Here is a 57,671-nt window from a genome sequence, read left to right on the forward strand (position 1 = left end):
GAGTTTGAAACCTTCTATACCAAAAACATTTTGCTGAACGAGGGTATCCGCGCTTGGATGGCTCCTCAAGATCAACCCCACGAACAATTTGTATTCCCTGAGGAGGTATTACCACGTGGTAACGCTCTCTAATAGACCTACTATCTTAGGCGGCGCTGGACGCGACCAAGAATCCACTGGATTTGCTTGGTGGTCTGGTAACGCACGTTTAATCAACCTATCTGGCAAACTACTGGGTGCTCACGTTGCCCACGCTGGTTTGATTGTATTCTGGGCTGGAGCGATGACTTTGTTTGAAGTCGCTCACTTCGTTCCTGAAAAGCCCATGTACGAACAGGGCTTGATCTTGTTACCTCACCTCGCCGCTCAAGGTTGGGGTGTTGGTGCTGGTGGTGAAGTTATTGACACCTTCCCCTACTTTGTTGTCGGTGTACTCCACCTAATTTCCTCAGCCGTTCTTGGTTTTGGCGGTATCTATCATGCCGTTCGTGGTCCAGAAACCTTAGAAGAATACTCTTCTTTCTTTGGTTACGACTGGAAAGACAAGAACAAGATGACCAACATCATCGGGTTCCACCTGATTATTTTGGGATTCGGTGCATTGCTGTTGGTAGCAAAGGCAATGTTCTTTGGTGGGTTGTATGACACCTGGGCACCAGGCGGTGGTGATGTTCGGATTATTACCAATCCAACATTGAACCCAGCAGTTATCTTCGGTTATGTAATCAAGTCTCCCTTCGGTGGCGAAGGCTGGATTGTCAGCGTTGATAACTTGGAAGATGTCGTCGGCGGTCACATTTGGATTGCCTTTATCCTAATTGCTGGCGGTATCTGGCACATCTTCACCAAGCCTTTTGCTTGGTCACGTCGTGCATCCATCTGGTCTGGTGAGGCTTACCTCTCCTACAGTTTGGGCGCTCTCTCCCTGATGGGCTTCATTGCCTCAATCTTTGTTTGGTTCAACAACACCGTTTACCCAAGCGAATTCTTTGGCCCTACCGGGCCAGAAGCTTCTCAAGCTCAGGCTTTGACCTTCTTGATTCGTGACCAACGCTTGGGTGCTAACGTCGGTTCTGCCCAAGGACCTACAGGTCTAGGTAAATACCTGATGCGCTCTCCAACTGGTGAAATCATCTTCGGTGGTGAAACCATGCGCTTCTGGGATTTCCGCGGCCCTTGGTTGGAGCCTCTACGTGGTCCCAATGGTCTTGACTTAGAAAAAATCAAGAATGATATTCAGCCTTGGCAAGCTCGTCGCGCTGCTGAATATATGACCCACGCTCCTCTCGGTTCTCTGAACTCTGTGGGTGGTGTAGCTACCGAGATTAACTCCTTCAACTACGTATCTCCTCGCGCTTGGTTGTCAACTTCTCACTTTGTACTAGGATTCTTCTTCCTAGTTGGTCACTTGTGGCACGCTGGTCGCGCACGGGCTGCTGCTGGTGGTTTTGAGAAGGGAATTAACCGTGATACTGAGCCAGTGATGTTTATGAATGACCTCGACTAGGTTGTAAAGTTTATTTCATCACTGATCACTAAATAATTTAGAGGCTCTTGCATAAAAGCAAGGGCTTTTTTTATAGGAGAATTAGTAATCTATTGATTAAACTGAGCCACTTACCAAGGTAATTAATACTATGAGCGATTCCAATTTTATTGATGCTTTGCGATGGACAGTTAACAATTCAAAATTCAAAATTCAAAATTCAAAATTAAAGACATTTCAGACTTGTGGAGTGCGGTCTTGGGGTCTCCCCCGCCGTAGGATGCGCGTTCGCAAAGCGTCTCGAAGAGAAGCGCTGTAGAGGAGCAACTCCGGGGGATTTAAACCCCGATGGTTCCTGAGCGTAGCCGTTGGCGCAGCCTCTCGTAGAGAAGGACTGAAATGGGTGCTACATATAGATTGCAGGTTCTTAAACCCTTTAATTTACGATAAAGCTAAGGAAAAGTTACAAAATATTCCCTTTTTTGTCCGCGCTCAAGCTAGAACCCGAATTGAACAACTAGCTCATGAAGCAGACCAAGAGGTTGTGACAGATGATTTGGTAGAACGGGCTAGACTTGAGTTTGGACAATAAAATATTCTGGAGGTCGTAATAATGACAGTCGCTAAGAATCGAGCAGACCGAGTAATGTTTTACGACATTAGCTGGCAACAGTTTGAAAATCTTTTAAAAGATTTGGGAGAGCATCGGGCAGCACGGTTAGCTTACGATCGCACTACTTTGGAAATTATGACACCTTTACCTGAACACGAACATTACAAAGAGGTAATTAGTATTGCAGTTCAAGACATCGCTGAAGAGTTGGCTATAGACTATGAAAGTTATGGCTCGACTACTTGGAAGCGAGAAAGCCGAATGGCAGGGGTAGAATCAGATAATTGCTTCTATTTCCAGAATGAAGCTGCGATTCGGGGTAGATTGGATCTGGACTTGAAACAAGATCCACCGCCTGATTTGGCACTGGAAATTGATGTTACCAGTAAGTCTCTAAATCGGTTTCCCATTTATGCCCGCCTGGGAGTACCAGAACTCTGGTGTTATGACTCAGGTGAACTCAAAATTTACCAACTACAAGATGGGAAATATGTCGAGTCAGAGAAGAGTCTAGTGTTTCCTACTTTAGCAATTCGGGATCTGCCGAAACTGATTGAGCAAAATCGTGCAGATGGCAGACGGGCAATTCGTCGAGCGGTGCGCGAATGGGTAAGGAAAGGCGCGAAGGGTGAACTACCCAGTCAACCTAATTCATAATTACGAATTACGAACTTGTACTGAGCGCAGCCGAAGTATTACGAATTAGTATCAACTTCCTCCCACATTCATTGCTTTTAAAAAAGCCTTTTGGCTCACATCTCTGTAAACTGTATTCAAAGACTTCATTACCACATCACTGGAAGTTGAATTTACTGCATTTTCCTCTTCCTTCGCTAGGGGGATTGCTCCTAATACATCTAATACCATCTCATTAGTGGATGGCGCAATCACTACTAATGATGACTCTAATGGCTCATTGTATTGCCAGAAAGAATCAATTTTTACGGAATATTTGTTATTAGGAATTGACTCTTGAATATCGGGCGTTTCTGTGGTATTAGGTTTAATCTTGGCACTGCGTAATTGACGTAAATCGCTGATAATTTGCTCTTTGGTGCGTCCACGTAATTGAAATAGTACAAAGGGGTCTTCACTGAAGCGATCGCCTAACTGATAGTATATGGCACCAATATGTTTACAGGGATTTGCTTTATCAGGACAAGAACATTTACTCTGGACATCTGCAAGGGTAAATGGAAATATAGAAAGACCGTTAGCCGTGAACACTTCTTCTATATTTTGTGGCATTTCTCCTGCTAGTAGCTTGGCAGCAAAAATTGCCCTTTGGGACATGGTTTCAATTACATAACCCCACTGTTCATCAGTGAATGGTTCAAGGGAAAGAGAAACTTTATAAGCTTCAACTTCACTCCCTTGCACTCTAGCCAATACTTTCGCACCTTTAAATTCAATGCTTAAAACATTTCCTTGACGAGCATAGTTTCTCGCACGTTCTAAGCGCTTTTTAAAACGATAGGAATCTAGCAAATCTAGCCATTGTTGTGACCACCATTCTCGACTTGCTTCTAATGTGTAATTAGTCATAATCAATTCCAAATTCAAAATTAACAACGCACAACCTAATACGGTTCAGTTAAGGCTTAACTCTTTGTCAAAGTCAATTTTTTAACGTAGACGCTTCTCTACGAGACGCTACGCGAACGGCTTCCCGCAGGGTACCGCATTCGCACAGCGTCTCGTTAGGGAAGGACGCAAAGGAAGAAATAATTATAGGTTTGTAGTGAGCGCTAAAGCGCTCAAATCAAGGACTAAAGTCTTTACTACAAACTTATTCTGGATCATCATCAATTACTGCACTACGATCAAGTAGTAGTAAGTTGCGAAGTTGATTTGTATCCATTTCAGTTAACCATTCTTCACCAGCACCCACAACTTGTTCAGCTAGTTGTTTCTTACTTTCAATCATGTCATGAATTTTTTCTTCTAATGTGCCAGTGCAAACAAATTTATGTACTTGTACATTGCGGGTCTGACCAATCCGAAATACTCTATCTGTGGCTTGATTTTCTACGGCTGGGTTCCACCATCTATCAAAGTGGAATACATGATTTGCTCGTGTTAAATTCAATCCTACACCACCCGCTTTCAGAGAAAGAATCATAATCGGTGGCCCTTGAGGATCGTGTTGAAAACGGTCGATCATTTCCTCACGTTGTTTTTTGCTGGTGCTGCCATACAAAAAGAATATTTCTCGCCCTAGCTGTTTTTCTAAGTAGGGTTTAAGTAATTTACCCCACTCAGCAAATTGTGTAAAGATTAAAGCTCTATCGCCTTCTGCTAAAACTTCTTCTAACATTTCTTCTAGCCGCAGAAGTTTGGCTGAATTATGCTGCTCTAATGTCGCCTGTTTCAAATATTGGGCTGGGTGATTGCAGATTTGCTTGAGTTTGATTAGTAAAGCTAAAATCATCCCCCGACGTTGCAATCCTTCAGCAGATTCAATCTCTACTAAAGATTGTTCTACTACTTGTTGATAAAGTGCAGCTTGTTCACCAGTCAGACCACAAAATACGGTCATTTCTTGCTTATCTGGTAAATCTTGAATGATCTCGCGATCGCTTTTCAATCGCCGCAGTATAAATGGTTGCACTAATGAACGTAATTGAGTCAAAGAAGCTGTATCACCATACTTTTCTATTGGCATGGCAAACCGGCGCTGAAAAAATTGCTTATTGCCTAAATATCCTGGATTGATAAAATCCAAAATAGACCAGAGTTCTTGTAGTCTATTTTCTACTGGTGTCCCCGTCAACGCAATGCGAAACGTAGCTTCTAATTGCCGCACTGCTTTTGACTGCTTCGCCTCTGGATTTTTCACATTCTGGGCTTCATCTAAAACTATTATCTGCCAAGATACACTTTGCAATGACTTGATATCTCGATGAAGAAGTGAGTAACTGGTAACGATTAAATCGTGATTTTTCACTGCTTCTAAAAATGCTTTACCTTTAGGGCGTTTGTCACCGTGATATTGCAAAATTTTCAGGCTTGGTGCAAATTTATTGACTTCCCTTTCCCAATTGCCTAAAACAGAAGTTGGACAAACTAGCAGTGTTGGATTTTCTAGCGTATTTTGCTCTTTTAAGTGCAGCAGAAAGGCGATAAATTGGACAGTATTATGGCAAATAATATTGTTAGCGACAAAATTATGATGTTTGCTAACTTCAAAGTCATAAACCCATCCCTCATAATCTATCTCCTCTATAGATTCAATCCGGCAATAAAATACCTCTTGGTCGAGTAAATTTTGCAAAGACTGTCTTGTTAAGCTCAACTGTTTTATGTCAAGTTGAGTATATGCTGTCAGGGTTTGACTTGTCCACTTTGAAGGTTTTAGTAGCCCATACTGCTGTTGAGCTTCTCCACTAATAATGCGGTTCATCCCAAAATGTCGCAATGGTAGCCCCGTTACCTTGACTGTTTGGGCAACCATATCAGAAGCAGGAATTCCTTCAATATTTCTGTTGCTGACCAGTTGACAAATTTGCTTTAATTTGCTCTGTCTTTCTGAGTTATTAAAACCAATTTCTTGGAAAAATCTGCGGGCAGAATTTCCACCAATTACACCAATATAGTAAGTGCGTAAAGTACGAGTTCCATTAGTGGCACACTTCAGTTTGGGCGATATTCGCAACCAAATACCGAAACGACGCAGCAGTGCAGAAAGTTGCTGAATCAGTAAAACTGAAGCTGTAGAAATCTCAATACTCCCCATACTCAAAACAACAGCAGATTCAGCATCAAAATAGTTTTGTAAAAATATCCGCACACTATCCAAGTCTGCCTGCATAATGAAGGGCGGAATAGATTTTTCTGCTGATAGTTTGCCCCAAATATAACCTTTAGCTTCTAAAAATTGCCGATAGGCTTGGCTGTTAACTCGAAGAGCAGAAACTCTGTTAGGGAAGGTAGAGATATTAGGGCTGCTAATTTTGAGGTTATAGCGCTTTTGAATGCGTTGGCAAATCTGGAGTAAATCCTCTAGGACTCTGGTATCTTTTTGGGATATTGTGACTCTTCCTACATCGGGTAGTTCATGCCCTTCGGCAATCTGCCAAGCGATAAATTTGACTAAATCAGGGTCTTGTGGTTTTCCATTCCAAAGCGTTTTACTTGGTACACAGGCGTAATCACCCACCTGTAAGTTATTTGTCCAACCTTTACTTGTCATCAGCTTGTGACGATGAGTGATAGTGATATTGCTACCGTCTTCTAGCGTGATTTTTCGTAATTTCTCGCGCACTTGCTGCCGATACAACCGTTTAACATTACCTTGAACGATTTTGCCAGTTTTTTCATTTATGGAATTAACTAGTAATTCCTCTGTGGGGTTAGCCCAAAATCCTTCGCCGTCAAATTCTGTTTCTCCAGCGTGAGTTGTCCAGATTGTCTCGGCTGTGCGTAACAGTCCATTTACATTTACTAAAGTATCATTGGCTACACATTTACCCAATCCCATATCGTCGGCGAGACACGCACCTAAACCCCAACGTTCCAAGAATGACAGCCAAGCAGCACCACGTTCTTGATAAGGACGCAACTGCCCTTTAAAGCCTGTTGGTGTGGGTAAAGGTGCGATCGCTTGATTATTGGTTAACGCCCCAATCAACTCTTGCAATGCCCCAGATGCCTCAAAGCTAACCACTGGTAACTTTTCAATTACCTGGGTATCCCCTGTACTGAAACGCAAGGCATCTTCCAAGGAAAGTGCCATTTGGTCTTTGCGGGTGGTAAAAAAAGTTTGGGCTGTCTTGATGTCTTGGGGGCGCAATTCCACCCACTCACCGTTAATTTCCACTAGCGGGCTATTTAAAGCTACAAGTTTATCAAACTCGGCTTTGGAAATAGTTTGTCCGCCAATTGCTAATTGCCATTGGAAGTTTAGTAGACTTTGCAACCCTAAACGTCCCTGCTTTTTCTTTGGGGTTTCCGCAGTAATTTTCAAACCCAAACGATTTGCCCATCCTTCGCGGTTCGCTAAACTGGGAGGCAAAATTACTCCCAAACCACTGTCTTCCAACCTCCAAGCTACAGCTTTGATAAACTCATAAGCTTGGATGGGGGTGATATTAGAAGATTGGGGATATTCGGTTTCAAAACTGGGTGCGATCGCTGGATATAATCTAGAAGCTAGCCCCAAACCTCGCAAAAATATTTCCTGTGGTTGCTCAATTGTCCGATTTTCATAAACCAATCGTTCAACTGGATTGTTCCAAATAGTTACCGCATCCACCACAAACTCAGGATCGTCAGCCGCTTGCAGAAAATACGCCAATGTCCAATCTGTTTCGCCAGACTCTGGAGAACGCAGTTGAAAACAGGTACGAAATAGAGTTTTAAGAGTTAATTGGTATTGTAGCGGCATAGTCCAAGCTTTCAGTGCCGCTTCCAGTCGTTCTACTTCAATGGCATCTGCATTTACTGTATGAGATGCGCTGGTTAAACCTTGCAACCACTGTCGCACCCCACTTGGTAAAGATGCGTAGGCAAAGCCAGTCGTAGACATCGCCTTAGCTTCCATTGCAGGTTGAGAACCTATCATTTCTCGCACTTGGGCATCTATCGTACTGTTGAGAAATCCCAGTAATAATTCTTGAGGTTCGATAGGGAAGTTTACATAAAGTAGGGATTGCGGATTAGGGATTAGGGATTGGGAAAACTCCTCTCCAGTCCCCAGTCCCCAGTCCCCAGTCCCCAGTCCCTCTTGATAAGTACGACAAACCAACGGCATATTTGCAGAAAATTTTTCTAGGCGGGTGCCATCTACAGCACTATCTACAAGTACTTGCCACTTAGCAGCAAATGCACCATCTGATTGTCGGTCAATTGTTGGTAAAAACTTACACCGCGAGATTAAATCTAAACTCCACCTGGCAACCTGCGACCAAAAACGTAAATCTCCACCCAAAAAGGCGTCTTCCCCTTTAGCAGCATTTAAGGGAACAGCAGCGAGAAATTTTACTGCTTCACTGGGGTTGAGATAAAAACCCTCAACTCGCCACGGTTGCAAATATTGCGGGGAGTCTGTATCTAGCCCCAAGCTGGCAGAATGCACAGGGAAAATCCCTGTTGTTCCTTCGCTATTAGCTTCTGGGATATAAGTTGGTAGGGCAATGATTTGGGAGTGCGTTGGCAAACTGATCTCAGTGGCACTGGCTGCTTTGCGTGTTCGCCCAGTAGTAGCGATGGCTTCGCCCGCCGCAGGCATCGCAACTTGAGGTTGCTGAATGAAGTTGGTAATTGCCATGTTCTGCGAATCGCCAAAGGCGACGCTTCGCGAACGCAACCACTCACTCAACTCAACTGATGTCATTGCCAATGGATGTAGTGGTATATCTCCAGTTCCACTAAACTCGAAATTGACTCGCGGCGATCGCCAAGTTTCCCCCCAAATAAATAAACAACCATTTTGATTTTTCAGTAACCAATTACAGTGTAAGATCGCCATTTGCTAATTACTTATATTTTCCCAAAATTCCCGAATTAAAATCGCAGTTATTCTACTTTTTGCATCTTCTCAAGAAGATTTTTAGTTAAACTTTGCATATAATGAACATTTAAGCAAATCTTCTACATAAACGTTATTAATAATGAATTTTCCTGTAATTAAAGTTTTAAAAAATGGAATATTAGTAGAACTAGATTATATACATTTTCAAGAACAGGAGGTTGTAAGGGAATTACTCAATCTTGTGATTATTGAAGGTATAGCAAGGGACTTGGAGGTTAGGACATTAACTGATGATAAAACCTATATATAAAGACTTTCAACCCAGTCCCCAGTCCCCAGCGATGCACTGAGCTTGTCGTTGGCGCAGCCTCTCGTAGAGAAGTGTCCCCAGTCCCCTGCTAAGCTAATCGGCATTGAAGTTGCATAACCAAGGCGGGCAAGATGCCCACCCCACAAGATGTTGAGAAAATTTTAATCTGCAAATTAGATGTGTTTTAGCTTATAAAACCTATCCTCAAAAGCAACCTCTATCTCAAGCAGAATTTTCAGCTTACTGGTTAAGTAAGGATGCCTTTGTTGTCAGGACATCTGTTGTAGATCCTACACACAAGCCAAAAGAAATATTAGGGGCATTTTATTTAAAGCCAAACTTTCCCGGTCGGTGTTGCCATATTTGCAACGCTGGTTTTATTGTACAACCTGAGTTACGCGGTCAGGGGATCGGGCGGTTCATGGGAGAGGCTATGCTTTTGATCGCAGCAAACCTGGGCTACGAAGGAGTAATGTTTAATTTGGTCTTTGAAACTAATATACCTTCAATTACACTTTGGCAGTCGTTAGAATTTGAAATTATTGGGCGAATTCCGGGTGCGGCGAAGCTAGAGAACGGGCAGGTGGTAGACACGCTGATGATGTATCACACTTTGGGTTGAAGGACTTATCTATCTTTGTATGTACTAGAAGTCAGCTATATGGCATAAATGTTAGGATTGCCACAGAAAGAGAATAGCGAAAGAGAAGGAAAAAGAACTGAATGGCAGAAGTTGATAAGTCAATATCCTTCGATGGAAGGGATATTCGACTGAAAGTAGGCTTACTGGCTCCCCAGGCAGGTGGGTCGGTTTTGATAGAATCAGGGGACACATCCGTTCTAGTGACGGCTACGCGATCGCAAGCCAGAGAAGGCATTGATTTTCTTCCCCTCACAGTAGATTACGAAGAAAGGCTGTATGCCGCAGGTCGGATTCCCGGCGGGATCATGCGGCGCGAAGGTCGTCCACCAGAAAAAACAATTCTCACCAGCCGTCTTATAGACCGTCCCATGCGTCCCTTGTTCCCCTCATGGCTACGGGATGACCTGCAAATTATTGCCTTAACGCTGTCAATGGACGAGTTAGTGCCACCCGATGTGCTAGCAGTTACAGGTGCTTCCATTGCGACCCTAATTGCCCAAATTCCTTTTAATGGGCCGATGGCAGCAGTGCGGGTTGGTTTAGTGGGAGATGATTTCATTATCAACCCCACATACTCAGAAATTGAAGCCGGAGACTTGGATTTGGTAGTAGCAGGTTCACCAGATGGTGTAATCATGGTGGAGGCGGGAGCCAATCAGTTGCCAGAGCGAGATATTCTCGAGGCGATTGATTTTGGTTACGAAGCAGTGCGGGACTTAATCAAAGCGCAGCAAGATTTATTAGCAGAACTGGGTCTAGTAATAGTGCAAGAAGCACCACCACAAGTAGACCAAACGCTAGAAAATTATATCCGCGATCGCGCTAACAGTCAGATTAAGAAAATCCTGTCTCAATTTAGCTTGACCAAACCCGAACGCGATGCAGCTTTAGATGTCGTCAAGGATGAAATTGTCGCGACGATTACTGAACTGTCAGAAGAAGACCCAATTCGAGTTGCCGCAACTGCAAACAAGAAGGCACTTGGTAACACTTTTAAAGATATTACCAAATACTTCATGCGGCGACAAATCATCGAAGATAACGTCCGCGTTGATGGTCGTAAACTCGATCAAGTGCGTCCTGTTTCTTGTTTAGTTGATGTCTTACCAAAGCGAGTCCACGGTAGCGGTTTATTTAACCGAGAACTAACTCAGGTATTATCCGCTTGTACTCTGGGTACACCGGGGGATGCCCAAAACCTCAACGATGACATGCAGCTCGATCAACACAAGCGTTATCTGCATCATTACAACTTCCCCCCGTTCTCAGTCGGCGAAACCAAGCCAATGCGGGCCCCAGGAAGACGCGAAATTGGTCACGGGGCATTGGCAGAGCGAGCGCTCCTACCTGTGCTACCCTCAAAAGAACAATTTCCCTACGTCATTCGCATCGTATCGGAAGTACTTTCCTCCAACGGTTCCACTTCAATGGGTTCAGTGTGCGGTTCTACCCTCGCCCTCATGGATGCTGGTGTACCAATTCTCAAACCCGTCAGTGGCGCGGCAATGGGTCTGATTAAGGATGGGGACGAAGTGCGAATCCTGACCGACATCCAAGGCATTGAAGACTTTTTGGGCGACATGGACTTCAAAGTTGCCGGCACGGATACCGGGATTACCGCCTTGCAAATGGATATGAAAATCTCCGGTTTGTCTTTGGAGATTATAGCCCAAGCCGTCCACCAAGCCAAAGCAGCCCGATTGCACATCCTGGAGAAAATGCTCGCCTGCATTGACACGCCGCGTACTGAAACCTCACCTTATGCCCCACGTCTGTTAACAATCAAGATTGATTCAGACATGATTGGTTTGGTCATTGGTCCTGGAGGCAAGACTATTAAGGGAATCACAGAGGAAACTGGTGCAAAAATTGACATCGAAGATGATGGCACTGTGACAATTTCCGCCGTGGATGAGAACAAGGCCAAGAGAGCCAAAAACATCATCCAAGGCATGACCCGCAAGCTGCATGAAGGGGATGTCTATGCAGGACGCATCACTCGGATTATACCCATAGGTGCATTTGTGGAATTTCTGCCTGGGAAAGAAGGCATGATCCACATTTCTCAACTAGCCGACTACCGCGTTGGTAAAGTTGAAGATGAAGTAGCGGTGGGTGATGAAGTGATTATCAAAGTGCGCGAAATTGATAACAAAGGTCGGATTAATCTCACCCGCTTGGGTATCCACCCAGATCAAGCAGCAGCAGCACGAGAAGCTGCGGCGGTAAATCGTTAAATCGATTTGGGATTTTAGATTAGATTAAATCTAAAATCCGCGATGCCTATTGTGAAGGCATCGCCGTATGCTTCTCCAATTAACGCTCTTTCATCACTCTCAGCATAAGAACAGAAGAAATATTTATATTATTAAGATATCTAGAATAGCCCCTCGTATTTGATTTCTTAATACAATTAGTGTTATGGCAATTCTTTATGAATACGCATAGAAAAAACCCCTCCCAACCTCCCCTTACCAATGGGAGGTTGGGAGGGGTCAAAATAATGTGCAGCTTCACAGAGAATTGGTATTAGAAACCCAATCGATAAATGTGAAATTGTAAAGACCCTGAGCCAAGGTTTAAGTAAATTAAAGAATATGAAAGTTTGAATGACTAGGCGTAAATTATTGACTAGATTCTTACAGCCTGAAACAAAGTCTTGCTAATCATGCTCTGGAAATCTTGCAACAACTGTAAAAAATCAATATTAAATTTTAAATATCAACATTTTTGGACGTATACCTATTTGTGAAATAATAGTAATAGTGCGGGTTATTTATCCTAATCATATCTGCCAATAAAATTAAATAGTGTGAGAAATAAATCTGGGCTTGTTTATATCAGTTGGATGCTCGGCGTAAGTGCCTTAATCTTATTTATCTGTAGGAGCTTACGACATCAATTATTTCAATCAAATGCTTTGGATTTAGCTGTCTTCGATCAATGGGTATATTTAGCAAGTCAAGGACTACCTACAATTTCATCATTCTTTGGCTTTCAGATGATTGGAGATTATGCAGCTTTTATCTTATATCTAATTGTGCCACTTTACAAAATTTATCCCGATGTACATTGGCTATTTGCAGTCCAAGCGATCGCTACTCAACCTACAATTATTTTTAACTTTAACTATTCAAAAAACATTAAACTAGTCAAATATTCCGTATTACTACACTAACTTGATAGAGATTTAGCGTTATTAAAATAACTAATGATTGAACAATAAGCATTGCCATTAAATAATAAATCTGTCATATTAAATAATCTAATTTTAACCAAAGGCATTTACATCATGTTAGCTACATCTATAAAAATTCTAAATGAGCATTATCAATCTCTCAATAATGAGGGTGAAGATGTTATTCAAGGATTAACTCGAAGTCCCAAAAGTTTGCCAGCAAAATATTTTTACGATGATTATGGCTCAGAATTATTTGAACAAATATGTCAATTACCAGAATATTATCCAACACGAACAGAAGCATGGATTTTGCACCAATATGCCGATGAAATCGCTCAGATAACTGGTGCTTGTGAACTTGTAGAATTAGGCAGTGGCAGTTCTACAAAAACTCTGTTTTTGTTAGATGCTTACCAAAAACTTGCCAGTTACTGTAGGTATATACCCATTGATGTTAGTCAGGGAATCTTGAAATCTAGCGTACTAAAGCTACAGCATAAATATCCGACTTTCTTTATTGAGGGATTAATAGGAACTTATGAACAAGCATTAATAAAACTAGAATCAGCCTTTACACCATCACGGATGATTTTTTTCTTAGGCAGTTCTCTTGGTAATTTTAGTCCACAAGAATGTGATGATTTCTTAAAACAAATTACTAAGACTTTACAGGTAGGCGATTACTTTCTTTTAGGGATTGATTTACAAAAACCCAAGGAAATTTTGGAGCCAGCTTATAACGATAGTAAAGGAGTCACGGCTGCTTTTAACTTGAATATGCTTTCTCATTTAAATTGGCGTTTTAAAGGCAATTTTGACATCAATTTATTTACTCATCAAGCTATTTACAATCAAACTGATGCTCAAATTGAGATGTATCTGCATTGCCAAAATAGTCATAAAGTATCTCTAAAAGCGTTAGATTTACAAGTGTTGTTTACAGATGGAGAAAGCATTCTTACCGAAATTTCTCGCAAGTTTGATTTAGTAATTATGCAAAAACAACTGGAGACACACGGACTTAAGACACTAAAGACTTGGACGGATACCAGGCATTCCTTTGGATTAATTCTTTGTCAAGCTTAATTTTCGCTCGCTCAAAGTTTAATTTCAATGTTTAAGTGACACTATGAAGAATTTTCAATCTACTTACCCGCCAAAACTTGATAGTTGCAATAACCAAATTATCCTCGATTATTTTAACAATGCTTGGCAACTGGAAGATGTGTTGTTAAAAAGTCTGGTTGGGGAAAAGACATTTTATCTCAATCCTGACCCTTTGAGGAATCCACTAATTTTTTATCTGGGACATTCGGCTGTCTTCTACATCAATAAATTAATTAGGGTGGGTTTATTAGAAAACCGCATAAATCCAGACTATGAAATCATATTTGAAATTGGAGTTGATCCAGAAATACCAGAAGAATTGAATGAAGCGATCGCTCATCTGAAATGGCCACAAGTTGCACAGACTTGGGAGTATCGAGAACAAGTATATTCTGTAATTTCAGAACTAATTAAAACCACTCCAATTACTCTACCCATTAATGCCAACCATCCCCTTTGGGCTTTAATGATGGGCATGGAACACCAGCGCATTCACATTGAAACCTCTTCAATGTTAATTCGCCAACTACCAATTGAGAGAGTGAAACGTCCGCAAAACTGGCAATATGCCCCTTTTAATGGTTATACTCCCCAGAACGAAATGATAGAGGTTGCTGGTGGGGTAGTAAAACTTGGTAAAGCCGATGATGATTCGACTTATGGATGGGATATTGATTATGGCGATCGCACTGTTGAAGTTGCACCTTTTTTCGCCAGTAAATATCTAATTACCAATGGCGAATTTATCTATTTTATCAAAGCTGGTGGTTACGAAAATCAAGAATATTGGGATGAAGAATCTTGGAATTGGAAAACTCAATACAATATTCAATGTCCAAAATTTTGGTTACATGAAAATGGTAGCTACAAATATCGAGCCATGTTTGATGAAATAGATTTACCCTTAGATTGGCCTGTAGAAGTCAATCATTATGAAGCAATGGCTTATTGTCGTTGGCAAGGTAAAAATACTCGTTTAATGAGTGAAGCCGAGTACCACTTAGCAACTTATGATAACGGTTTGATAGAAAACATAGACAATTTCAATCTTAACTTAAAGTTTGGCTCACCTAGTCCTGTCGGGATGTTAGAAAGTGCAAAAACTCACTGTGGATTGTACGATTTGCGGGGTAATGTTTGGGAATGGTTGAGTAATAACTTAAACCCTCTTGCAGGATATCAACCCCATTTTCTTTATGAAGATAATTCTGCCATCTTTTTTGATGATAAACATAAAATGATGTTAGGAGGATGTTGGATAACTAATGGTACAGAAGCTTTAAAATATTACCGCAACTGGTTCCGTCCCCATTTTTATCAACACGCTGGTTTTAGAATAGTGCAAAACCACAAATAAGTCAGAAGGATTTCAAGAAACATTATTCAATCAATTAGTTTTGATGCAAACTGAATAAATTAAATATGCTGTAACCAGAACCATTGTAGAGACGTAGCAGTGCTACGTCTCTACATTATCGCGTCTTTACATTCTTTTGCTTAAGCCTTTTTTAACCAGCTAAACATAGCGCGTAAATCTTTACCAACTTCCTCAATTTTATGTTCAGCTTCTTTACGACGTAAAGCGGTAAATCCTGGTTTACCAGCTTGGTTTTCCAGTACAAATTCTCGTGCAAATTGTCCAGATTGAATTTCGCTGAGAATCTTCTGCATTTCAGCTTTGGTTTGTTCAGTGACAATCCGTGGTCCCCGGGTATAATCGCCATATTCAGCAGTGTTAGAAATGCTATCGCGCATTTTGGCTAAACCGCCTTCTACAACCAAGTCAACAATCAGCTTGACTTCATGCAGACATTCAAAATAAGCTAATTCTGGTTGATAACCAGCTTCTACCAAAGTTTCAAATCCGGCTTTGATTAAAGCACTTAAACCACCGCACAATACCGCTTGTTCGCCAAATAAATCAGTTTCGGTTTCTTCGCGGAAAGTTGTTTCGAGAACACCAGCGCGAGTACCACCGATACCTTTAGCATAAGACATGGCGCGATCGCGTGCCTGACCACTGGCATCTTGATAAACTGCAAACAGCGCGGGTACCCCTTCCCCACTTTCATAAGTCCGCCGTACTAAATGCCCCGGTCCTTTTGGTGCTACCATCACCACATCTACGTTAGGCGGTGGTACAACTTGCCCAAAGTGAATATTGAAACCGTGGGCAAAAGCTAACACATTCCCTTCTTCTAAATTGGGTTCAATCTCGTTTTTGTAAATTGTTTTTTGGACTTCATCAGGTAACAAAATCATGATCAAGTCAGCAGCATTGGCAGCATCTGCAACATTTTTCACAGTTAACCCAGCAGCTTCAGCTTTTGCTACTGACTTACTACCCGGATATAGTCCCACAATCACATTCAAACCACTATCTTTTAAATTGAGAGCGTGGGCATGACCTTGAGAACCATAGCCGATAATAGCAATAGTTTTTCCAGCCAAAAGGTCTAAATTAGCGTCTTCGTCATAATACATCCGGGCCATAGAAGCATCTCCTGTCAGCAAGCATCGTCATTAATTAGCAGACTTATGATTTTACCCCAAATTGAGTAACAGATGAACCATGAGCCATTGAATTTATCCGTTTGAACTCAGGGAGAGTTAAGCAGATGGAACTATTTCTGGAAGTAATAGGGCGATCGCTTAAACACAGTCAGACCCTTTCAGCAAGCGCCCTCAGCCATCAGTATCAATGGTCATATCGTGCCGTTACCTGGGCTGTATTAAGTCACCGTTAAGTAAGTAGGCGAGAATAAGTCAAAGTATATTAAGTAATGTAATGCAGATTCCACACCCTGAACTGGCACAAGTCAGAGAAAAGCCAAAAAGGGGAGAAGATGCTTGTCCATCACCTCAAGGGTATAGTTATGCTCAAAGCCCTATTCTTGCGTATACTTAGTCTTGCCATACCTAGGACGAGCTACGCTAATGCACATTCCTTTATAATCGCTGAAATCCTTTTACCGTATACATTTACCATTTACGAATAATTCTAATACTTTTCTTCCATTGCAAACCATCTCTAAAGTTTTAATTTTCAATAAAGATGTATTGAAAGTAACTACGATTTTGAGAAAATAGGTCAGAATAGGAGAACTAAATCTTAGAGTTAGTGCCATTCGACACTAACTAATAATAATTTGGCAGAACGCTCATTACAACTAGCTGTTACTAAACGAAAAATTAGTGACGATTCACAATCTCTGTGTTGGTTTGCTGATACTGCTAGCTTATTAACTATTGTGCAAACTTGTCCTTTTCAGCAAGGAGCTGTTATTGATTTCTTTCCAGAGGCGTTACGCGCATCTGTTGGTTATGTCATTGCCCATGCTTCGCTCATGCCTTTTTCTGCGATCTGAATCCTTACTCTGTTTCTATAAAAACTAAAAAAAATAACATTATCTTAAATACACTAAATTCTTCGTTACTCATTTATATTGGAACAATATCATACTCGATTTACATGATTCACTGGTTTATCCAAAAATCTATATCATTAACATACAAAAGTATCTTCCATGTGAATTTTAGAACAACCTTTAATATTTAGCAGTCAGTAATCATTCTGATTTTGTATATTTTAGTAGTGATATTAACTGCATCGCTAGACCATAAAATTGTTTAGTTAAAAATGCAGCAGTACTTAAAAAATACACAAGTTGCAAAAAGTATTTTCTTGCGGAGATTTAATATGAAAACAATAACTGATTCATTGGCTATAAGTAAAAAAGAATTCCTGGCACCTGACTGTAAAACCTCATTATCAGAAAATAACTTAGAACAATATAATTTAACATTACCTATCTTGAAAGAATCCGAAAAACACCTACTGATCGAGTGGAATCAGACTCAAACTGATTATCCTCAGCAAGCGTGTATTCATCAGTTGTTTGAAGCACAAGTAGAGAAAACTCCTGATGCTGTAGCACTAATCTTTAATAATCAGCATCTCACCTATCGAGATTTGAATTCTCGTGCTAATCAACTAGCACAACATCTGCAAACACTAGGAGTAGGTGCAGAAATTCTTGTAGGAATCTGCATAGAGCGCTCCTTAGAAATGGTTGTAGCACTTTTAGCAATCCTGAAAGCAGGTGGAGCTTATGTACCTCTAGATCCAGGATATCCACAAGAACGTTTAGCTTTCATGTTGTCAGATACCCAGGTATCAGTACTATTAACTCAAAAAGAATTAGTTGCCAAATTACCTACTCATACAGCATTGGTAATTTGTCTAGATGCAGATTGGAATGCAATCACCCCAAATAAAAAAGAGAACCTAAGCACTAGCGTCACTGCTGATAACTTGGCTTATGTCATGTATACCTCAGGTTCTACAGGTACACCCAAAGGTGTTAGTGTTATCCATCGTGGTGTCGTCAGATTAGTCAAAGAAACTAATTATGCTCACCTCACGGCTGAAGAAATAATTCTGCAACTTGCTCCTATTTCCTTCGATGCTTCAACTTTTGAAATTTGGGGTTGCTTACTTAACGGTGGGCGACTAGTAATCTACCCTCCTCATACACCATCTTTAGAAGAATTAGGGCAGATTATTCAACAATACCAAGTTACCACTCTTTGGCTAACAGCCGGCTTATTCCACCTCATAGTGGATGAAAAAATTGATGCTTTAAAATCGTTGCGTCAACTTTTAGCGGGTGGCGATGTCTTATCTGTTCCTCATGTACAGAAGTTCTTCCAAACAGTAGATAAGTGCCAGCTAATTAATGGTTATGGTCCAACTGAGAATACAACTTTTACCTGCTGCCATCCTATAACAGCGCCACTACAACCAGATGTCTCTATTCCTATTGGTCGCCCAATTGCTAATACCCAAGTTTATATATTAGATAACAACCTTCAACCAGTATCAATTGGAGAAGCTGGCGAATTGTACATTGGTGGTGATGGATTAGCTAGAGGCTATTTGAACCGTCCCGACTTGACTGCCGAAAAATTTATTTTTCACTCCTTTGATAGCAATTTGGCAACGCGCCTTTACAAGACTGGAGATTTAGCTCGTTATCTTCAAGATGGCAAGATCGAGTTCTTAGGACGTATTGACAATCAGGTAAAAATTCGCGGTTTCCGAATTGAACTAGGGGAAATTGAACGGGAAATTGCACAGCATCCTGACGTTCGGGAAATTGTCGTTTTAGCTCGTCAGGATGAAATAGGTGAAAAGCTATTGACAGCTTATATTGTTCCTCAGTATAACAGTAGTTATACACACAATAAATTGCGGAGTTTCTTACAACAACGACTACCTAATTACATGGTGCCATCAGCGTTTGTGATCTTAGAATCACTGCCTTTGACTGCAAATGGCAAAGTAGATAGACATAAATTGCCAGCACCAAGTAGAGAACGTCCGCAACTGGAACAAGCGTACATTGCTCCCCAAACCGATTTAGAGCGTCTGCTTGCAGGTATTTTGTCCGAACTGCTCAAAATCGATCGCGTTGGGATTGATGATAATTTCTTTGATTTGGGAGGAACTTCAATCTCAATTCTGCAAGTTGCTGTGCGAGTACAACAGGAACTTGGTATTGAGCTAGCTGCTGTGAAGCTATTTCAGTATTCAACAATTGGCTCTTTAGCAAACTATTTGCATTCAAATCAGAACAGCCAACCATCTTCTGACAAGCTGCAAAATCGCGCCCAACGTCAACAAGCATCTCGTACTCGTCGCCGCAATCATCAGCAAGCTCTTTAAGCAATGGTAAATATGCAAGCATCCGATAACCAAGATCCTATTGATGGTGTTGCCATTATTGGCATGGTAGGGAGATTTCCTGGCGCTGGAAATGTCGATGAGTTTTGGCGCAATCTGTGTGAGGGATTAGAATCAACGACTTTCTTTCAAGATGAGGAGTTAGACCCTAGTATTGACCCGAACCTTTGCAAAGATCCGAGCTACGTGAAAGCTAGAGGAATCATTCCTGGGGGCGAAACCTTTGATGCTGCTTTCTTTGGCATTAATCCACTGGAAGCTGTGGTTATGGACCCACAAGCCAGAGTTTTCCTAGAGTTGGTTTATGAAGCCCTAGAAAATGCCGGTTATGAATCAGAGTCTTTTGAGGGTTTGATTGGTTTGTATGCTGGTTGTGGTCAAAATACTTATTTTGCTAACCACATTTCTGGTCGTATGGAAATTGTCGATCGCATCGGTGAGTTTCAGACGATGCTAGCGAATGAAAAAGACTTTTTAACCACTCGTGCTGCTTACAAGCTCAACCTCAAAGGCCCAGCCGTCAGCGTCAATACAGCCTGTTCCACTTCTTTGGTAGCAGTCATTCAGGCTTGCCAAGCCTTAACCAATTATCAGTGCGATTTGGCTTTGTCAGGTGGTGTATCTATGACTACACCCCAAAATAGCGGTTATGTGGCTCAAGAAGGCAGTATGCTCTCTGGAGATGGGCATTGTCGTCCCTTTGATGCCAGCGCTCAAGGCACTATGTTCAATAGTGGCGCAGGAGTGGTTGTCCTCAAGCGTTTAGAAGATGCACTCAATGATGGCGATCGCATCTATGCTGTAATTCGGGGTTCTGGTATCAATAATGATGGCGCTGATAAGGTGAGCTTTACGGCTCCCAGCGTAGACGGACAAGCAGAGGCCGTTGCAATGGCGCAAGCTGATGCCAACTTTCACCCCGAAACCATATCTTATATTGAAGCTCACGGTACAGCTACACCTTTAGGCGACCCGATTGAAATTGAAGCGTTGACCCAAGCATTTCGTGTACATACAGATGCTAAACAGTTTTGTGCCATCGGCTCTCTTAAAAGCAATGTCGGACATTTAGTTGCGGCGGCTGGGGTAGCAGGGTTAATTAAAACTGCTCTCGCTTTGCATTATAAAAAGATTCCACCTAGTTTAAATTTCGAGGCTCCCAATCCCAAAATTGACTTTGCCAACAGCCCCTTTTATGTCAATACCAAACTAGCCGAATGGTCAGAAGGCGAAACTCCGCGACGAGCTGGTGTGAGTTCTTTTGGTGTCGGCGGGACTAATGCTCATATAGTGCTAGAAGAAGCGCCACAAATCCCAAGTTCAGGTGCTTCGCGTCCACAGCAGCTATTGTTACTCTCGGCAAAAACTAGTAAAGCTTTAGAGGCTGCAACAGCGAATTTACAGCAGTATTTACAGTACAATGCCGAAATTAACTTAGCTGATGTCGCCTATACTTTACAGCGAGGGCGCAAAGCCTTCAACTATCGACGCAGTGTAGTTTGTCACGATATAACAGATGCGATCGCAGCCTTACAATCTTTAGATCCAAATCAAGTAAATACTCGGCATACAGAAATCCGCAATCCAGCCGTTGTTTTCATGTTCCCCGGACAAGGATCGCAATATGTGAACATGGGACTAAATCTCTACAACCGTGAACCGATATTTCAGGAAGTAGTAGATGAATGTGCGGAAATCCTTAAACCTTTACTGGGCAGGGATTTACGAGAAATCATGTATCCTGCACCGAGCGATGCCGAAGGCGGGCTACGCCTACGCGAAACTGCGGCTATCTCCCTACAGCAAACCTGCTTTACCCAACCAGCATTATTTGTCATTGAATATGCTTTAGCGCAACTGTGGCAAAGTTGGGGAGTCAAGCCCCAAGCCATGATTGGCCATAGCATTGGCGAATTTGTCGCCGCCTGTATAGCGGGTGTATTTACCTTAGAAGATGCGTTGATGTTGGTGGCAAATCGCGGTCGCTTAATGTGGGAGTTACCAGAAGGGGCTATGCTCTCAGTGCGCTTACCAGCCAAAGAGGTAGAGCCGCGATTGAGTTCAGAACTAGCGATCGCTGCAATTAACGGCCCTTCTCTGTGTGTAGTTTCTGGCCCCACAGAGGCGATCGCGGCTCTCCAAAAACAATTAGAAAGCGAAGAAGTTGTCTGTCGCCATTTACACACTTCCCACGCTTTCCACTCCCCAATGATGGATAGCATTATTGCCCCCTTTGCTGAGGTAGTTGGAAAGGTTAAATTATCACCACCCCAAATTCCCTTTGTTTCCACAGTTACCGCCGACTGGATTACAGCCCAGCAAGCAACTGATCTGATGTATTGGGCTACACATCTACGTCAGACTGTGCGATTTGCCGAAGGCGTACAAACCTTATGGCAGCAGCGAGAACGCGTATTGTTAGAAGTTGGGCCGCGAATCACAACTACGACCTTAGCCCGCCAACAAGCCAAAGATATTAAACAACAGATAACGATCGCTTCTCTGGGTGATAACGCAGAGAACGAAGCCGAATGGACTGCATTACTCAAAGCAGCAGGACAACTGTGGCTAACAGGAGTATCTATTGACTGGAGCAACTTCTATGAAAGGGAAACGCGACAACGAATTCCCCTACCTACTTATCCCTTTGAACGCCAACGCTTCTGGATTGATCCTCCACCTCATCCCAATCGCGCAGCAACTCCCAAACTTCCAAATCCCCAGTTATTAGAAAAGACCCAAACTATGACAACATTCCCTCAGCAAAAGCTCATTCCCCTGCTAAAAGAAATTATCGAAGAAACATCGGGATTGGAAATAGCTAGTATTGACAACTCGACAACATTTTTAGAAATGGGATTAGATTCCTTATCTCTGACGCAAGTCGGGTTAGCTTTGAAGAAAAAATTTAAAGTCAAGGTAACACTTAGGCAGTTACTAGAAATTTGCCCGAATTTAGTAACGCTAGCTGACTTGATCAATCAAGCCTTGTCTCCCGAAACTTTATCCGCATTAGGATTAATAGAAACCGTCGCAGAACCAACTCCAGAAATACCATTACCAACACCTGTAACCACATCACCCACTTTGGTAGTGCATGAAGTTCATACAAATGGAGCAAATGGATCTGCACCTCAGATTTCTCCCCAACCTGCTGCATCTAATTTCCTAGAAAATGTGATTAATCAGCAGCTACAAATCATGACTCAGCAATTGGCGCTATTGGGTAACAACAGTCAATCTGTAACAATCCCAGTTGTACCTATAGCGACATCTCAAAATAATGGTGTCAAGCCACAAAATATTGTATCCATCCCCCCAACCGAAACTAGCAAAGAATCAGCATCGGTAGATCCAGAATCAAATGGCGCTAAAAAGTCATTTGGTGCGGCGGCTCGAATTGAAAAGACTCAGACTAAAACTCTGACATCACAACAACGCACTCATCTAGAGGAAATTATCCAAAGATATACACAAAGGACTCAAAAATCCAAAGAATATACTCAAACTCATCGTCCTTATTTGGCAGATCCAAGAACTGTTTCTGGCTTTAACCCGACGATGAAAGAGATGGTTTATCCCATCGTGGTGTCTCGTTCATCAGGTTCTAAACTTTGGGACGTTGATGGTAATGAATATGTCGATTTAAGCAATGGTTTTGGCTTGAATTTGTTTGGTTGGTCGCCACCTTTTATTACCGAAGCAATTGAAGCACAACTAAAACTCGGCATGGAAATTGGGCCGCAAACTCCCTTAGTTGGAGAAGTGGCGAAGCTGATGTGTGAGTTGACCAACTTTGACCGAGCAGCCTTTTGCAACACAGGTTCGGAAGCGGTTCTGGGAGCGATGCGGATGGCACGCACCATCACAGGGCGTAACTTAATCGCCATCTTTTCTGGAGCCTATCACGGTATTTTGGATGAAGTCATTGTTCGGGGTACAAAAAAACTCCGGTCAATTCCGGCTGCTCCTGGTATCCCACCAGAAATGGTAGAGAACATTTTGGTGGTGGACTATGATTCGCCTGAGTCTCTAGAAATCCTCAGAAGTCGGGCTGATGAGTTAGCAGCAGTGATGGTGGAATCTGTGCAAAGCCGTCGCCCTGAATACCAGCCCAAAGAATTCCTTCAGCAATTGCGTGATTTCACTCAGGAAGCTGGTATTGCCCTGATTTTTGATGAAATCGTCACTGGATTCAGAATTCATCCAGGTGGCGCTCAGGCACATTTCGGTATACAGGCGGATATAGCAACCTACGGCAAGATTGTGGGCGGTGGGCTACCAATTGGAGTCATTGCTGGCAAATCACAATATATGGATGCTCTAGATGGTGGGTTTTGGCAGTTTGGCGATGACTCTGTTCCAGAGGTAGGCGTGACTTACTTTGCTGGTACCTTCGTCCGCCATCCTCTAGCACTCGCAGCCGCCAAAGCAGTACTTCAGCATTTAAAACAGAGTGGCCCTAGCTTACAGCAAAATCTCAATGCCAGAACTGATAAGTTTGTAGCGGAACTTATGGGCTATTTCCAGCAAGTTCAGGCTCCTTTCACAGCTTATAATTTCGGCTCCCTCTTCATGGTGAAGTCTTTACCAGAGTTCCCCTACGGAGATTTGCTGTTTTACTTACTGCGGGATAAGGGAGTGCATACTTGGGATCACCGTCCTTGCTTCTTGACGACATCTCATTCCGAAGCTGATCTGGCTTTCGTAATGGCAGCCTTTAAAGAAAGTATTGCCGAAATGCAGTCTGCTGGGTTCTTATCTGCACCGCCCATAGAAGTAACAAACCGCGAAGTTACCAATAACAGCCTACGTAATCGTCCTCCGCAACCTGATGCCAAATTAGGACGAGATCCCCAAGGGAATCCCGCCTGGTATATTCCTGATACCAAACGACCCGGCAAATATCTACAAGTTGCAAGTGTTTCCTGAAGTGTTCTAAAAAATCAATCTGCACAGAAAGCATAGTGAGCATCAGTAATTTTTGCAAATAGTAAATACTCATCTCATCCATCAAGGTTTTGTATGTCAGTTGATAATCTACTTGAACATAGTTCTATTAAGTCCGATCTGAAGCTTCCTGAACAAATCATTCAAAGTGACCCTTCAAATTTCCGAGAAAACTTCAACGACTCTCATTTTATGTTTTCGCATAACCTTGCGGGACATCCTTTGTTTGAGATCCCACGCTTAGTTGAACTTGCAAATACTATCCTGAGTCAAGGAAAAAAGAACCAAATCCAGTCTTACGTCAGCAAAGTTCCTGTTGAGCAAAAGTGGAATCATCGACCTCAAATCAAGCAAATCACGGAGGCGATCGCACATATTGGAGAATCCGATTCTTGGGTGATGCTTGAAGATGTTCAAGCAGATCCAGAATACGCTGCTTTGCTCGACCAGATTATAACTGAACTTGAAATTCTTACAGGTAAACCTCTTCGGAAGGAAATGACCTGGCTCGGTGCTTATATCTTTATTGGTTCTCCAAATTCTATTACACCTTACCACATCGATAGTGAGTTGAATTTCCTGTTTCAAATTCAGGGCGAAAAAGATATGAGCCTCTTCAATCAAAATGATCGTTCTGTACTGAGCGAAGAGGAGATTGAAAAATTTTATATAGGCGACCTGAATGTAGCAAATTATAGAGAGGAGAATCAGAGTAAAGCAAGCGTTTACCGTTTGCAACCAGGCAAAGGACTTCACCATCCCATACTGGCACCCCATTGGGCCAAAAATGGTAATAATGTCTCTGTGGCTTTGAGTATCCTTTTTTATTTGCGACCTTACGATCTAAAAGCCAGAATATATCAAGTCAACAGCTATTTACGCAAACTTGGATTTGAACCCACCCCACCAGGCAAGTCTGCCCTGCGAGACCGCATCAAAATTTTTGCTCTGGGTCTTTTATCCGATCGCCATCCGAAAAGTAAATTTGCAATACTACGCTCTGGTGTATTAAGATTCAAATCCATTGAGAGAAAGCTAAGACAATTTCAATATGCAGTGAGATCACTAAAGCCATGATCACCTGTCGTAATTATTGAAAATAAAGCACATACAATATTTCAGATTAAGTAAGTCGGTATAAATAATTATCATTGGGATAAAGCACCGAGAAAAGGTTTGAGCCTTGTTTGCTTTTTTTGTGCCGACTTACTTAGGTTTTCGATATGTCACTACCTAAACCATCCACGAATAAGCATAATTCGATCAATTCGCTAGTAAATAAACATATGAAAATGGTTGATAAGTTTGTATCAGAGCTTCAACAGTTAGATGTAAAGTTATGGATTGAAGGCGGTAACTTACGCTATAAAGCTCCTAAGGAAAAACTGACTCCTGATTTACTCGCTCAAATGAAAGATCGCAAAGAAGAGATTATAAATTTCCTAAGCCAACCCCATCCTACTAATACAAATTATCATGGAAGCTTAATAGCTAAACCAGAAAATATTACTGTTGATAAAGTAGCTAACTTATCCTATAAAGAGTTTGCTAGTCGATATCTTAACCCATTGCAACCTGTTGTGATCACTGATGCAATCCAAGATTGGAAAGCATTGTCAACATGGACTCCTGAATTCTTTAAAAACAACTATGGTTCCAAAGAAGTAACAGTTGATACTCAACGCTATCAACTACGAAATTTTATTGATTTAGTTCTAGCTTCTACTGAAGAGAAACCTTGTTCATATCTCAAAGATACTGATATTCCCGGACTATTCACTGAACTACTTGCAGATATTGAACCTACACTACTTTACTCTCAGTATAATTGGCTCTTGAGTCCGATGCTTTACATACCAGCAGCCGATCCAGTAAAACAGCGAAATGCTTTTTTGGAGCTTTTAATTGCAGGTCAAGGGACAAAATTCCCAATCTTACACTTTGATTATTGGCACTTACATGCTTTTATCATGCAGGTTTATGGGGAAAAAGAGTTTACCCTTTTCTCACCCGTTCAAACTGAATATCTCTATCCAGTTGATACGTCATCAAATAGATCCTTGATTCCAGATATCCATCAGCCAGATTTAGAGCAGTTTCCACTGTTTGCAAAGGCAACTCCTATTAAAGTAATTGTCAAGCCAGGAGAAACTATTTTTGTGCCAAGTGGGTGGTGGCATACAACACGGATGCTGACCCCCTCAATTGCAGTCACAATGAATTGTCTAACTAACTCTAACTGGGATAGATTTAGCCAAGATTTGACTCGCGATCTGGTTAATTCGTTAACTTCTTTAAAAAATCACCAGAGTCGAATCACTATTCTTGAATCTAATATTTCTTCCTATCTAGACAATCTAGTAAGGCTCTTGGCATCCGTAGATCCCAATTGAGATTTTTTTGTATTCTTAACATCGTTAAACGCCAATAGTCTCAATGTATAAACACATCAAAACGCTTACTTCTCTACGTGGTATTGCAGCCTTGGTTGTTGTTGTACACCATTTTTCTTACTACGCTTTACCTAAAATAGGTTCAACCATATCAGCTTATAGCGACTTTTTCAAAAATGGATATTTGTGGGTTGACTTTTTCTTCATCCTGAGTGGTTTTATCATGACCCACGTTTATGTAGAGGATTTTTATTTAAAAGTGAGTTTAGATAAATATCGCTCATATTTATTTTCGCGGTTTGCTAGAATTTATCCTCTGCATATATTTATTTTGTCTCTTTTTGTTGGATTAGAAATTGTAAAAATATTCTTACTAAATACTTCTGCTTTCACTGGTAAATTTAACTTAACTGCTCTTTTTGCAAATATTTTTCTTCTACAAGCATTTGACCTAAGTTGTCCACCTTTATTATGGTGTGATACCTATTGGAATGAACCTGCTTGGTCAATTAGTGTAGAGTTTGTTATTTACTGTGCATTTCCATTTATCTTACTTTTTTTATTAAGGAATAGCCCAAAAAATGATTTGATGATTTATAGTTGCACTCTCTTGAGCATATTACTACTAATTACCTTTACTCGTGGAAATTTAGATAGTATTGTTGGCATCCCTTCAATCGCTAGATGTGGGCTAGAATGTGTACTTGGCATTATAACTTATAAAGTCTATCGTAGAGGCAATTATCAAAAATATTTCAATCTTAATTTACTGGTAATTATAGCCACGATTTGGATAGTTTTGATTATGCATTATTACTGGCATCATTCTCGCAATCTTCATGATTGGCTGATTTTACCAGCTTTTTCTATCCTAATTTTAGGTGTGTCTATCAACAACAATACTGTGATATCAAAAGTTTTAAATTCACGATTAATGCTATATTTCGGCACTATATCTTACTCAGTTTATATGGTTCATTGGTTTTTACAGGAACTGTTAAAACTATTGTGGCTTTATAATTTTCACGATGTTTTTGGCAAAAAATTCACAGAATATCAAGCATTGACATCTTTAGGAGTATTTCTTATGATTGTATTATTGACTGCATCATTTACATATAGATTTGTAGAAGTTCCTATGCGTAATTATTTAAAATCTACAATCTTGGTTAAATAATGTATTGAATGTCAGTAGTTTGTCAAGACAAATTTAAATTTAACCACATTGAATAAACTGAGAAAATAAGAGAGTTTTATGAGCTTATCACCTGTAGATTACCAATCCAGATTGACTGCGGTTGATTTTGATCCATTCGCAGATGGAGAATTACTTCTAACCGCCCCTGCCACAGAATCACAAAAAGAAATTTGGGCTTCTGTGCAAATGGCAGATGCTGCCAATTGTGCTTATAACGAGTCTCAATCTCTGCGACTCAGAGGCGAACTTGATGTCAAAGTTTTCCAGTCTGCGGTGGAAAAGTTAGTACAACGTCATGAAGCACTACGGACAACTTTTAGTACCGATGGCAATACACTCTGCATTGTTGCTTCTCGACAAATTGAAATCCCTATTATTGATCTTGCTAACCTGGAACCACAGGAAAAACAGGAAAAATTAGCTAGTATCTTGCGACAAGAAGTAGAGCAGCCTTTTGATTTGGAACATGGCCCTCTATTTCGGGCAAAAATTGTCAAATTGCAGCCGCAGGAGCATGTAGCTACTTTGACAGCACATCATATTATTTGTGATGGTTGGTCTTGGGCAGTACTGATGCCAGATTTGGGTAAACTCTATTCTGGCTTGCAACAGGGTATTGTTCCTGAATTAGAAGAACCAGACTACTTAAGTGAATATGCAACTTTGCAGCAAGAAGAGGTGGATAGTCCAGAAGCGATCGCCACAGAAAAATACTGGTTGGAACAATTTGCTGACTCTGTACCAGTGGTGGATTTCCCCTGCGATCGCCCCCGTCCACCACTCAGAACCTTTAACGCCGCCCGTGAAGATTGGCATTTAAATCCCGAACTAGTTGCCAACCTCAAACAACTAGGGACAAAACTCGGTTGTAGCTTTATGACTACTATCCTGGGAGGATTTGAAGTTTGGCTGCACCGTCTGACAGGACAAAACGACTTGGTTGTTGGGATTCCAGCCGCCGGACAAGCTGCTTTGGGCCAATATAATCTCGTAGGTCACTGTGTAAATTTACTACCTTTGCGTAGCCAAATTAATGGCGAAAAATCTTTCAGCGACTACTTGCGATCGCGGCGATCGGCTGTGCTAGATGCCTACGATCACCAACAATTTACCTTTGGTAGTCTGGTCAAAAAATTAGTTTTGCCACGAGATTCTAGCCGCATTCCCTTAGTTCCAATTACATTTAATATCGATCAGGGTTTAGATAGTGATAAACTCCCCTTCACTGGGCTAGAGGTAGAATTTTTCTCTAACCCCCGCGCCTTCGAGAATTTTGAACTGTTCATCAACGCCACAGAATTACATGGTCAGATGACCCTGGAATGTCAGTACAACACTAATTTATTTGACGCTGACACTATTCGCCACCGGATGGCAGAGTTTGAAACTTTGTTATTGGGTATAGTTGCTAACCCCAATCAGAGTATTGCTAAATTGCCAATTTTACCAGCAGTTGAGCAACAGTTATTAGCAACATGGAACCAGACTCAAACAGACTATCCCCAACATAAATGCATTCATCAGTTATTTGAGGAGCAGGTAGAGCGTACCCCCGATGCTGTGGCGTTGGTATTTCAAGAACAGCAACTCACTTATCGAGAGTTAAATATTCGCGCAAATCAATTAGCGCAATACCTACAAACACTAGGAGTAGGTGCAGATGTGCTTGTGGGAATCTGCGTCGATCGCTCCTTAGAAATGGTGGTAGGTCTTTTAGGGATTCTGAAAGCAGGTGGAGCTTATGTACCCTTAGATCCAGGTTATCCGCAAGAACGCTTGGCTTTCATGCTTTCAGACACCCAGATCAAATTATTATTGACCCAAAAACAGCTAGTTGATAAACTACCTAATCACACAGTAAGTGTAATTTACTTAGACACCGACTGGGATACTATCAACCAAAGCACACCAGATAATTCAATTAGTAGTTTCAAAGCTAATAACTTGGCTTATGTAATGTACACATCTGGTTCTACAGGTCAGCCCAAGGGTGTTAGTGTTATCCATCAAAGTGTAGTTAGATTAGTTAAAGAAACTAACTATGTAAGCCTTACTGCCAAAGAAGTATTTCTGCAAATTAGTCCGATCTCCTTTGATGCTTCAACTTTTGAAATTTGGGGTTGTTTGCTTAATGGTGGAAAACTAATAATATTCCCTCCTCATACCCCATCTTTAGACGAATTAGGGCAATTTATTCAGCAATATCAGGTGACAACCTTATGGCTAACGGCGGGTTTATTCCATCTAATAGTCGATGAAAAAATTGATGCTTTAAAACCCTTACGTCAACTATTAGCAGGTGGTGATGTTTTATCCGTTACCCACGTTCAGAAATTTCTCAACACAGTAGAAAACTGTAAATTAATTAATGGTTACGGTCCGACAGAAAGTACAACTTTTACCTGCTGTTATGACATTACAGCACCACTAAAGCCAGGGGCTTCTATTCCTATTGGCCGCCCCATTGCTAATACCCAAGTTTATATATTAGACTCCCATTTACAACCCGTCCCAATTGGAATCACAGGTGAGTTGTATATTGGTGGCGATGGTTTAGCACGAGAATATTTCAATCGCCCGGATCTGACTGTTGAAAGATTTATTACCAATCCCTTTAGCTCAGATACTCAATCACGCTTGTATAAAAGTGGAGACTTAGCTCGCTATTTGCCAGACGGAAAGATTGAATACCTGGGTCGGATTGACAATCAGGTAAAAGTGAGCGGTTTCCGCATAGAATTGGGTGAAGTTGAAACCGCACTTTTGCAATATACGGCAATAAAAGAAGCGGTAGTAATTGTTCGAGAAGATACTCCTGGTGAGAAATTACTGGTTGGTTATTTTGTCGCAGAAGTTGGTCAAGATAGCCCACAAATAATCTCCGAATTACGGCGATTCTTGAAACAACAGCTTCCTGAGTACATGGTGCCAAAGATTTTTATGGCGCTGGATGCCTTGCCCCTAAATGCTAACGGCAAAGTTGATCGTCGGGCACTACCAAAACCTGATTCTTTTCGTCCAGAACTAGAAGCAAATTATGTAGCGCCTCGTACTTCCATTGAGCAGCAGATTGCAGATATCTGGACACAGGTTTTAAATGTCAGGCAGGTTGGGATTTACGACAACTTTTTTGAATTGGGTGGATATTCTCTACTAGGAATTCAAGTGGTTTCTCGACTGCGCCAAGCCTTGCAAGTAGAAATCCTGATGTCCAATTTATTTGAATTACCAACGATAGCAGATTTAGCTGAACGAGTGGAAACTTTGCGTTGGGCAACCCAAGGTGTTCAGGCTGGTGAGAGTGAAACAGCTGATGATTATGAGGAAGGCGAGCTATGAAAACATTAGATAAACTACTATCTGAGCTACGTCAGCGCGATGTCAAACTTTGGCTAGAGGGTGAACGCTTACGCTATCGAGCAGCAAAAGACAGTCTCACACCGGAATTGCTCACCGAGTTAAAAACTCAAAAAGCCGAAATAATCAACTTTCTAAAACAAATTACTACAGCCGCCAGTTCACAGATTCCTCCAATTGTTGCTTGTGAACGGAATGGCAAGTTGCCACTTTCCTTCGGTCAGCAACGGTTATGGTTCCTTCATCAGTTTGAACCTGATAGTTCCTCAAATAATATGCCGGTTGTGGTGCGTTTTACAGGGAATCTCAATGTTGCTGTCCTAGAGGAAAGTTTGAGAGAAGTCGTCCGTCGCCATGAAGTTCTGCGGACAACTTTTCCACCCGTGAATGGTAAGCCCTCTCAAGTCATCGCCACCGATGTTTCCTTGACGCTGCCAATAATTGACTTGCGGCAAGTACCAGATGAAAAAAGAGAGGCTGAAGCTCTCCTACTGGCAACTAAAGAAGCTCATCAACCCTTTGATCTCGCCAATGGGCCGATTTTGCGGTTGCTGCTGCTGCGATTGAGCGATCGCGAGCATCTGATGATCTGGAATATGCACTGCATAGTTTGTGATGGAGCTTCTTCTGATGTATTCTATCAAGACTTCACTACCATCTATAAAGCATTGTCGGCTGGGAAAGCTTCTCCTTTAACTCCCTTACCAGTGCAGTATGCTGATTTTACCAATTGGCAATATCAATGGCTCCAGGGAGAGGTTTTAGAGTCACAGGTAAACTACTGGAAGCAAAAGCTAGAAGGCAATTTACCCATCATTGAGTTACCTTACGATCATCCCCGTCCTCACGGTGTGCAGACATATCGAGGCGATCGCGCTGCCCTGCTACTATCAAAGACGCTGAACCATGCCCTGACAGACCTAAGTCAAAAATGTGGTGTCACCCTGTTCATGACTCTACTAACAGTGTTTGAGCTATTGCTCTACCGTTATTCTGGACAAGAAGACCTACTGATTAGCTTTGCCAGTGCAAGCCGGGGACAAGTTGAAACTGAGCGGCTGATTGGATTTTTCTCTAATACTCTTGTAATGCGGGGTAACTTAGCAGGAAATCCAACTTTCCGACAATTGTTAGACCGGGTGCGTAAGGATTGCTTAGAGGCTTATAGCCATCAAGACCTACCTTTTGAGAGGCTAATTGAAGAACTTAGACCAGAACAACAAAGTCGGAACAGTTCGTCTTTATTTCAGGTAAAGTTCTCCCTCAATCCTCCTTGGTCGAATGGTCGGGGGATGGGAGCAATGCAACTACCTGATTTGACTATCACTTCTCTATTTGGCTACATTTATCATGGCAAGACCAAATACGATCTGATATTAGTCTTGCGGGAACAGGATAATGGTCTGGGCATGGTATTTGATTACAATGCTGAAATGTTTGATGCCAGTACCATAGAGCGGATGTTGGGACACTTCAAAACTTTACTCGAAGGTATTGTTGCTAATCCCGATCTGCCGATATCTGAATTACCTCTGTTAACAGCAGGTGAACAGTATCAAGTGTTAGTTGATTGGCATGGGAAACAGGCTGATTATCCGCAGAATACTTGTATTCATCAGTGGTTTGAAACTCAAGCGAAACGAACTCCAAATAATATTGCAGTAAGTTTTGAAAATCAGCAACTAACCTATCAGGAACTCAACCAGCGTGCAAATCAACTAGCCCACTATTTGCAAACTCTAGGGGTAAAATCGGGGGTACTCGTCGGTTTTTATGTTGAGCCTTCCTTAGAGGTGATTGTGGGGCTGTTGAGTATTTTGAAAGCAGGGGGAACTTACGTATCCATCGCTCCGACATCTGGGCAAGATAATCTGGCTTTCATTTTAGAAGATGCCCAAATATCCTTAGCGTTAACCCAAAGCTCATTGGTTGAGAAACTCTCTGAGCATCCGGCACAAGTTATCTGTTTGGATAGTGATTGGGAACGTATTGCACTACACGCGACAGAAAATCCAAATTACCATACCACAAATGAGACTCTCGCTTGTGTGATGTATGTGTCCGGCAGCGATGGAAAACCCAACGGTATAGCCATTACCCATTGTAATCTCGTCACCCACAGCCTAGCAATCAGCGAAACTTGGGAATTGACCCAGAGCGATCGCCTCCTCCTACTACCTAGTATCAGTTGCGATTGTTTCATTGAATCACTATTTCCCAGTTGGATTGCTGGTGCGATCGCAATTCTCCAACCTCAAGAGCTACAAAACTCGACGGCGCAGTTTTTCCCATTCATTACTCAACAACAGATTACCGTTGTTAATCTACCTACTTCTTTTTGGTATGAGTTAGTTAACGAGCCATCTGTATCTCCACAAACCTTGCCAGTCAGCTTACGCTTAGTCATGGTTGGTGGTGAAAAGGTCTCACGCAATGCTTATTTAACTTGGGTAGAAAAAGTTGGCAAGCAAGTACGCTGGTTGAATGCTTACGGGTCACTAGAAACGACTTTAACCACCACGGTTTACAATCCAGAAACTGCCACTGAAGCCAGTAACACTCGCTCAGAGATTCCCATAGGAAGAGCGATCGCCAATACCAAAATCTACATTCTCGATCAGCGATCGCAACCCCTACCAATTGGCGTTACTGGCGAAATTTACATCAGTGGTATCGGTGTTGCTCAAGGCTACTTTAACCGTTCCGACTTAACATCTGAGAAATTTATCCCCAATCCCTTTAGCAGCGAATCTGGGGCATACCTTTACAGAAGTGGCGACTTAGGACGCTACTTAAGTGACGGCAATATTGAGTTTATTGGCCGCCTAGACAATCAGGCTAAAATTCGCGGCTTTCGGATTGAGTTGACAGAAATTGAGACAATTTTGAGTCAATATCCAGGTTTGCAGAACACTGTGGTGATCGTCAGAGAAGATGCTCCTGAGGATAAACGTTTAATTGCTTATGTTGTTCCTAAAGGAGGGGAGACTTTTGGGAGTGAGCAACTACTGACTTTTCTCCAGCAAAAGTTGCCTGAGCATTTCTTGCCTTCTGCCTTTGTCATAGTGGATTCTCTGCCATTGAATGCTAATGGTCAAGTTGATCGTAAAGCATTACCTGCGCTTAATCTAACTAATTCTAAAATAGAAAAAATATTTGCTACAGCAGAAAATCCATTACAACTTCAATTAACAAAAATCTGGGAAAATGTTTTAGGAGTTCATCCGATTGCAATAAAAGACAACTTTTTTGATTTGGGTGGACACTCACTCCTCGCAGTACGTCTGTTTTCTGAGATTGAAAAGATTGCAGGCAAAAACTTAGCTCTATCTATCCTCTTGCAAGCCCCAACTATTGAGCAATTAGCTAATATTCTTGAGCGAGAAAAATCCTCGAAATCCTCAGTTGCAGCGACACCAACAGCTGATATCAAGTCTGAAACATCAATTCCTTGGTCATCTTTGGTACCTATTCAGCCCAACGGTTCCAAGCCTCCTTTCTTCTGTGTACATGGTTTGGGTGGAGAAGTTCTGCGTTTCCGTGAATTGGCAGTGCATTTAGGATCGGATCAACCATTTTATGGACTACAACCAAAAGGGTTAGATGGAAAACAGCTTCCATATACCCGGATTGACAAGATGGCAGCGTACTACATTCAACAAATCCAGACTATTCAACCCCATGAGCCTTATTTGCTCGGCGGATATTCCTCTGGGGGTATAATTGCTTACGAGATGGCTCGGCAATTGGCCATACAAGGTAAGAAAGTAGCTTTGCTAGTTTTATTTGATACCTATGGTTCCAGAAATATCGAATCTGCGCCATTGCAAAAACCAACCTCTCGCAATTGGAAGAGTCTTTTAGCAATTGCATCTAACTATGTGATTAAGCAGGTAAAAGGAAATACAGAGCGGCTTAAGTATCAGATCAAAGAGATACTCTGGCGGATTGTCTTTCACTTTCACCTGATTCTCGGTCGCCCCTTACCTTACTCCAATCGGAAATACATGGTGGAAGAGTCCACCAGACAAGCACTAAGAAAATATGTTCTACAAGTTTACTCAGGTAAAGCAACCGTATTCCGAACAGAAGATGGTCTTGTAATTGGACAACGTGAAGCTGATACCCAAATGGGTTGGGGTAAATTAGCATTAGGGGGAGTGGATATCTATGATATTTTTGGGATTCATAATTCCGTTTTTAAAGAACCTCATGTCCGATTTGTGTCCGAAAAAATGAAGGCTTGCATAGATCAAATTATTGCAGAAACCTGAATTTTTCTAGACTTAATAGGAAATATGGGGGTTATCGTCTAGGGTGTTGACTTTGAACCTTTTACCCCATAAGACTTCATGCAAACAAAAGTAGCATAAATAATTTTCAGGGAAATTGCCTCAAAACACCCAAAGTCAACACCCTAGTTCTCGTCCCTTGTGAGGTAGAAGAAGCCCATCGGCAACCACCTCCCCGCTCTTCGAGAGGTGGCTCTCATATACCTTAATGCGATCGCACCATCAATTAGTTGCTGGATTGGCGGTTAGGATGGAGGCTGTGCCATTGAGCAGAGTGTAAGAGTTGTTGTTTGTTTGAGGAGCGACGAAGTTGTTGATAATTCCTACAGCCGTGATTTGGGGATTATTCTGGATCGGGTTATTAGGTAAAAGAAGTGTAAATGTTGTGAGGGTGTCAACTCCATTTGCGATCGTGACACTTACTTGTTTGCCGATCGCTGAGGTAACAATGTTAATTTCATTGGGTTGGAAGACCCGATCCTTGTAGTTAAAAGTACCATTTGTTGTATAAGTAATTTGTTCATTGGGGAAACTATAGAATATAGTAGCTCCAGTTGGAGTTACAGCAGTTTGTGCTAGATTGTCAGTTTTGGCAAATACTGGAGGTGTCAAAATACCCAGTGGGATGGGGAAAATCAATCCCATCAGAATCATGGAACGGTAAAGGTTATTTATGTACATATTTAATTCTCCTTATGTTTAGCAATTATCTATTGACTTCAACTTAGAAAGTTTAATTATGGTACCCGCTCAATAATCCGGGGTAAATCGCTCATTGACAAGCCTCAAATGGCGTAAAATCGTCTTTAAACTGGTAGTTCACCCTGATTTATTGAGTGGATATTAATTATGTTTATATGAGACCTAATCTGTTTGGTTACATATAGGGCTTGACATTATGGGATCACTTTTAATTATATCCTGCTACTTAATATCCGTAGCTATGTAATAGGAGAAGACATTTATACTGCGGAAATTCGCAGTAATCATCTAGACTTTCGAGAAGATGAAAAAGCACAGTTAATTCCGGTAGAACTGCCTGACTTAGTTCAACAACAATGTTTAGCTATTAGTAAAGCTTTGATGTTAGAGTGGACGGCGATAGACTGGCGTTTAAAACCAACGGGTGAGTATGTCTTTTTAGAAGCAAATCCCAGCCCGATGTTTTTACACTTTGAGCAACAAACAAAATTTCGCATTCCTGAAAGTTTAGTTAACCTTTTATCGGAAATAAAAGGGTTTAATTTTGAATTTTGAATGGCTATTCTATTGTCCCTCAACTTTTTCAGTATTACCTGCTTTTACCCAACCTTCTTGTTCGGTACCTTCCAAACGGATCTTTTGCCAAGCTTTATCCCCACTTTCTTCCAAAATAATAATTTTTTGATTAAAACCAACCCCACCAATCTTTTCAGCTTCTTGATTTGGTTGCGATCGCAAACTCAAGCCTTCAGCCCAACTAACACGCCCTCGGTAAGCTCCCGATGGCAATGGTTTTGGTGATGGGGTAGCCTTTGGTGATTCTGTGGGAGTGGAGGTTGGGGTTGGAGACGATTGAGCCTGAGTTTCTGGTGTCAGAGTGGGTTTACCTCCTCCACGCTCAGTTCCTTTTGGAGCTTGGGCTTTCACCGAGGGACTATCGTTGGAAAAAACGGGTTTAGCAGGGGGTACGCCAGTGCGATTGATGAAATACAGTGCAACTGCAACGCCGCTACCTACTAGCACCGCGATCGCTAAGAAAAAGCCAAGTATAAACTTTGTGAAGCCAGACAACATATTTAAAACCTGATTATCAACAGTCAAACAATTTTGGATTTGCGATTTTAGGTGGCGCTTAAGGGGAGCCAGTCACCTGCATTTTTCCCCCGTTGAGTGGAGTAGCGTTGAACTGGCTCTCAAGGGTTACAAGTTGAAAAGCAAGTAACCCATGCCGATAATAATCAATAGTCCATAATAATTGATCATTAACTATTGACTATGGACTTTTGACTAACTGATTATTGTAGCTACTGCTGAATGCTCTCACGTAGTGCGCCGGAGGCGATCGCTTAAAGGGTTGTGTTTAGATGCTAAACGCGCTCTCCCAGCCGCCGCCCATTCTTGGAGTTGCTGAATTTGCTCTACGGCAGTTCGCGCCAAGGGAATGATCTGACTGGCTGCTTCTAAAATATCATCGGTAGCAAAGTCGCGGTTTTGGCTAAATCCAATATGCATCGCTTCAATTAAAGTTTGCTCAATCTCTGCCCCAGAAAAATCAGGCGTTTCATAAGCTAATCTGTCGATGTCATAACTTTTCAAGTTATGAGGGCGCAATCGGGATAAATGAACGTCATAAATTGCTTTTCTCTCTTCTTGGGTGGGCAAACCCACAAAGAAAATTTCATCAAATCGTCCTTTGCGAAGCATTTCCGGCGGTAAGGCTTGGATGTCGTTGGCGGTGGCGACGACAAACACGGGTGAGGTTTTTTCGGCTAGCCAGTTAATAAAAGTGCCAAACACCCGGCTAGCTGTTCCGGCATCACCTTTGCTACCAACTCCGGCAAAGGCTTTATCTATTTCATCAATCCACAAAATACAGGGAGCGAGGGCTTCAGCTACTTGGATCATTTGACGAGTGCGAGATTCTGATTCACCCACGAAACCACCAAATAACCTGCCGACATCCAGACGTAGCAACGGTAAATGCCAGTGATGAGCGATCGCTTTTGCGGTTAACGATTTACCAGTTCCCTGAATACCCACCAACATTAAACCACGGGGGTGCGGTAATCCGTACTGTCGGGCTTTATCAGTAAATGAGCCTCCCCGACGAATCAGCCAGTCTTTCAGGTTATCCAGTCCGCCGATATCAGAAATTTGCTCAGTAGCGGGGTAGAAGTCCAAGATTTGCGTTTGGCGGATAGTTTGGCGCTTTTCTTCCAAAACCAAATCCACGTCTTCTGGTTGTAATTCTCCGTGGGTAGCGATCGCTTTTGCCAAAACCCGGCGAATCCGTTCCATCGAAAGCCCTTGACAAGATCGCACTAAGTCATCTAAAACTTGGCCAGAAAGGGAGTTACCAGTACTTTGTAGTAAGCGTTCCACCTCCACTTTAATTTCTGGGGCGGCGGGTAAGGGAAACTCAACGACTGTCAGCACTTCGGTTAAATCGTCAGGGATGGCGATGCGGGGCGAGAGTAGGACAATATTTTTTGGTTGCGACTTGAGGAGTCGGGACAGGTTGCGGAGTTTGCGAGCGATCGCTACATCATCTAAAAAGCGATGATAATCTCGGAGAATCAATACCGCAGGTGCCGAAGCTGGTAATTTTTCGATAAATTCTAAAGCTTGCAACGGGTTACGTCGCCCAAACCCAACATCATTGGGGTTTCCTTGGTACCCATCGACAAAATCCCAAGTATACACTGGGCGATTACCCTGGTTGGTTGCTTCTTCCCGGATAGCTGCTTCTACCCGTTCCTCCTCATAAGTGGGAATATAAATTAAGGGGTAGCGGGCGCGTAGCAGCAGTTTAAACTCTTCACGGAAGTTCATATTTAGCTGTAGTTATTAGTTCTTCTCTCATTGTTCAGGTTTGTATCGCCTCTCACAACTAAAAAACCAACATCTACCATGTTCATAGCGGTTGCCAGTGCGATCGCTCTATGTGAGATATTTTTTAACGCTCTTTTGTGGTGAGTATAGTTTAATTACCTGTCAGGATAATCAGGTGCTTAAAAATACTCCATTTTTTCACTTTTTTACAGACTATTGCCAGAAAATTATTAAAACTTGGATGTAAAGATTGTTTCTCTTCGGCAAATTCAGTCTAGTTTCGCTAAAATTTATAAATACTGACTATTTTAAGAACTAAGCAAAATATATGTCTAAATGTTATATCTGTGAATGCGAAATTAGTCCAGACAATAGTTACAAAGAACATATAATACTCAATTCAATAGGAGGCAGGCTCAAATCATCATCTTTGATTTGCAACAGATGTGCCCCGCACTTTGATGGCATAGATGCTGCCCTTGGTAAGCAGCTAAATACTATAGGCTTAGTTCTTGATATCAAGCGAGATAGATATAAGAATCCATACACCAAAGCAAAAATAGTTAGTACAGGTGAAGAGGTATCTTTAATTTCTGGTGGCAAAATAGTTCCAATAAAACCAACTATTGATGTGAGATACGATGGAGATAATGCCTATCTTTCTGTTTCTACTAGAGATGAAAATCAGATGAGGGAGGCGCTTAATGGGCTTAAACGTAATCATCCCTGGATTGACGTTCAGGAACTTATAAGTCATGCAATCAAGCGACAAGAATCCATTGATAGTCCTATTCAGTATCAGCTCACATTTGGAGGAGATGAAGCATTTCGAGCTATCTGTAAAATGGCAACTAGTTTCTATATTTATAAAGGAGGAGAGCGAAATCATATATCGCACTTAATTCCTTATATAAAATATGGTGAGTTAAATAATAGTGTTTGGTACTATTATCCAGAAAATATTACTAATTTAAATTCAGAAAATATAGAAGTTTTACATACTTTATTTCTTGTAGGCAATCCTAACGAAAAAACACTGTATGCTTATATCGAGCTTTTTAGTACCTTGAAATTTATAGTATTACTATCAGAGCGTTATACAGGGAAAGAATATCAAGAATTCTATTCTTTTGATATTATAGGTCAAAAAATTATAGATAAAGTGATTGATATTAATCTTTCTAGAGATGAAGTTTTGAAAGTTATACAACTTCAAGAGAATAAGTTGCAGCAAATTCAGAATTCTTTGAGATGCCTATTTAAAACCATAAATAATAAGCAAATTTATGAGAGCCTTAGCAAAGAAGTTGAAAATGTTATAGAAAATTTCTTCAAAGATATTCCACAAGATACAGTTTTCACTAAAGAAATGTCATCAGAATTAGCTGTAGAATGTACTGATAAAATTGCTGCCTTACTGCACGAAAAAGGATTTTTTAATCAGGAGTAGAGTTTATCAGCCGCATTGGTAGTTTAGGCAATTTATACTTACAAATAGATAATTAACTGCGCCGTCATACAGCAAACGGCGCGTTAAACACCTATCCCGGAAGTTGCTTTTTGAGTGCTTCCAGAGAAGCCCAACGGTTATCAACTGGAGTTTCAGGACTATCAGGATTATCAATAGTACTGCTTACAGGAATACCTGGACAATTGCGATCGCACGGGCGGGAAATCACCTTGGTTAAGATGCTCTTAATGTTCTGTTACCAAATCTGGGAAGGTTTTAGATTTAGTAAGGTAGTATGTATATACTCAAGTAAGGAATCCTTACATTTGATAGCAAAGGCTAGGAGGCAAGTCATGCTCGCCAAGTTAACTTCTAAAAATCAACTAACGCTGCCTAAAAGTATTACTCGTGAAATCGGTGAGGCTGAGTATTTTGAGGTAAAAGTGGAGGGGGGGCAAATTATTCTGACTCCTGTAAAAATTCATCGGGCTGATGCGGTTCGATCTAAGCTGGCGGATTTAGGACTGAGTGAGCAGGATGTGGCTGATGCAGTGGCTTGGGCGCGTCAATCGTAATGGTTTGTCCACGGGTGGTAATTGATACTAGTATCATCATCTCGGCGCTGATATTTGGGGGCAGAGTATCTAGGCTTCGTTTGGCATGGCAGGACGATCTCTTCACTCCACTGGTTTCTAAAGCGACAACAACTGAGTTAATCCGAGTGCTGGCTTATCCAAAGTTTAAGCTCACGCCAACCGAGCAAGAAGATTTACTATCCGATTACATACTCTTTTGTGAAGCTGTAGCGATGCCCGGCCGCTTGCCTGTAATTCCTGAATATCGTGATCCGTTTGATGTGCCTTTTTTACTTTTGGCTGTGGTCAGTGAGGCTGATTATCTCGTGACGGGCGATCGCGATTTACTCAGTCTAAAAGATAATTTTTCTTGCCCGATTATCACGGCTGAAGATTTTCTAAATGTTATTGATGGTCAGTCACCCTAATTTTTCCGGTGATGCCTTGTAAAAGTGGTATTTGTTGCCATAAGTTTTCCCACTGCTTACAGAAGTCATCTACATCACAGAATATTTGTGTAATGTCGAGCCGAGATACAATAGTAGACATAAACTTTCCGATCGCATCTTACAAGCCTTATATATTTACCACCCATGCTGTCTCTGTCGAGTTAATACCCCCGAAAGCGATGCCTAGGTTGGTAAACTACGCACGGGCGGGAAATCACAGAATTTTAGGCATAAGCAATAAGCTATTAGCCCGGAAGTTGCTTTTTCAAAGCTTCTAGAGAAGCCCAACGGTTATCAACTGGAGTTTCAGAACTATCAGAACTCTCAGCAGTAATACTTACAGGAATACCTGGACAATTGCGATCGCACAATTGCCGTTGAGGTACAGCCAAGCACATCTGCTCATACAGCCATTCATTGGGATAAAAATAACCATCGGGCGGTAGAGTTTCAAGCAAATCTTCCAGAACCACTTCCCTTTCTAAAGGCAAGTCATTTGCCTGATTTGCAGTTTCCTCTAACCAGATGATTTCTTTCGTATCAAGCCCTAAACGTCGATTGTATTGCTGCAAACAGCGATTACAGGTACAAGTAATAATCGTTTCTGCCTGACTAGACACTTCCAAGTAATTGCCATGATGCTGCACGCGCACATGACCACGAACTGGTGTCAACGTTTCCAGACCAGGCAGAAATTCCTCAACTTGAATTTCCTCTGTCCGCTCCGGGGCTTGAGTTAGCTGCGGAATATAAATTGCGTCCATAGGATTTGTGAGACATCCTCACTAAAATTTATCTTTTTTATCAGCAATTATACTGATAATACATCTTTACTTTATCTCTTAAGAACAAGAGAAATTTTGAAATTATATGGTTATGAGTTTTCAATTAACTCCAAACTCATAACTCCTAACTCCTAACGTACAGACGCGATTAATCGCGTCTAACTCCTAACTTCTTCCAACGAAGCTGGACGAACAACTAAATGACGTTGCGGTTCTTTACCGCGACTGAAGGTTTCCAAATCTCCAAAATCCTTCAAGAAGGTATGGACTTGACGCCGTTCAGCAGAACTAAGAGATTTGATTTCCACTTCTCTACCAGAAAAGCGCACTTCATCGGCTGCTGCTTCTGCTAAGGCGCGAATTTCCGCTTCTCTTTTGACGCGGTAGCCATTCAACTCAATGGTGTAAGAGGCTTGTTCCTCTGGGGGTTGACTGAGGTTTAGAACTGAATTTGCTAGATACTGAACCGCATCTAACACAGAACCATCAGCACCAATTAATATCTGAATTTGTTCTGAGGTTAAATTAGTTTGATCAATAGTCAACCAGTAGTTATCTGGTTCTGGGGAATCGCCGTCTTGAGATTGAGCAGTTTCTAAATGACCCTGAATCTCAGCAGGTATTCCAGTGAGTTCTAGCAGTGTTTTTAACCACTCCTGACCTCGCTCCATCGCTATGTTACTCATGATCCCCCTGTCGCCTTTTTCTTAGCACTTTTTGGTTCAAAGGGCAGTGCCTTTTGTTCTGTGACTGCTGCTTCTTTCTCCTGAGTTGCTACGATTTTTTGTAGTTCTTCTGGTAGAGGTTCGCGGGAGAGAAGATAAGTTTGTGCGGTTTGGAAAATATTACCAATCACCATATACATCAACACCCCTGCTGGTAAGGGGAAGAACAAAAACATCCCAGAAAAGATAACTGGTGTGATTTTGTTAACTGTATCCTGCTGCGGATTGCCACCACTGGAATTTTGCCCGGAAAGCAATTGGCTAACATAAAGGCTGATCCCAAAGAAGACGATCATGGCGACGATATCCCAATGGATTGTACCATCTGGATCATTTGCGCCAACCCTGCCTAAGGCATCAATGAATAGAAAGCCTTTATCTGCTGCTAGTCCAGGAATTGTACCTTGAATGGTGACATCTCCCGGTTGCAAGGCTTCTACATTCCCCTCAGCATCAATTTTTATCTTATCTTCCCCTTTGGTGACTTTCCAATCAGGAATCAGCTTATTTTCTGGGTGTTCTGCTAAGAGTACCTGAAATGGTTTGCCCTCAACGGTTTGATATTGTATCTTGGTTTGTTCACCTACTGCTAGTTTGTTTCCACTAGGAAGGATGGCAGCGACTTTAACGTGTTCCCCATCCGCAACGTAAATATTTTGAGAAGCCGTGGCAAAGGCTTGCGGTTGAATTTGTTCGATTTGTTCTGCGGGAAATATTTGCAGGTTAACGCTGTAATTCACACCGGCAAAAGGCGAACCCCGCAAAGTGGCGAACAGCGCTAACAAGACTGGCATTTGCACCAATAATGGAAAACAACCTGCTAAAGGATTGCCAAATTCTTTTTGAACATTGACCATTTCCTCCTGCTGCTTTTGCGGTTCATCCTTATAGCGCTCTTTAATTTCTGCCATCCGCTTCTGCATCAGAGGTTGTACAATTCGCATTTTCCGCATATTGCGAATTGAGCCAGCACTCAGGGGATAGAGCGCGAAGCGGACTATCAAGGTCAAAGCAACGATCGCTAATCCGTAGCTAGGCACTATACCATAGAAAAAATCTATGATTGGCAGCATCACGTTGTTCGAGAGAAAGCCGATACCAAAATCCATTATTCTGAATTCAACCTGAGGTACTGTAAACTGAATCTAATTTATCTAAATACATGATTTGCCGGCGACTATCTTTCGCTACGGATAGCCGCACATTTAAATGGGGCATGGGGCATTGGGCATCACCCTCATCTCCCCCTGCTCTCGTAATCCCATCACTTGTTGGCGGCGGCGCTATATTCAGGATTTTTCGCGGCAATTCTTTCGTTGATGTAGTCATACACTTCCCGAAATTTGGGAATTGCACGCAATTCGAGACGACTGCCGTTTTTTAGGGTTATGGCCATATCTCCCCAAAAGCCAATGCCACGGGGAACTTTGACGACTTTGACAATTTCTGAATAAATTATGTCAGTGCGATCGCGCCCTTGCCAACCTCCAATCACGGTAATTCGGCGATCGGTGATGCGGAAACGCAGCCACAATGCCCTGACAATCGCCCCAACTGTCAATGGTATCCCAACGACGGTTAACCCAATCAGCAGGTTGATAATTAAATCCCCAACATGGGGTCCACCTTCATAATATACGTCTTCACGAATTCCCATCGAACACCTCAGCTTGTGCCAACAACTGCTCTAATTCTTGCAGAAATTGTGGGCTTACGCACTTAGATTCTGCTGCTGTGGGTTTGACAATGAACACTAACCGCCATCCTGGTGATAATTTGGGCAGCAACTGATATAAAGCAGCAGTAATTTGCCGTTTGATTCGGTTGCGAACCACTGCCCTTTTACTAACTTTTGTGCTGATGGAAATGCCAATTCGCGTGCTGGCAAGATGTGCTGAGTCAGATGCTTGTGTAGTCTGGGTGGCACCGTCCAAAGAAGGTTTTGTTGGATATAACGGCTTTAAGGCTCTCAATGTTAAATAAGAGCCATTACGCCGAATTCCTTCCCGGAAAACTGCCTGGAAATCCTTGCGGGATTTTAGCCGATTTGCTTTGGACAAAGCCACAGATGCTCTTTTAGCTTAATATGCCCTAAACGCTCAAACGGTGACGTCCCTTTTTTCTCCTAGCGCTAATTACGTTTCTGCCATCTGGTGTCCGCATTCTGGCGCGAAAACCAGAGGTTCTTTTTCTCTTACGGCTAGTACCGCCCAGTGTTCTTTTCATACTGTTCTCCTCTTAGGTGATTTTTATAAAAACTCACAATCTCTAATTTTATCACTTTATTTGGAAATTGGGAATTGAGCAATCCAATTTTGGATTTTGGATTAAATTTCAATCTAAAATCCAAAATCTAAAATCTAAAATTCTTATTCCCCACTCCTAATTGATGCTGATAATCCAACTTCCCACGTAACGCAGTAGTGGCACATCGCCGGGGGAGAGAACTTGACAGTTAAAATAGTAAACTCCGCCGAAGGATGGGTTTTGCACGTTAGATAAGACTAACTCAACCTTACTACCTGCTGGCACTGGGTCTTGTGGAAAAATATTAATCAGCCTACCTTCTTTGTCCCACTTCACCTCAGAAAGCGGAACTTTCTTGCCTTTGACTCGGACTTCAATTCCTTTCGGGTCAAAAGTTCCTTTGTAATAATCAGGGTAGGTAATGGCAAATTGACCAACTGCTAATTTCATTTTTTGGGCTGGAATCCTTAATATATATCGATCCCAACCATTAGCTTGTCCGCCAAAATCTAACCGCAAGGGCAGTTCATTTTCCCTTTTGATGCCGCTAAAGAGTGTAAATCCGTTTTGTGCCCAAGTCAGGGCTGGAAATCCAGTGACTAAAACGGTAGTCACGGCTAAAGCAGAAAGTAAACGTCGCATAATTGGGCTTCCTCAACCAAAATATAAATTTGTTATCTAAAATAACTGTTTGTGAGTATTCGTTACTAAACTTTACTACTGACTTCATGACAATGGACGTTTAATTGCAATAAAAAGTGCCATCTTCCGTGAAGTTTGGACGCCAGGAAAATTACTTAGTAGCAAAATAAATGTGTATTAAAATTACTTCATTCACGTTGTCAAGTCCTGATTTGATTAGTAAGTTGGTCAAATTTGAACTAGATAGAAATACAGTTGGGATGAGATTGTGTTTCTAAATATGTATAAGTGTATCTAAATTTGAGAATTTTGTTATAAAAATTGAGCCGCGCCATCAGCGATCGCTAGTTAACTTAGGCTAAATTGATAGTTGGAATCAAAGTCGTAATCATTAAAATTTGATTGGGAAATTATCAAGCTTCAAAATTTTGGTCAATATTACTCTATAAGAAAGGAATACCAAAAATTTCTCAATCCCGAAAATAAGCGGAAGATAAAGATGCAAAACTTGGGAATCAATTTAGGATGTGCAATACATAACCCTGTTTGCAACTATCTGAAAATATGACATCTGCGGGCGGCAAAGTGAAGCTTTGCCTGGAGAGCCAAGAGTTGGAGAGGAAAATTTCAAGGTTCAATCTACTAGTAAAAGTCGTGGCTGATATTGCTGCCTAAGTACCATGAGTGCGGGATACTATCATCTAGACAATCGCTTACTTAGCAGAGATTAAGTATTTATCTTCAGGAGATTTCATGAGAATAGCAGTTGCTAAAGAAATTGAAGTTTGTGAACGTCGTGTGGCATTAATTCCTGACACCGTTGCCCGATTGGTAAAACAAGGCTTGGAAGTCTGGGTAGAAGCGGGTGCTGGAGAGGGAGCTTTTTTTAGTGATTCTGCTTATGAAGCAGCAGGAGCCACAATCATCAGCGATACTGCCAAATTATGGGGTGAAACAGATATCTTGCTGAAAGTCAGCCCACCGCAAGAACGAGAAGATGGACGCTCAGAAATTGACTTGTTAAAGGAAGGGGCTGTTTTAGTTAGCTTCCTCAATCCCTTGGGAAATCCCTTAGTGGCGCAGCAATTGGCAAATCGGAAAGTCACAGCCTTGAGTATGGAAATGATTCCCCGTACCACTAGGGCACAAAGTATGGATGCTTTGTCTTCGCAAGCTTCATTAGCAGGTTACAAGGCTGTATTAATTGCCGCAGCTGCATTACCGAAATATTTCCCGATGTTAACCACAGCCGCAGGTACGATCGCTCCAGCGAAAGTATTTATTATGGGCGCGGGTGTAGCCGGATTGCAAGCGATCGCCACCGCTAGACGTTTGGGTGCAGTGGTAGAAGCCTTTGATATCCGTCCCGCCGTCAAAGAAGAAGTGCAAAGCTTAGGGGCAAAATTCGTTGAAGTCAAATTAGAAGAAGAAACCGTCGCCGCAGGTGGTTACGCCAAGGAAATTTCTGAGGCTAGTAAACAACGTACCCAAGAAGTTGTTGCCGAACACGTCAAAAATTCTGATGTGGTGATTACTACTGCTCAAGTTCCTGGGAGACAAGCGCCACGGCTAGTTACAGAAGAAATGGTGGCACAGATGAAACCCGGTTCAGTAATTGTGGATTTGGCTGCCGAACAGGGTGGTAACTGCGCCTGCACCGAACCCGGTAAAGATATTGTGTGGAACGGTGTGACAATTATCGGCCCCATCAATCTCCCATCATCGATGCCAATTCATGCCAGCCAATTGTATGCCAAGAACGTAACATCGTTGATGCAATTGCTAATTAAAGATAAAGCTTTGCAGGTGGACTTTAGCGACGACATCGTTGATGCAGCTTGCGTTACCCATGCAGGTGAAATTCGGAATCAACGAGTGCGGGATGCGCTACAAGCTTTGAATACTCAACAACCGGCGGTTAATTAGGGAGATGAGGGAGTGAGGGAGTAAATTCTTCCCAATGCCCAATGCCCATTTATACAAGGAGTTTTGATTTCATGACTGAGGCATTACTTGCTGCTTTGTTTGTATTTGTTTTGGCATCTTTTATCGGTTTTGAAGTCATCAACAAAATACCACCGACTCTACACACGCCGTTAATGTCAGGCTCAAACGCGATTTCGGGAATTGCGGTACTGGGAGCAATAGTTGCTGCTGGTGCGAGAGACACAAGTGTGTCAGTAATTCTCGGTTTGATTGCTGTGATACTGGCAACAATCAACGTTGTGGGTGGTTTTTTAGTGACAGACAGAATGTTGCAAATGTTCAAGAAGAAGGAGATTAAGGCGTGAGCGACTTTTTACCAACTGGCATTCAGCTGACGTACTTAGTCGCTGCATCGTTATTCATTCTGGGCTTGAAAAAGCTGGGATCGCCTGCTACAGCGAGAAACGGTAATATTGTAGCGGCTGTGGGGATGTTGCTGGCAATTGTGGCGACAATGTTAGATCAACACGTGTTGAACTACGAGATGATATTGTTGGGCTTGGCGATTGGATCGTTGATTGGTGCGATCGTTGCCTACAAAGTCCAAATGACCGAAATGCCCCAAATGGTGGGTTTACTTAACGGTTTGGGCGGTGCGGCTTCGGCGCTAGTAGCCGTTGCCGAATTCTGGCGGTTATTAGATAGTTCTCAGCCGATACCCCTAGATGTCAACATTTCCATGCTGTTGGATGTGTTAATCGGTGGTGTTACCTTCACGGGTAGTTTTTTAGCCTTTGCCAAATTGCAAGGTTTAATTAGCGGTTCCCCGATTACATTTCCATTCCAGCAACCATTTAACCTCTTGCTCCTGGGTGCTTATATAGTAGGTAGTGCCTACTTAATCATCACACCAGATAGCTTACCCATATTCTTGGGAGTGGTTGGTGTTTCTTTAGTGTTGGGTGTGATGTTCGTCATCCCCATTGGCGGCGGCGATATGCCAGTAGTAATCTCGCTGTTGAACTCGTTGTCAGGTGTGGCGGCGGCGGCGGCTGGGTTCGTGGTGATGAACAATATGTTAATCATCGCTGGTGCTTTGGTGGGAGCATCTGGCTTAATCCTCACCGAAATTATGTGTAAGGCGATGAACCGCTCCTTATTTAGTGTGCTGTTCAGCGCTTTTGGTACAGGTTCTAGTTCTGGTGGTGGTGCTGCTAGTGGTGGTGCAACCGATCAATCCGTCCGCAGCATCGATCCTGAAGAAGGGGCGATGATGTTGGGTTATGCCCGTTCTGTGGTGATTGTACCTGGTTATGGTATGGCAGTTGCCCAAGCGCAACATAGCGTCCGCGAATTGTCAGATCAGTTAGAAAAAATGGGCGTTGATGTCAAGTATGCCATTCACCCCGTTGCTGGTAGAATGCCGGGACACATGAATGTGTTGCTGGCGGAGGCAAATGTGCCTTATACGCAGTTGTATGACATGGATGATATTAATCCCCAGTTTGATCAAGCGGATGTGGCTTTAGTAATTGGGGCAAATGATGTGGTAAATCCGGCGGCGCGGAGTGATAAAAATAGCCCGATTTATGGTATGCCGATTTTGGAAGTTGATCGGGCGAAGCAGACGATTGTAATTAAGCGCGGGATGAGTACGGGTTTTGCCGGTGTAGATAATGAGTTATTCTACAAGGATAAAACGACGATGCTTTTTGGTAGTGCGAAGGATATGGTGGCGAAGTTGGTTTCGGAAGTGAAGCAACTTTAAGAGAAACGAACCGCAAAGGCGCGAAGGGCGCGAAGTAAAGAAAGAATTTAGAGAGTTGGCTTGCCTTGGGGGTGTTATTATTACCAGGGCAAGTTTTTTTACTAAAAAATAATCTTAATACCGTAATTCTTCTATATAAAATTTCTATAATAAAAGTCTTAACGATTTACTAGAAGAGGTTTTTTATTAAATGAGTAACAATCATATTTACTTAGCAACATTATATACAGGAGCAACAATGAATCAACCACACAATTCACTATTTGGCTCATCTAATCCAGCTACACCAACACAAAAACTAGAACAAGAAACTCAAAGAAGAAGCGAACAATTAGCCGAAGAAGATGAAAGAAAACTGAGCCAATATGAAATGATACTGCATTCTATGCACTTAGCAGCATTGTATACAGAAAAAAGAATTAATCAACCACACAAATCACTATTTGGTTCATCTCATTCACTATTTAGCTAATCTAGCTAGACCAACACAAAAACTAGAAGCGATCACACTTTCAAATCTCCATTAAGTGATTCTGAGTTGACAATCAGCAAGTTAGAAGATATTATAGTAATTAGGCATAGCCTAGGGGTAGTCGTATGACTGCCGCATCACAAACCGCTAACAAGGCGGTTTTGTTGTTTTTAGGGGTTGTCAAAGCAATAGTATTTAATTCCTAACGTATTAATCTGATTCTGTGCCAAGCAACAATCCACAAGTAGATTAGCATTCTTGAGGGATAAAAATGCTTGATTATCGGGATTGTCCTTGCTACGAACGATGGGATACAAACATAAATCAGCAATCTGCATAATTGCGTTTGCCTTCGTCTTACTGTCTATCCCACGTAATGTGTTTGATAAATCTTCAGCAGATAAAGGTGAATATTTATCCGACCTACTAGCATCAAAAGGATGTCCTTTTGCTCTTAAATCATGAAAATATTGCTTAAGTAAAGTATCTTCGTTTTTGCCTGCGGCTTCAAAATAAACCATTAGACTACCATTATTCATCTCAGCATACTTGGCACTACGTTCAACTACAATAGAGAATGCACTTCTCATCATCTCCCAGGTTTCCTCACCATACTTTTCAAGATAACGATTGAGATATCCTTGACGAGACACTACGCAGGCATGAACAATTATTGGACAACTAATAATAGTAAGTGTCAAGTCTTCCAAAAATCTATCTTGCTCTGGTTTTTGAAGTTTACCTAACCAAGCAAAGCCTTTTTTACGAGATCGTATTTCATTACCGTGCAAGGGTTGTTCTTGAGGAATTGACCAACGACTTTTAAACTCTGATACTAATTGTTTAATTATTTGCTCATCGTTCCTTTTGATTAAAACGCCACCCATAGCAAAGAAGGGATATTGGTCTTTGGGATCAGGCTTTGGACTTCCAGAATCATCAATGTATATAGCAAATTCGCCTTCATCTATTTTATCCATTGACAGAATATATTCTTTAAATCAATTAAATTTTCTCTTAGTATTACATATTTATGTTAGTAAATTATCAAGAAGCAGCGTGCGATCGCCTGCAAAACTCCACCATGCGATCGCCCTCTCCTTCCTCTGTGTCCTCTGCGCCTAATAAGGTTCGTTAAAAAGAGCGATCGTCAAAACTCTACAGTGCGTAGGCGAAGCCCGCCGAAGGCATCGCATTAATCTTTCAGTTGAAAACTGAGCCGTATTCGTTCATCAAGTCAATTAGCGATAAAATTTGAATATAGTAAATTTAGTAGAGTTATTTCTTATGAATATTTCCCTTAAACCTGAGCATGAGCAGTTTATTCAATCCCAAATTCAAACTGGGAGATATGCTAATGCAGAAGAATTGATGAACGATGCATTGAAATTGCTACAAGCACGAGAACAACGTTTGGAAGAACTTCGGGGAAAAATAGTGATTGGAAAGGAACAAATTGCAAGAGGCGAGGTTACAGATGGTGAGATAGTATTTGCTCAATTACAAGAAAAAATCAATAAAATTGCTGAGTCTCAAAAATGAGTAACTACTCTTTTTCTGATGAAGCAGTCAAAGATTTAAATACTATTTGTGAGTATATTGCTCAGAATAGTCCTAGTGCTGCTAGTAAACTTTTTGATGCAATTCGCCAGAAATGCAAATTAGTTGCTGGATTTCCCAACATGGGGAAGAGTTATGAGCAATTATCTCCCAATCTACGGGGATTTAACATTGAAGAATATATCATCTTATACTATCCCAGAGAAGATGGAATTGATATTACCCGTGTCATGAGTGGATATAGAGATTTGGAGTCACTATTTTTAGAATTAGAGTAATATAGCCATAGCCTAATTGTACTTTCATAACAAACGCGATCGCCCCTCTGTGTCCTCTGCGTCTAATAAGGTTCGTTAAAAAGAGCGATCGTCAAAACTGCCAAAGTGCGATCGCACAATTCTACAAAATAACTAATTTGACTTACTTTGGAAAATAGCGATAAATATCTTTGCGATGTAACACGCGCTGAAATATTACTGTTTCACCGTCAAATATAATCCCGATACGGTAATCACCTATACGAATACGATAAATATCATCATATCCTTGCAGCTTTTTGATATTAGTAATTTCGCCAAAGTTAGCTATTTGTGGTATTTCTTCAAAAGCAAGTACTTTAATTGTCTCATAGTAAGGTGTATTTTTGAGTGCTTTTAAATCTTTAATAAAGCTGGATAGATACTGGGTATTCACTCTCTTTCTAATTCGGCTAATGCTTCATTAATATTTAATGGTATTTCTTGTTGTACTTCTTTGATTGCTAATATCAATCCTTCATCTTCAATTACTTCTAATAAGCGTAGATAGTCTTGAAAATCGATAATTACTTTACGAATATTACCTTGAGTATCTGTGATTAATTCTTGAGCAAATGGGTATTGATTGGTTTTCATTTGGGTATTAGTGTTTGTAATCATAGAGAATTTGATTACCTTTACATAGTACAAGTATAGAAGATTTGGAGTAGGCGATCGCTTCCCTGCGATTTTGGGCGAAAGGAAAAAGCGATATCGAAAACTCCCAAAGAGCGATCGCCCTCTCATTCCTCTGTGTTCTCTGCGCCTAATAAGGTTCGTTAAAAAAGCGTAGGCGAAGCCAGCCGTTGGCATCGCCTGCAAAAACTCCACCGTGCGATTATGATTAATAAGGCATCGCTGATCAAAACATGATATAAATTTGACATGATAGACCACGATCGCCTATTCAAAGAACTGTTAACAACCTTCTTCTGGGAATTCATCGAGTTATTCTTCCCACAAATAACAGCTTATCTGGAACGGGATACGATCTCTTTCATTGATAAAGAGATATTTACAGATGTTGCTGCTGGAGAAAAATATGAAACTGACTTAGTAGTAAAAGCGAGATTTAGAGAGCAAGAATCGTTTTTCATAATACATCTAGAACATCAAGCTTATTATCAAGAAGCTTTTGATTTGCGGATGTATCGCTACTTCGCTAGATTGTATGAAAAATACGCTTTGCCAGTGTATCCCATCGCCTTATTTTCTTAGAATCGCCCCAAAAAAGCTGAAACAAATTTTCATCAAGTAGCATTTCCACATAAAATTGTCTTGCAGTTTAACTATGATGTCATCCAGTTAAATCGTCTGAATTGGCGAGAATATCTGCAACAGCAAAATCCCGTAGCTAGTGCGCTCATGGCTGATTAAACTGTTTTCAATCAGAGATGCAAGATCAGCTTTTACTGATAACCCTTGTGCAGTAGCTTCAGCAATGAGACGAGCCTCTATTTCTGGTTTCAGTTGTAGCTATATGGTCATTTTTTGTCTCCTAAGTCCCTGAGTTATAGAAGTCTTCATCTGGATAATGGCAAAAGTCTTCTCCCTGTAAGTCAGAGAATATATCTAATTCACTACCAGGTGCATAATCTGCAATAGCTGTCACTGCTGCTAGTGTTAATTTCGCCTGCAAAATCTCCACAGTGCGATCGCACAATTCCACAAAATAACGAATTTGACTTACTTAGGAAAATATCGATAAATATCTTTACTGTCTTCTCTGAGCCTAATAAGGTTGGTTAAAAAGACCGTAGGCGTTGGCGTAGCCTCTGCAAGAGTTGCCTGCCTTTCGTAGAGAAGGCATCGCTTGCTTTTTCTTCAAACGCGATACTCCTACCGAGTCACTTTGCGATCGCATTAATCTTTCAGTTGAAAACTGAGCCGTATTCTTTCGTTAAGTCAATTAGCGATAAAAGCCTTTTCGGACGCATGGCGATACTTATGAGGGAGCTGTGGCAAATGGTACTAAAGCATTGGAGTCACTGATAATGGCTTATGAAGCCACGGGGGAAGCACTTCCAAAACCGACCGTTTGTAAGGTCGCTTAAAAGGGTATTACAAACAGTGATAGCCTGATTTTTTATTAACTAACTGTTCGTTTCATCGGAATTTCTATCCAGAACTCACAGCCTTTACCAGGTTCAGAAACACACTTGATATTACCACCGTGTTTTTCGACAACAATTTGGTAGCTAATAGATAACCCCAAGCCAATACCTTGACCAGGTTGTTTAGTGGTAAAGAAAGGTTCAAAAATGCGCGATCGCACAATCTCTGGAATCCCACAACCATTGTCAGCAATCCAAATCAGAATAGTATTCCCTTCTATGAATGCTGTCCGAATCCAAATTTTAGGATTATCAATTATTTTTCCATTAGTTGCTGAGTTTTCCAGTGCATCGATCGCATTGTTAAGAATATTCATAAATACTTGATTCATCTGGGCTGCATAGCAGACTACTGGGGGCAATTCACCATATTGCTTAACTACCTCAATCGCAAAAGAATTAGTCTGTGATTGCAGTCGATGTTGTAAAATTAGCAAGGTACTGTCGATACCTTGATGAAGGTCAATGGCCTTTATTCCTGCTTCGTCAAGTCGAGAAAAAATTCGTAATGACAAGACTAATTGAGAGATGCGCTCTGCCCCCATTTTCATTGAAGTCAGAATTTTGGGCAAGTCATCAGCAATAAAATCTAAATCTAATGCTGCTACTTGCTTTTGAATTTCTCCTGTTAGTTTGGGATACTGTTTTTGATAGAGACGGAGTAATTTAAATAAATTATCGGTATGTTCAGTAACATAAGTCATATTACCGTAAATGAAACTAATGGGGTTATTAATTTCATGTGCTACACCAGCAACTAACTGCCCTAAACCTGCCATTTTCTCACTTTGAATTAACTGGCTCTGAGTGTACTGTAATTCTTTAAGAGTCTGGGTGATTTCTTGTTTTTGACGTTGAGTTTGTTCGAGTAATTCTGCCTGCTGAAGTCCTACCCCTAACTGAGTACCAATCTGCATCAGCAAATCTACCTCATCTTCTTGCCAATCACGGGGTTTGATATTTTGATAAGCTGCTAGTAATCCCCAGAGTTTCTCACCCTGAAAAATCGGCACAATCATATATGCCCTAGCCTCCATTAGCTCAAGCAGGGCAATATGACAGATAGAATAATTGGCACTATAAATATCTTTAATAACAAGATTTTTACCATTAGCAAAGTTTCCGCCTTGGGTTTCTTGCAAGTAATCATCTGCAACTATCGGTACAATTTCCTTTACTGGTCTCCAACCTTGGGCTAAAGACTCAGCAACAAATTCGCCACTCCAATCAAGCCCAAATCGATAGATTGTCACTCGGTCAACTTCCAATAGCCGCCGGACTTCTTCTGTACTTGTAGCAAAGATAGTATCAATATCAAGAGACTGGCGAATTTTCTCCACCGTTGCGGCTAAAGCCTTCTCCCTTTGGGCTGCTTTCCGTTCTCGTTCGGCGGCTTTAGCCAGTTTTTGGGCTTGCACCTGCATTTGTTTCAAGGACTCAGCTTGCTGTAATGCTACCCCCAATTGGACGCCAACTTGTGCTAACAAGTTGATTTCCTCATCTTGCCAATAACGGGGCTGGGAATTTTGATAAACTACTAGTAATCCCCAGAGCTTTTCGCCCTGAGAAATTGGGACAAAAACTTCATTACGTGGATACTTACCCGCTTTTGTTCCCTGCATAAGAATGCGTTCGGTGATCGGCTGCGGTTTAACCATTGGTGTCCAGCCATCAACAATAGAATCAGCCACAAATTCACCACTCCAATCAGGATAGAAGCGATAAATTGCGACTCGTTCCACTTCTAATAGCCGACGAACTTCTTGAGTAGTAGTTTTAAAAATGGCTTCAATATCAAGTGACTGACGAATTTTTTCTACGGTGTTCGCCAACGCCCTTTGCCTTTCAGCAGCTTTGCTGATCTCTGCTGCTTGGATCTGCATTTGTTGGATAAATTCTGCTTGCTGCAAAGCCACACCTAGTTGTGTGCCCACTTGGGTCAGCAAGTAAATCTCATCTTTTTGCCAATCACGGGTTCTGGCATTCTGGTAAACTGCTATCAAGCCCCAGAGCTTCTCACCGTGATAAATGGCAATGATCACATAAGCTCTTGCTTGATATATCTCTAAGATTTTAATGTAGCAGTCGCTAAAGCCTGCACTGTGAATATCATTACAAACACGGTATACTTGACAGTGGCTAAAGCTACCACCTTCTGTATCTTGTAAGTAGGTATCAGCAACTGGGGGTTTAGCTAAATCTTTGGCACTGCATTCGCTGACGTTCTCCAGCAATTCCGGTCGCTGTAACTGCTGTTCCATCAGGGAGATCCAGCCCTCTGCCACTGATTCAAAGACGAATTCACCACTCCAATCGGGATTGAAGCGATAAATAGCCACGCGGTCAGCATTTAGCAGCTGTCTAAGTTCTCCGGTGGTTGTGTGGAAAATGTTTTTCAAGTCTAGAGACTGACGAATTTTCTCAATGGTGATGGCGATGGTTTTCTGCCATTGGGCTGCTTTTTCTCTGGCTTTTGCTTGTGCTAGTTGTGCCGATTGTAGTTTTACTTGTTCTAGGTAATCTGCTTGCTGTAAAGCAACTCCCAGATGTTCGGCGATTAATTGCACAAACTCAATTTCTGATGCTTCCCATTGCCGAGGACCATCACACTGATGAATACACAACAATCCCCATAAACCTTTACCTTTGATCAAGGGGGCAGTTATGTTGGCACGTACCTGAAATCTTTCCAGAATCTGGATGTAGCAATTACTGGCATTAACCTGATAAATATCAGCTATTGCTTTAATCCGACCTTGCTCATACAGTCCTGCGAACTCCTCACTAAAGCAGTGGTCACGCAGTTTGGCTGCTAGTGCTGAATCCCATTCTGTTGCCACATCTTCATAGATAAATTCCCCTTCCCATGCCAATTCGGGATAAAAACGAAACACACTGACCCGATCGCTTTTCAGAAGTTGGCGGACTTCCGTGACTGTAATTTTGAAGATCACATCTATGTCTAGAGACTCCCGAATGCGGGCAATAACTCCAGACAAGGCTTTTTGTTGCTCATTCTGAGGCAGGGAGAATGTCATATCTGAATGAGATTCTCCCTGCTCTGAATTTGGTTGTATCGGTTGACTAGTAGAGGCGTTTTCCATTCCCAGTGGGACTTTAAATATTGAAAGTCTTCTATCTCATCATTCCCGTTGCGATCGCAAAGGTAACAATTATTTCCTGGGAATGTCATAAAAAATAGTGTAGGGACACGATATTATCATGTCCCTACAATCAGATTTTTCAACTACGAGTCAATTATCGCCGCTTGGAGGTAGTGCTGCGGGTGGTGCGTTTGTCTTCATCTCGACGACGGCGATCGCGCCAATCTGCCAGGGTCAAATAACCAATACCACCAGTGACTACTACGAGCAGCACTA

Annotated in this window: 46 protein-coding genes and 5 pseudogenes (1 of these 51 running past the window's edge); 30 read left to right on the forward strand and 21 right to left on the reverse strand. The window is 41.7% G+C overall.

The window, feature by feature from the left end; translation table 11 throughout:
- From V7K50_RS20360 to V7K50_RS20375, 4 genes and pseudogenes are all read left to right on the forward strand, one after another.
- Positions 1-132, forward strand: a pseudogene (locus V7K50_RS20360) (photosystem II D2 protein (photosystem q(a) protein)); the annotation flags it as partial.
- The gene (gene psbC / locus V7K50_RS20365) at positions 116-1,507 is read left to right on the forward strand and encodes a photosystem II reaction center protein CP43 (RefSeq protein ID WP_334963146.1); all 1,392 of its coding nucleotides are present in this window, start codon (positions 116-118) and stop codon (positions 1,505-1,507) included. The pseudogene V7K50_RS20360 and the gene psbC, both read left to right, overlap by 17 nt.
- Positions 1,508-1,889: 382 nt before the next feature.
- Positions 1,890-2,078, forward strand: a complete 189-nt coding sequence (locus V7K50_RS20370) for a PCP reductase family protein (protein ID WP_442944639.1) — start codon at positions 1,890-1,892, stop codon at positions 2,076-2,078.
- Positions 2,079-2,099: 21 nt separating this feature from the next.
- Entirely contained in the window at positions 2,100-2,756 is a 657-nt protein-coding gene (locus V7K50_RS20375; RefSeq protein ID WP_334963148.1) for a Uma2 family endonuclease, read from the forward strand.
- Between the two features lie 51 nt (positions 2,757-2,807).
- Here the strand turns inward: V7K50_RS20375 and V7K50_RS20380 are convergent, their stop codons facing one another.
- On the reverse strand, positions 2,808-3,644 hold the full coding sequence (locus V7K50_RS20380) for an SWIM zinc finger family protein (RefSeq protein WP_334963150.1): 837 nt from the start codon (positions 3,642-3,644) through the stop codon (positions 2,808-2,810).
- A gap of 244 nt (positions 3,645-3,888) precedes the next feature.
- On the reverse strand, positions 3,889-8,568 hold the full coding sequence (locus tag V7K50_RS20385; RefSeq protein ID WP_334963152.1) for an SNF2-related protein: 4,680 nt from the start codon (positions 8,566-8,568) through the stop codon (positions 3,889-3,891).
- A gap of 500 nt (positions 8,569-9,068) precedes the next feature.
- Here V7K50_RS20385 and V7K50_RS20390 point away from each other — a divergent pair.
- The 5 genes and pseudogenes from V7K50_RS20390 to ovoA all read left to right on the forward strand — a co-directional run.
- Positions 9,069-9,503: pseudogene (locus V7K50_RS20390) on the forward strand (GNAT family N-acetyltransferase); the annotation flags it as partial.
- Positions 9,504-9,604: 101 nt separating this feature from the next.
- Positions 9,605-11,761: a polyribonucleotide nucleotidyltransferase gene (locus V7K50_RS20395; protein ID WP_334963154.1), complete on the forward strand. Its 2,157-nt coding sequence runs from the start codon at positions 9,605-9,607 to the stop codon at positions 11,759-11,761.
- A 611-nt stretch (positions 11,762-12,372) separates the two neighbouring features.
- Positions 12,373-12,702 carry a DUF2079 domain-containing protein gene (locus V7K50_RS20400; RefSeq protein ID WP_334963492.1) on the forward strand — a complete coding sequence of 110 codons (330 nt, stop codon included), beginning with the start codon at positions 12,373-12,375 and terminating at the stop codon, positions 12,700-12,702.
- Between the two features lie 114 nt (positions 12,703-12,816).
- Positions 12,817-13,791, forward strand: a complete 975-nt coding sequence (egtD, locus tag V7K50_RS20405) for an L-histidine N(alpha)-methyltransferase (RefSeq protein WP_334963494.1) — start codon at positions 12,817-12,819, stop codon at positions 13,789-13,791.
- 43 nt (positions 13,792-13,834) lie between these two features.
- Positions 13,835-15,169 (forward strand): 5-histidylcysteine sulfoxide synthase, encoded by a 1,335-nt coding sequence (ovoA, locus tag V7K50_RS20410; RefSeq protein ID WP_334963156.1) that lies wholly within the window; start codon positions 13,835-13,837, stop codon positions 15,167-15,169.
- Between the two features lie 140 nt (positions 15,170-15,309).
- On the opposite strand, the gene ilvC is transcribed toward ovoA, so the two are convergent.
- Positions 15,310-16,305, reverse strand: coding sequence for a ketol-acid reductoisomerase (ilvC, locus tag V7K50_RS20415; protein WP_334963158.1), 996 nt, complete (start codon positions 16,303-16,305; stop codon positions 15,310-15,312).
- Positions 16,306-16,430: 125 nt separating this feature from the next.
- On the opposite strand from ilvC, the gene V7K50_RS20420 reads away from it, so the two are divergent.
- The 9 genes from V7K50_RS20420 to V7K50_RS20460 all read left to right on the forward strand — a co-directional run bounded on the left by V7K50_RS20420 (position 16,431) and on the right by V7K50_RS20460 (position 35,730).
- Positions 16,431-16,559 (forward strand): hypothetical protein, encoded by a 129-nt coding sequence (locus V7K50_RS20420; protein WP_334963160.1) that lies wholly within the window; start codon positions 16,431-16,433, stop codon positions 16,557-16,559.
- A 402-nt stretch (positions 16,560-16,961) separates the two neighbouring features.
- The gene (locus tag V7K50_RS20425) at positions 16,962-17,180 is read left to right on the forward strand and encodes a hypothetical protein (RefSeq protein WP_442944640.1); all 219 of its coding nucleotides are present in this window, start codon (positions 16,962-16,964) and stop codon (positions 17,178-17,180) included.
- A 332-nt stretch (positions 17,181-17,512) separates the two neighbouring features.
- Entirely contained in the window at positions 17,513-19,540 is a 2,028-nt protein-coding gene (locus V7K50_RS20430; protein ID WP_334963162.1) for a non-ribosomal peptide synthetase, read from the forward strand.
- A gap of 3 nt (positions 19,541-19,543) precedes the next feature.
- Positions 19,544-24,490, forward strand: a complete 4,947-nt coding sequence (locus V7K50_RS20435; protein ID WP_442944641.1) for an aminotransferase class III-fold pyridoxal phosphate-dependent enzyme — start codon at positions 19,544-19,546, stop codon at positions 24,488-24,490.
- Positions 24,491-24,583: 93 nt separating this feature from the next.
- On the forward strand, positions 24,584-25,585 hold the full coding sequence (locus tag V7K50_RS20440) for a cupin-like domain-containing protein (protein WP_334963166.1): 1,002 nt from the start codon (positions 24,584-24,586) through the stop codon (positions 25,583-25,585).
- Between the two features lie 146 nt (positions 25,586-25,731).
- Positions 25,732-26,901, forward strand: coding sequence for a cupin-like domain-containing protein (locus tag V7K50_RS20445; RefSeq protein ID WP_334963168.1), 1,170 nt, complete (start codon positions 25,732-25,734; stop codon positions 26,899-26,901).
- Positions 26,902-26,944: 43 nt separating this feature from the next.
- Positions 26,945-28,078 carry an acyltransferase family protein gene (locus tag V7K50_RS20450; protein ID WP_334963170.1) on the forward strand — a complete coding sequence of 378 codons (1,134 nt, stop codon included), beginning with the start codon at positions 26,945-26,947 and terminating at the stop codon, positions 28,076-28,078.
- Positions 28,079-28,156: 78 nt separating this feature from the next.
- Positions 28,157-31,438, forward strand: a complete 3,282-nt coding sequence (locus V7K50_RS20455; RefSeq protein ID WP_334963172.1) for a non-ribosomal peptide synthetase — start codon at positions 28,157-28,159, stop codon at positions 31,436-31,438.
- Positions 31,435-35,730, forward strand: coding sequence for an amino acid adenylation domain-containing protein (locus V7K50_RS20460; protein ID WP_334963174.1), 4,296 nt, complete (start codon positions 31,435-31,437; stop codon positions 35,728-35,730). Before V7K50_RS20455 ends, V7K50_RS20460 begins: the two co-directional genes overlap by 4 nt.
- A 240-nt stretch (positions 35,731-35,970) precedes the next feature.
- On the opposite strand, the gene V7K50_RS20465 is transcribed toward V7K50_RS20460, so the two are convergent.
- Complete coding sequence (locus tag V7K50_RS20465; protein WP_334963176.1) at positions 35,971-36,429, reverse strand: hypothetical protein; 459 nt, start codon at positions 36,427-36,429, stop codon at positions 35,971-35,973.
- A 402-nt stretch (positions 36,430-36,831) separates the two neighbouring features.
- Between V7K50_RS20465 and V7K50_RS30775 the strand changes: the two genes are divergently transcribed.
- Complete coding sequence (locus tag V7K50_RS30775; protein WP_442944642.1) at positions 36,832-37,005, forward strand: hypothetical protein; 174 nt, start codon at positions 36,832-36,834, stop codon at positions 37,003-37,005.
- 9 nt (positions 37,006-37,014) lie between these two features.
- On the opposite strand, the gene V7K50_RS20475 is transcribed toward V7K50_RS30775, so the two are convergent.
- Positions 37,015-37,524, reverse strand: coding sequence for an SH3 domain-containing protein (locus V7K50_RS20475; RefSeq protein ID WP_334963178.1), 510 nt, complete (start codon positions 37,522-37,524; stop codon positions 37,015-37,017).
- Between the two features lie 246 nt (positions 37,525-37,770).
- Positions 37,771-39,282: an AAA family ATPase gene (locus tag V7K50_RS20480; protein WP_334963180.1), complete on the reverse strand. Its 1,512-nt coding sequence runs from the start codon at positions 39,280-39,282 to the stop codon at positions 37,771-37,773.
- Positions 39,283-39,610: 328 nt separating this feature from the next.
- Here V7K50_RS20480 and V7K50_RS20485 point away from each other — a divergent pair, with 328 nt between their 5' ends.
- The gene (locus V7K50_RS20485) at positions 39,611-40,732 is read left to right on the forward strand and encodes an HNH endonuclease (protein ID WP_334963182.1); all 1,122 of its coding nucleotides are present in this window, start codon (positions 39,611-39,613) and stop codon (positions 40,730-40,732) included.
- Positions 40,733-40,823: 91 nt separating this feature from the next.
- Here the strand turns inward: V7K50_RS20485 and V7K50_RS20490 are convergent.
- Positions 40,824-40,946 (reverse strand): annotated as a pseudogene (locus tag V7K50_RS20490) (YceD family protein); the annotation flags it as partial.
- A 139-nt stretch (positions 40,947-41,085) separates the two neighbouring features.
- Here V7K50_RS20490 and V7K50_RS20495 point away from each other — a divergent pair.
- Both V7K50_RS20495 and V7K50_RS20500 read left to right on the forward strand, forming a co-directional pair.
- Complete coding sequence (locus tag V7K50_RS20495) at positions 41,086-41,307, forward strand: AbrB/MazE/SpoVT family DNA-binding domain-containing protein (protein WP_094327679.1); 222 nt, start codon at positions 41,086-41,088, stop codon at positions 41,305-41,307.
- The gene (locus V7K50_RS20500) at positions 41,307-41,735 is read left to right on the forward strand and encodes a putative toxin-antitoxin system toxin component, PIN family (RefSeq protein ID WP_442944643.1); all 429 of its coding nucleotides are present in this window, start codon (positions 41,307-41,309) and stop codon (positions 41,733-41,735) included. The genes V7K50_RS20495 and V7K50_RS20500 overlap by 1 nt, the downstream gene beginning before the upstream one ends.
- Here the strand turns inward: V7K50_RS20500 and V7K50_RS20505 are convergent.
- From V7K50_RS20505 to V7K50_RS20540, 8 genes and pseudogenes are all read right to left on the reverse strand, one after another.
- Positions 41,725-41,856, reverse strand: a pseudogene (locus V7K50_RS20505) (IS982 family transposase); the annotation flags it as partial. The gene V7K50_RS20500 and the pseudogene V7K50_RS20505 sit on opposite strands and share 11 nt — an antisense overlap.
- Positions 41,857-42,001: 145 nt before the next feature.
- The gene (locus V7K50_RS20510; RefSeq protein WP_334963188.1) at positions 42,002-42,520 is read right to left on the reverse strand and encodes a YceD family protein; all 519 of its coding nucleotides are present in this window, start codon (positions 42,518-42,520) and stop codon (positions 42,002-42,004) included.
- A gap of 179 nt (positions 42,521-42,699) precedes the next feature.
- Positions 42,700-43,227, reverse strand: a complete 528-nt coding sequence (locus V7K50_RS20515) for a Jag family protein (protein ID WP_334963190.1) — start codon at positions 43,225-43,227, stop codon at positions 42,700-42,702.
- A complete protein-coding gene (gene yidC, locus V7K50_RS20520) occupies positions 43,224-44,375 on the reverse strand; it encodes a membrane protein insertase YidC (RefSeq protein WP_334799522.1) in 1,152 nt (383 codons plus the stop codon). Before yidC ends, V7K50_RS20515 begins: the two co-directional genes overlap by 4 nt.
- A gap of 155 nt (positions 44,376-44,530) precedes the next feature.
- Positions 44,531-44,923, reverse strand: a complete 393-nt coding sequence (locus V7K50_RS20525) for a PH domain-containing protein (RefSeq protein ID WP_334963192.1) — start codon at positions 44,921-44,923, stop codon at positions 44,531-44,533.
- Positions 44,910-45,332: a ribonuclease P protein component gene (gene rnpA, locus V7K50_RS20530; RefSeq protein ID WP_334963194.1), complete on the reverse strand. Its 423-nt coding sequence runs from the start codon at positions 45,330-45,332 to the stop codon at positions 44,910-44,912. The genes V7K50_RS20525 and rnpA overlap by 14 nt, the downstream gene beginning before the upstream one ends.
- A 25-nt stretch (positions 45,333-45,357) precedes the next feature.
- Complete coding sequence (rpmH, locus tag V7K50_RS20535; RefSeq protein WP_099102484.1) at positions 45,358-45,492, reverse strand: 50S ribosomal protein L34; 135 nt, start codon at positions 45,490-45,492, stop codon at positions 45,358-45,360.
- A gap of 156 nt (positions 45,493-45,648) precedes the next feature.
- Positions 45,649-46,155, reverse strand: coding sequence for a DUF2808 domain-containing protein (locus V7K50_RS20540; RefSeq protein ID WP_334963196.1), 507 nt, complete (start codon positions 46,153-46,155; stop codon positions 45,649-45,651).
- A gap of 753 nt (positions 46,156-46,908) precedes the next feature.
- Here V7K50_RS20540 and V7K50_RS20545 point away from each other — a divergent pair.
- The 4 genes from V7K50_RS20545 (at position 46,909) to V7K50_RS20560 (ending at position 50,321) form a co-directional block, all read left to right on the forward strand.
- Positions 46,909-48,081: a Re/Si-specific NAD(P)(+) transhydrogenase subunit alpha gene (locus tag V7K50_RS20545; RefSeq protein ID WP_334963198.1), complete on the forward strand. Its 1,173-nt coding sequence runs from the start codon at positions 46,909-46,911 to the stop codon at positions 48,079-48,081.
- A 71-nt stretch (positions 48,082-48,152) separates the two neighbouring features.
- Positions 48,153-48,446, forward strand: a complete 294-nt coding sequence (locus V7K50_RS20550; RefSeq protein WP_190889745.1) for an NAD(P) transhydrogenase subunit alpha — start codon at positions 48,153-48,155, stop codon at positions 48,444-48,446.
- Complete coding sequence (locus tag V7K50_RS20555; protein WP_334963203.1) at positions 48,443-49,849, forward strand: NAD(P)(+) transhydrogenase (Re/Si-specific) subunit beta; 1,407 nt, start codon at positions 48,443-48,445, stop codon at positions 49,847-49,849. The genes V7K50_RS20550 and V7K50_RS20555 overlap by 4 nt, the downstream gene beginning before the upstream one ends.
- A gap of 238 nt (positions 49,850-50,087) precedes the next feature.
- Entirely contained in the window at positions 50,088-50,321 is a 234-nt protein-coding gene (locus V7K50_RS20560; RefSeq protein ID WP_334963205.1) for a hypothetical protein, read from the forward strand.
- 170 nt (positions 50,322-50,491) lie between these two features.
- On the opposite strand, the gene V7K50_RS20565 is transcribed toward V7K50_RS20560, so the two are convergent.
- On the reverse strand, positions 50,492-51,301 hold the full coding sequence (locus V7K50_RS20565) for a DUF3800 domain-containing protein (protein ID WP_334963207.1): 810 nt from the start codon (positions 51,299-51,301) through the stop codon (positions 50,492-50,494).
- 307 nt (positions 51,302-51,608) lie between these two features.
- Between V7K50_RS20565 and V7K50_RS20570 the strand changes: the two genes are divergently transcribed.
- The gene (locus tag V7K50_RS20570; RefSeq protein WP_334963209.1) at positions 51,609-51,863 is read left to right on the forward strand and encodes a type II toxin-antitoxin system ParD family antitoxin; all 255 of its coding nucleotides are present in this window, start codon (positions 51,609-51,611) and stop codon (positions 51,861-51,863) included.
- Entirely contained in the window at positions 51,860-52,159 is a 300-nt protein-coding gene (locus tag V7K50_RS20575; protein WP_118166674.1) for a type II toxin-antitoxin system RelE/ParE family toxin, read from the forward strand. Before V7K50_RS20570 ends, V7K50_RS20575 begins: the two co-directional genes overlap by 4 nt.
- 142 nt (positions 52,160-52,301) lie before the next feature.
- Here the strand turns inward: V7K50_RS20575 and V7K50_RS20580 are convergent, their stop codons facing one another.
- Together V7K50_RS20580 and V7K50_RS20585 are read right to left on the reverse strand one after the other, a co-directional pair.
- Positions 52,302-52,574, reverse strand: a complete 273-nt coding sequence (locus tag V7K50_RS20580) for a type II toxin-antitoxin system RelE family toxin (protein WP_334963213.1) — start codon at positions 52,572-52,574, stop codon at positions 52,302-52,304.
- A complete protein-coding gene (locus V7K50_RS20585) occupies positions 52,571-53,008 on the reverse strand; it encodes a hypothetical protein (protein WP_334963215.1) in 438 nt (145 codons plus the stop codon). Before V7K50_RS20585 ends, V7K50_RS20580 begins: the two co-directional genes overlap by 4 nt.
- A gap of 54 nt (positions 53,009-53,062) precedes the next feature.
- On the opposite strand from V7K50_RS20585, the gene V7K50_RS20590 reads away from it, so the two are divergent.
- Positions 53,063-53,395, forward strand: coding sequence for an Rpn family recombination-promoting nuclease/putative transposase (locus V7K50_RS20590; protein WP_334963217.1), 333 nt, complete (start codon positions 53,063-53,065; stop codon positions 53,393-53,395).
- 280 nt (positions 53,396-53,675) lie between these two features.
- On the opposite strand, the gene V7K50_RS20595 is transcribed toward V7K50_RS20590, so the two are convergent.
- Positions 53,676-53,846, reverse strand: a complete 171-nt coding sequence (locus V7K50_RS20595) for a hypothetical protein (protein ID WP_334963219.1) — start codon at positions 53,844-53,846, stop codon at positions 53,676-53,678.
- Between the two features lie 256 nt (positions 53,847-54,102).
- Between V7K50_RS20595 and V7K50_RS20600 the strand changes: the two are divergent.
- Positions 54,103-54,231: pseudogene (locus tag V7K50_RS20600) on the forward strand (type II toxin-antitoxin system HicB family antitoxin); the annotation flags it as partial.
- Between the two features lie 35 nt (positions 54,232-54,266).
- Here the strand turns inward: V7K50_RS20600 and V7K50_RS20605 are convergent.
- Both V7K50_RS20605 and V7K50_RS20610 read right to left on the reverse strand, forming a co-directional pair.
- A complete protein-coding gene (locus V7K50_RS20605; RefSeq protein ID WP_334963221.1) occupies positions 54,267-57,395 on the reverse strand; it encodes a GAF domain-containing protein in 3,129 nt (1,042 codons plus the stop codon).
- 154 nt (positions 57,396-57,549) lie between these two features.
- Positions 57,550-57,671 carry the 3' portion of a hypothetical protein gene (locus V7K50_RS20610; protein ID WP_334963223.1) on the reverse strand. It continues 40 nt past the right edge of the window, so only the last 122 of its 162 coding nucleotides appear in the window; its start codon lies off the right edge, out of view; it ends in the stop codon at positions 57,550-57,552.

Source organism: Nostoc sp., from assembly GCF_036917135.1.
Lineage (GTDB): Bacteria > Cyanobacteriota > Cyanobacteriia > Cyanobacteriales > Nostocaceae > Nostoc.

Coding starts and splice junctions, on each gene's coding strand:
- V7K50_RS20375 (WP_334963148.1), top strand. CDS start 2,100: ATGACAGTCGCTAAGAATCGAGCAGACCGAGTAATGTTTTACGACATT.
- V7K50_RS20380 (WP_334963150.1), bottom strand. CDS start 3,644: ATGACTAATTACACATTAGAAGCAAGTCGAGAATGGTGGTCACAACAA.
- V7K50_RS20385 (WP_334963152.1), bottom strand. CDS start 8,568: ATGGCGATCTTACACTGTAATTGGTTACTGAAAAATCAAAATGGTTGT.
- V7K50_RS20395 (WP_334963154.1), top strand. CDS start 9,605: ATGGCAGAAGTTGATAAGTCAATATCCTTCGATGGAAGGGATATTCGA.
- V7K50_RS20400 (WP_334963492.1), top strand. CDS start 12,373: ATGCTCGGCGTAAGTGCCTTAATCTTATTTATCTGTAGGAGCTTACGA.
- egtD (WP_334963494.1), top strand. CDS start 12,817: ATGTTAGCTACATCTATAAAAATTCTAAATGAGCATTATCAATCTCTC.
- ovoA (WP_334963156.1), top strand. CDS start 13,835: ATGAAGAATTTTCAATCTACTTACCCGCCAAAACTTGATAGTTGCAAT.
- ilvC (WP_334963158.1), bottom strand. CDS start 16,305: ATGGCCCGGATGTATTATGACGAAGACGCTAATTTAGACCTTTTGGCT.
- V7K50_RS20420 (WP_334963160.1), top strand. CDS start 16,431: ATGGAACTATTTCTGGAAGTAATAGGGCGATCGCTTAAACACAGTCAG.
- V7K50_RS20430 (WP_334963162.1), top strand. CDS start 17,513: ATGAAAACAATAACTGATTCATTGGCTATAAGTAAAAAAGAATTCCTG.
- V7K50_RS20435 (WP_442944641.1), top strand. CDS start 19,544: ATGGTAAATATGCAAGCATCCGATAACCAAGATCCTATTGATGGTGTT.
- V7K50_RS20440 (WP_334963166.1), top strand. CDS start 24,584: ATGTCAGTTGATAATCTACTTGAACATAGTTCTATTAAGTCCGATCTG.
- V7K50_RS20445 (WP_334963168.1), top strand. CDS start 25,732: ATGTCACTACCTAAACCATCCACGAATAAGCATAATTCGATCAATTCG.
- V7K50_RS20450 (WP_334963170.1), top strand. CDS start 26,945: ATGTATAAACACATCAAAACGCTTACTTCTCTACGTGGTATTGCAGCC.
- V7K50_RS20455 (WP_334963172.1), top strand. CDS start 28,157: ATGAGCTTATCACCTGTAGATTACCAATCCAGATTGACTGCGGTTGAT.
- V7K50_RS20460 (WP_334963174.1), top strand. CDS start 31,435: ATGAAAACATTAGATAAACTACTATCTGAGCTACGTCAGCGCGATGTC.
- V7K50_RS20465 (WP_334963176.1), bottom strand. CDS start 36,429: ATGTACATAAATAACCTTTACCGTTCCATGATTCTGATGGGATTGATT.
- V7K50_RS30775 (WP_442944642.1), top strand. CDS start 36,832: ATGTTAGAGTGGACGGCGATAGACTGGCGTTTAAAACCAACGGGTGAG.
- V7K50_RS20475 (WP_334963178.1), bottom strand. CDS start 37,524: ATGTTGTCTGGCTTCACAAAGTTTATACTTGGCTTTTTCTTAGCGATC.
- V7K50_RS20480 (WP_334963180.1), bottom strand. CDS start 39,282: ATGAACTTCCGTGAAGAGTTTAAACTGCTGCTACGCGCCCGCTACCCC.
- V7K50_RS20485 (WP_334963182.1), top strand. CDS start 39,611: ATGTCTAAATGTTATATCTGTGAATGCGAAATTAGTCCAGACAATAGT.
- V7K50_RS20495 (WP_094327679.1), top strand. CDS start 41,086: ATGCTCGCCAAGTTAACTTCTAAAAATCAACTAACGCTGCCTAAAAGT.
- V7K50_RS20500 (WP_442944643.1), top strand. CDS start 41,307: ATGGTTTGTCCACGGGTGGTAATTGATACTAGTATCATCATCTCGGCG.
- V7K50_RS20510 (WP_334963188.1), bottom strand. CDS start 42,520: ATGGACGCAATTTATATTCCGCAGCTAACTCAAGCCCCGGAGCGGACA.
- V7K50_RS20515 (WP_334963190.1), bottom strand. CDS start 43,227: ATGAGTAACATAGCGATGGAGCGAGGTCAGGAGTGGTTAAAAACACTG.
- yidC (WP_334799522.1), bottom strand. CDS start 44,375: ATGGATTTTGGTATCGGCTTTCTCTCGAACAACGTGATGCTGCCAATC.
- V7K50_RS20525 (WP_334963192.1), bottom strand. CDS start 44,923: ATGGGAATTCGTGAAGACGTATATTATGAAGGTGGACCCCATGTTGGG.
- rpmH (WP_099102484.1), bottom strand. CDS start 45,492: ATGAAAAGAACACTGGGCGGTACTAGCCGTAAGAGAAAAAGAACCTCT.
- V7K50_RS20540 (WP_334963196.1), bottom strand. CDS start 46,155: ATGCGACGTTTACTTTCTGCTTTAGCCGTGACTACCGTTTTAGTCACT.
- V7K50_RS20545 (WP_334963198.1), top strand. CDS start 46,909: ATGAGAATAGCAGTTGCTAAAGAAATTGAAGTTTGTGAACGTCGTGTG.
- V7K50_RS20550 (WP_190889745.1), top strand. CDS start 48,153: ATGACTGAGGCATTACTTGCTGCTTTGTTTGTATTTGTTTTGGCATCT.
- V7K50_RS20560 (WP_334963205.1), top strand. CDS start 50,088: ATGAATCAACCACACAATTCACTATTTGGCTCATCTAATCCAGCTACA.
- V7K50_RS20565 (WP_334963207.1), bottom strand. CDS start 51,301: ATGGATAAAATAGATGAAGGCGAATTTGCTATATACATTGATGATTCT.
- V7K50_RS20570 (WP_334963209.1), top strand. CDS start 51,609: ATGAATATTTCCCTTAAACCTGAGCATGAGCAGTTTATTCAATCCCAA.
- V7K50_RS20575 (WP_118166674.1), top strand. CDS start 51,860: ATGAGTAACTACTCTTTTTCTGATGAAGCAGTCAAAGATTTAAATACT.
- V7K50_RS20590 (WP_334963217.1), top strand. CDS start 53,063: ATGATAGACCACGATCGCCTATTCAAAGAACTGTTAACAACCTTCTTC.
- V7K50_RS20605 (WP_334963221.1), bottom strand. CDS start 57,395: ATGGAAAACGCCTCTACTAGTCAACCGATACAACCAAATTCAGAGCAG.